Source organism: Brevibacillus sp. JNUCC-41 (genome assembly GCF_014844095.1).
GTDB classification, from domain to species: domain Bacteria; phylum Bacillota; class Bacilli; order Bacillales; family DSM-1321; genus Peribacillus; species Peribacillus aracenensis.
The window spans coordinates 5,117,377-5,175,047 of sequence record NZ_CP062163.1; the positions used below are offsets into that span (position 1 = coordinate 5,117,377).

A 57,671-nucleotide genomic window follows, 5' to 3' on the forward strand; every position below is an offset into this window, starting at 1 on the left:
TGGCTTTCGTTTTCTTGCTCATCCCTTATATATCGACTTTACACAAAAAGGGGAAAACTTGGAACAAGGGTCTTTTTATAGCTGGGTTTCATATTGGAGTTTGGCTTTTTTTGGGGTATGGGCTTCAAACGATCGGATTGAATTATACAACTCCTGCGAAGACAGGCTTTATAACAGGTTTAAGTGTCGTCATGGTACCTGTGTTTTCCCTGCTGCTTTTAAAACATAGGCTTCCCCGCAATACAATAATTGGTGTCGCAGCCGCAACCATCGGGCTTTATTTAATGACTTTCGCTGACCGCTCCAATTTGAATATCGGTGATTTACTGGTATTTTTATGCGCAATCAGTTTTGCCATGCAGATCATTACAACGGCTAAATATGCCAAGACCTTACCCGCTTTACCATTGACGCTGATTCAGGTTTCCACAGTATCTTTATTATCATTTGTTTCAGCCTTCATTTTTAAAGAGAATCATTCCGTCATCTTCAGCTCAGAGGTCATGTTAAAGAAGGATGTATGGACTGCTTTATTGGTTACGGCAGCCCTTGCCACTGCGTTCGCCTTTTTTGCACAAACCTTCTTCCAAGCCTATACGACACCTACAAGAGTGGCGCTGATTTTTTCAATGGAACCGGTTTTTGCCGCGTTATCCTCATACATATTAATAGGGGAAAAACTGACTACCGCCTCCATCATCGGCTGCGCATTCATATTCTTGGGGATGATTTTCGCTGAACTGCCTGTTAAGAAAAAGAAACCCGTGACACAGGAGTTTACTTGAAAAGGCCAATAAAATAAATCGGACTTCCAGTTACGAAGTCCGATTTATTTAAGCAGCCCCTGTTCTTTTGCAAAAGATACCGCTGCACTACGCGTTTCAATGCCGTTTTGTTTTAAGTTTTCCAAAAAGGAGATATAAAAGCTGCCATCAAAGTTCTTTTGTACCTTCAATGTCAATTCTATTGCTGCATTGACTAAAATATCACTCGCATCCGTGTACCGCTTACCAAAATAAATAAAACCAATAGCGTCATTACCAAAAGTGAATCCTTTACCCTCTAAAAAACTAACATACTCTTCAGTTGATTTCGCCACTTCTGCATCCACTCCATACTTCATGCCTTATTTTCATCTTACCGTATATCAAAGATTTTGACTATCCATTTTTCGACAAAAAAATCACCGTACAAAATAAAAGAGCTCCCATTGGAAGCTCCGCTTATTGTATTAAATCATTCGCAGTAAAGCCCTGAATTCATGATCCCTAGCCAGATCTTTGACCTTCTCGCGATCATACTGATAGACCGCATCGTCCAAAGAACATGAAATTGGTACATCACATTTTATTTCTGCTAGCTTTCTGGATAAATGAAGCATATCGACGGCGGATTCAATTTTAGCTCGTTGCCCGTTCGTCAATGAAGCAACATTTTCAAGAATCCCTTCGATACTTTGATACTGGATCAATAATTTCAACGCTGTCTTCTCACCTATTCCTTTAACTCCGGGATAGTTATCAGCTGTATCACCCATTAAAGCTTTTAAATCGATCATTTGTCTTGGTGTGATCCCTTTCCATTCAAAAAAGCTATCGGGATTATGAACTTCATAATTACCATATCCTTTTTTTAACAATAGCACGGAAATGTTTTCTTCTATTAACTGAAGCATATCTTGATCACCAGTCAATATACCCACCCGGCTATGTTGGGCAGATGCCTTGGCAATTGTCCCGATACAGTCATCCGCCTCATATCCAGAGAGCCCTATGTTAGGGATATCAAATGCTTCAACCGCTTTTTTCGCTAGGTCGAATTGAGGGATCATTTCGACTGGAGCTTCTGATCGATTAGCCTTGTATCCATCAAATAATTCATTTCTGAAAGTCTTGCTGCCCATATCCCAACACACTGCGACATGACTAGGTGAAAAGTGATCCACCGCCGTCAGCATATGCTTCAAAAAACCTTGAACGGCATTAGTCGGGATGCCTTTTGAGTTAATCATGAATTGACCAGTAACTGCCGTTGCATAAAAAGCTCTAAATAAAAGCGCCATCCCATCGACAAGCATAAAGGAAGGATGCTGCTCGTTTTCTTTCATTAACACATTATCACCTCTATCATGATGTACTTCCATTTTAACATAACTGTCCCCTTTTTTAAGGATCGTTTAATTGGAAAAAATATTATTCAATTGGATTATCATCATACGAGATCCAGTCACTGTAACTGCCAATATATATCTTCACATCTTTAAAGCCCGCTTCTTTCAGGGCGATATAATTGGGTGATGCCGTTACACCTGAACCGCAGTACACAATGATTTCCTTATCTTTACCGATGCCTGAAAAATTCGACTGAAGATCTTCCTTCTTTTTAAAATAGCCATTTTCCAGAACGTTCGTCCACACCTTATTTACTGCTCCTGGTATATGTCCGGCTTTTTTATCAATCGGCTCTTCGATTCCCTCGTAGCGCTTAGATTCCCTTGAATCCATTAATACGATATCGTCAGGCCTATTCATAGTGTAATCCTTCACTGTTTGAAAAGATGCAAAAACGGAATCATTTAAATCGATATGATATTCTGATGGCATATATTTCGTTTGATTCGAGTCAATTGGATAACCCTCATCCCTCCAGGCGCGAAAGCCCCCGTTAAGAACATATACTTTCCGATGCCCAAGGTAGCTGAGCAGCCAGGCAAACCTGGAAGCAAAAGAACCTTCCCCGCCATCATAAGCAATAAGTACCGTATCATTGGTGATTCCGTTTGATTCCAGTTTATTTTTAAAGGTTTCCAGATCAGGCAGAGGATGTCTTCCGCCATGTTCTTGAACCTGCCCCGATAAGTCCTTTTCAAGGTCGAAATAAACCGCGCCGGAAATATGGTCTTGTTTGTATTCATTATACCCTGCATCAGGAGAGCCTAGCTGAAAGCGGCAGTCACAAATTCTGATCTCTTGAGAATTCAACTTCGGCAACAGCTCTTCTTTTTCAATTATTAAACTCATCTAAAAAACCCCCTATTCCAAAATGGTCCAAATTAATTCATTAAGCTCCGTTTCCATCTTCTTTCCTTGATGTAGCCTAGTTATCTCTTTCTTTAAGGAAAGTGATTTCCCTTCTATTATCGAAAGATTCTTTTCACTTTCATTGTTGCTTATATATTCCTCCATTTGTTTTGCTTTAAATATCCGGGTAATCCCGGTTTTCAATTCTTGATCAATTGAAAGCAAATCAAGTAATTCCCATACTGATAAAGGTGGCAGCGAACCCAGGTGAATTATATATTCAAGGATTAAATACGAACGGTATACTTGTACCCATGTTTTTAGTTCTTTTCTTTCGGATCCCCTTGTTTTTGTCAATAGTTGAAGATTTTCGTTCATCATCCGATAGTAATGGTGGCTCAGTGCCTTTTTGGAATAGCAATCAGCAATCAAACCCTTCATCTTCCTATAATAATCCGGATGCGTAATCAACTTGATTGGCGACTGAAATAATTCAAATAGAGCAGGATTACTCTTTAAGGTAAGACGTGAAGATTTAAATAAATCCCAGCCTTCCATGTCAAATAGGTCTTCTTTCATTTGAATGACTTCAACTGGCTGACTCAAGCTAAGGTATGAACGCTTATCATTATGAACATATATAAATCGAACATCGTAATCTGATTGGCCTGATGATAAACCAAAAGAATGGCTGCCAGTAACAGCAGCCATTAAAATGGTCATATCTTCTTTCTTTTCCAGGTATCTCAATCGTGAAATAAGGTTTTCTTTCATGAACGAGACCTCGTTTCTATTTCGAATGCATTTTAGCCAATTCCGCTACGGCATTTTCATAATACGGTAAATCGACCGTTTCCTCCAATGCTGCCCGTAAACCTGCAAAGATATCCGATATTTCCGTCTTAAACTCTTTTTGAATCGCAAGTAACTCTTGATTGAGGACTTCATTATACATTTCGAAAATCCGTTCGCCCTGCTCTTTTACATATACAAGGGCAGGATCATCCAAACGCTTCTGAAGCCCTTCGCTCATTTTCGCTTTTTCATTTTTTTCAAAGAAAGATTTTGGATTTTTAAATAATGCCAATTCCTTTTTGAATTCCCCCGTATCTAATTGCGCAAAAGCTCCTGTAAATTCAAGGGACTCCCTCTCATTAGGTTCATATGGCTGCAACGAAAGGTTTCTTCTTATTTTTTGCATTTGCAAAAGCAAACTGCTTTGTTTCTCATTCAGTAATTTATTTACGAACATTTCCGTCCTTAAAGCCGTTGCCCGCATTTCCTGGGCAAGGTCAAAGCCTAAAGCATCCAATAAGTTCTTCATAGATTGCTTGAGGACAATTTTCAGATCGCCTCCATCATCTTTTAAAACAGCCGGATTGAAAGATTCTTTGAAGAAATCATTAAACCGGAAGAAGACCCGTTGTTTACTATAAAAAGTCAATTCGTCTATCTCTTTTTTCAAACGTTGCTTTTCGGCATCCCCTTTAATGACTGAGAGGAGTTCCGAAATGGACTGTGCCTCATGAGAAAGTGTTTCCAGGGCATTTCGTTTCGCTTTCTCATCCTGCCTGGAAGCTGTAATTACATCTCGTAGCAGCTCTTCCGTTCTTTTTACAGCCGCTTGAGCCGATTCAATTGCAAGTCCCGTTAAATCGTTTTCTATGAAAGAATCGAATTGACCTTGGAATTCCGAGATTCCGCTATTTGGAAGGAACGAATGCTTAAACGAACCAGGCGTTTGTTTTTCCATCAACGCTCCCTTACTCGTAAGCGGGAACAGTTTTGGAAAACGGATTCCGAATCCATTCAATTGATCTGTGACATAATCCATCACTTCGTCCAATTCGTCAGTGGTTTGTGCCAGATCGACGGCATTGACGATGAAAAACATCTTATCCATAGCGAAAGAATCTTTCACACGGCCAAGTTGTATCAGGAACTCCCTGTCTACCCGTGAAAATGGGTGATTATAATAGGTCACAAATAGAATGGCATCCGAATTCTTAATATATTCGAAAGCTGCGCCTGTATGTCGTGCATTTATTGAATCAGCCCCAGGTGTGTCAACAAGGACCATCCCCTGCTTTGTCATTTCACAGTCATAACGCAGTTCAATCAGATCAACAAGACATGACTTGGACTCTTCTGCAGCAAAACGTTTAAATCCTTCAAGGTCTACCGTAACCACATTACCCAATTCATTTTGGTACTCGGGCAGCCCTTGATGAAAAGCCCTTAGAAAGGATAAATGAGTTTTCCCCTTATCAACTTCCCCCGCCTTCGCAATGATTTGTCCTGCCAGTTGAAGTGCTTCATCTAGCGTTTTTGCCGATTTATCAAAAGCTGCCAGGGCCAGGCTTACATCTTCCAACAGCATCGCTTGTGTCTTTAGCTTGACGGTTGCCGTTCCATGTGGATGCTCAGTGTCTGAAGACATGATTTTGTTGATTGCGGCAGTTGTTGGATTTGGTGAAACAGGAAGGACGCTCTCCCCCATCAACGCATTGGCAAAGGAAGATTTGCCCGCACTGAATGCACCGAAAAGCGCAACAGTGAACGTCTGCTGTTCCAAGCGATTTGCCTTCTCTTTCAATTCTTTATAAAGAGATTGAAATCCTCTCAAAGGTTGAATTAGCTTGGCTGCCTGTTGTAAACTCGTTGCAGTCTCCATCAGCTTTTCTTTTCCGCGTAAATCAGTAGCATCAGATGAAGAAACAGTCACGGAATGTTCAACTTCCTTGTTTTCTTTATCATGATCCGTTTCAATTTGTTCGTTGACGGGCCTTGAATTACTTTCTTTAGCGGTTTTCATGATTTTGACTGTAATATTTTTTTCCTCTTCATTCCATTGGGTTAAAAGCATATCGATATCACGCTCATCGACTAATGATTCAGTTTGATTAGCAATGGCCACTAATCGTTCCGTTTGGTACTCGATCTCCGCATTCATCGCAGCCGTAACTTTAAGGGCTTCCGCAAATTCGGAAAAACCTTCAAGTTCCTTATCAATGGATATGGACTGCTGTTCCACTATCGCTTCCATAACGGTAACAATATTATTCAAAAATCCTTCTGATACATCACGTGCTTTCTTTTTGATGGCTGATGCCAAATCATTCGTATAGTTTAAAACGTATTCACCCGTAATATCCACTTGAGACTTCAAAGAGTTTTTTATGTAAGATTCCGATACCTCGATTTGAAGTGCCTGTGCCTTACTTTCAAGTGTTGAATCATGGATTTCCGCTTGATTAAGCGTTTTAACGGCTAGTTCTTTAAGATGCCATTCAAGCTGGGTCTTCACCTTTTCTTGTAAATCGGTCAAGAAAGCATGGATACGTGCCTCACGTTCGGCATCCGTTTTTTTCTTGGCAAATAATAGACCCACTTTAAAGTCAGGTTGAGCCGATTCCAAGAAAGATTTACCTAGGTCCCGTGTTGCAGCGGGCATGATGTATGCACCTTTCAAAATGGTTTCTAATGCATCAGCATATTGGATCTTGATTTCATCTATACGTCCAGTTAATGATTTTTTTTCTTTCAATAGGCTGTCCACCTGATTCGTCAGGTGTATTCGCTCTTCATATGGAAGTTCTGATAATACTTCAAAATCATCGGCATGTTCCTCTTCATACTGCTCTTTCAGCCAATTAAGATGCCTTTCGACCAGGGCATTAGCTGATTGCATGATGGCATCTTTCCCATCATTTAGACCTTTGCCCGCAATGTCGGATATGAATTGCTTGACCACTTCTATTTCATTTTCGGTATTGTTCAAGTCTCTTACGGATGTATAAAAAATACCATCAGGGTATACATTCCAGTTCGCAAATGCATCAGAAACGGAAAGCTTGAAGTCTTGAAAGCTAAGCTCGTTCTCATCATGCTTATCGATCATATTGATAATTAAGTATGTCGGTTTTTCAGCCTCTAACAATTCTTTCGTGAATAGGAAGTTCACTTCTGATTGGACGTGATTGTAGTCCATGACATAGAAGACTACATCAGCTAGATGCAAGGCAGATTCCGTAGAAACTCTATGTGCATCGTCTGTCGAATCAATTCCTGGCGTATCCATGATCGCGCATGAATCCGGCAGTGAAAAATCATTGGAACTTATCGTTATTGCCGATACTGAATCTCCATCCTTGGCAAATTTCTTGACCTCTTTAAAATCATATGGTGCAGGAAATAGGACTGGTGGCTGATGATGGTAAAAGACTTTGGCATAATCTTCACCTTTTTGGACTTTTACCGTATTTGCACTTGTTGGAATAGGGCTTGAAGGCAATACTTGATCACCGAGGAAAAAGTTGATCATACTAGATTTCCCCGCTGAAAAATGCCCGCAAAAAGCAATGATGAACTCTTCGTTATTCACTTTCATGATTAACTGTTTTAGTTTATCGGCATTTCCTGTATCACCTGCCGATTGAAATTTCTCATACATGGCAGTCAAAATCCCCAATTTGGACTGTTGCTTTAATGTTTCTTGAATCATGAATCCATACCCCTTAATCTATCGTCATTTTGATATTCTTATTGTAAACGATTTCGTTTATTATTCATACCATCAGCTTTCTTTTTACTATATGATTCATTACTGGCCATGTTCAAAAAAAAACCACCGATTGGTGGATTCATGCAGTTTGATTCATATTGACTTTGAATGCAAAAAAAAACCAGGATGTTTACCTGGTCGTAGGGGCGGGGTTAAAAGCAGTTCGGTTTCCCATTGGTGACTCGGTATAAGGCTTTACTGCCTTTGCCGGTTTTTGAATATTATTCAATACATGTTTCATCACAAAACCATATGTAGCGATTGTCAATAAAATGAATACCCAAACCATTACCAACACCATCCTCTTATATATTGATTAGCTTTTAGTTGTTAGTTATTAAAATAAATTCATCGAAATCCGAATGAGAATAATTTTCATCTTCATTTAGAATCTTATCACGAACGATAATCGTTTTCAATAAGAAATTAAAATTTTTTATTATTTTCCCTTAAAAACCGTAGAATATTCCGTATGTGCCTTTAATGCTTTCTCTTCCAATGGGATTCTTACCATCATCATCCAAACATTCAATAAACTAAAGATGATAGCGGTATAATATGCATTGAATAATAAAGAAATAACCATTATCTCAGTTGCCACTATGATATAGTTCGGATGTTTGAAATATTTATAAGGGCCATTAATGACTACCTCGGCATCAGGAACCACTATGATTTTTGTATTCCAATGTTTTCCCAAAGAACGGATTACCCAAATCCTGCCTGACTGTGCAATTAGAAAAAGGGTCAGCCAAATTGGCCATAGTCCAGCCACACCCCTATCAAGCACGGTCACTTCAAAAATGAGAAAAATAAAAAAACCAAGGTGCATTAGAACCATCCAACTGTAATGGGACTCACCATATTCCACTGCTCCGGCAGCCTTTAACTGTTTTTCATTTTGTTTGGCGATATATAATTCAAACATGCGCTGTATAGCGATCAAGATAATGAAAATGGCAAAAATCATCACTTCCACCTCATTAACACAAGTTCAGACGAAAACCCAGGCCCCAATGCAGCAGCCAAGCCCACCTCATTTTTATTCCCGCCGCGCTGCATGAACCTCTCCAGGACGTACAAAATAGTTGCTGAGGACATATTGCCAAATTCCCTCAATACGCTCATTGACTCAGCCGTCATGCTTTCATCGAACCCGAGGGCTTCGTGATAAGCATCAATTACTTTTTTGCCTCCGGGATGAGCAATGAAATCTTTTATATCCCTGAGATCCAATCCATTCTCCATTAGGAACTCTTGAACATTAGGTTTAAGCCAATCTTTGATGATTGTAGGGATATCTTTTGAAAAAATCACATATAACCCTTGATCTTTCACATCCCAACCCATTACATCCAATGAATTCGGCATTAGCGTGGATTGCGAATTCAAAAATTGCAGATGTCTTGCTTTTTTGGAAAAGTGTACATCAGGCACCTTATCACCGCAAACTAAAACACAGCTTACTCCATCAGAAAATAAAGAAGTTCCAATTAAATTGCTTTTGGAGATATCATTCCTTTGAAATGTCAGACTGCATAACTCCACACATAAAACAATGACCTTCGCCGTCGGGTATGCTTGGCAATATTCAAATGCACGCGATAGGCCACTTGCTCCCCCTGCACAGCCAAGTCCCCAAATCGGAATCCTTTTAGCATGCGGGCTAAATGGAAGTTCATTCATTATCCTGGCATCAATGGTCGGGGTAGCAATACCCGTGCTTGAGATATAGAAGAAAGCATCTAGCTCGTTTGCCTGCAGTTCTTCTTTTAAAAATTCTGTGTTGCTTAAGCATTTTTCTATAGCTTCTTTCCCAAACTTGACTGCCTGTTGAATATATAGATCATTCCGATCGGCAAAAGAATGATCCTCTTTAAACCAATCAAGATCATTAGAAAAATATCGATTTTCCACTTGTCCATTCTTAAAGGCTTTAAGTAACCGTTCTATATTCTTAAATGAGGCTCCAAATATTTCTCTCGAAAATTCCATGATTTTTTCCTGAGAAAGTAAATGTGGCAGCTTTATATGTGATGCGGATAATAAATACGGCATGATTGCACCCCTTATTATTCATGATATGGTTAATATACCCACCATGATTTCAATTATGCCTTATCGATAAACGGTCATATTTATCGACGGTTCGGAATATTTTCTCTTTTTTTTTAAAAAAACTAGATGAAAAAGACTAAGAAATTGATAACATAGAGAACATGATCGTACTAGCGGAGGAACGAAAATGGAATCAACGCTATAATCACAAAAGCGTTAAATGGATTCTCCGAGACCATCAAGTCCGTTATTCCTTTCTTTTTGGACATTTAAAAGCCGTACCTCATAAAACAGCCTTTCGAACAGGAATCGATAAGCGTCCTTATTGACATGAAAGGGGATATCCGAGGGAGAATAATAAACAAATTAGATGAAAACATGTTTTGCATGCCGTTAGAAGGGGCCATTAAAGGCATAGGCACTCTTCCTATCATCGATCAAAATGTAATCATGAAATATTAAACCCCCTTACCTAAAATCGGTAAGGGGGCACTGTCATTCTTCTTTCTTTACTGAAGATTGATTTTGCACTTGAATAATGATATTTTGAAACTCCTCTTTTCCACAAACGCTACACCTATACTCCTGGCTTAAAATGGTTCGACAATGAATACAATATTTTTTCTCCATCCCTATCACTACTTTCCTGAACATATACTATCAATATATTCAAAAAGTGAAGAGAGTTTCCTTTTATCTGACAAAACTCCAATTTCATTATCCATGAAATGCTTCGGCATAAAAGAAAAAATGCCTAAAATCCTCATCACCTGAGGATTTTAGGCATTAAATGGTTGAATCTATCAAGTACCGAATCTATTTTTAATCAGGCTACTTTTTGCCCTTCAATACGAGCTTCTTTCACTTTTCCTTTTGTAGGGACGATGTTAAAGACGATATTCAAGAAAATGGCTGTCAAACTTCCGGCTACAATACCGTTTTCCGTTAAGATTTGAAAGCTTTCCGGAATTTGCGCAAATAGTTCAGGAACGACCGTCACACCAAGTCCCATACCTACTGAACAAGCGATGATCAATAAATTTTCTTGAGAAGCAAAATCCACTTTGCTCAACATTTTAATTCCAGCGGCAATTACCATCCCGAACATTGCAACCATTGCACCGCCAAGCACGGATGAAGGGATAATTGTCGTGAATGCACCAATTTTCGGAACAAATCCTATGAAAATGAGAATGCCCGCTGTTGTGTATATGACATTCCTTGTTTTAATGCCTGACAATTGAATCAGTCCGACATTTTGTGAAAAAGCCGTATACGGAAACGAATTGAACAAACCGCCAATCATGATGGCCAGTCCTTCAGCACGATATCCGCGAGCCAAATCGTCTTCTGATATCTCTTTATCCGTGATTTCACCAAGGGCATAATAAACACCAGTCGATTCCACCAAGCTGACGATCGCTACCAATGTCATCGTAATGATTGCCGTGACGTTAAATGTCGGAGCACCAAAGTAGAAAAAATGAGGCATATGCAGCCAAGTGGCACTGACCACTGAGCTAAAATCCACTTTTCCAAGGAAGAAAGCTGCAAATGTTCCGACGATCAGCCCCAATAAAATAGAGATGGAGCGTAGGAATCCCGATGAGAATTTATACATGAATATAATGAATAACAAAGTTCCAAAACCAAGAGCTACATTATTCAAGTCTCCGAAATCAGCAGCACCTTGACCTCCGCCAAGATTGTTGATGGCAACAGGAATGAGCGTTATGCCAATAATCAAAACGACAGATCCAGTGACAATGGGTGGGAAAAACCTTGCCAGTTTTCCGAAGAATTTACTAATGATAACGACGATCAATCCCGACACCAATATGGATCCATAAATGGAGTTGATTCCATATTGCGTACCGATTGCAATCATCGGGCTAACTGCAGTGAATGTACAGCCTAGGACGACCGGAAGCCCAATTCCAAAGAATTTATTTTTCCACACTTGCAATAATGTTGCTATCCCGCACATCAAAATGTCTATCGAAACTAAATAAGTCAACTGCGCTGCAGTCAATCCCAGTGCCCCACCGACAATCAATGGAATGACGACTGCACCGGCATACATGGCAAGGACATGTTGTATTCCTAGAGACGCAACTTTTAAAGGTGATTGATTAGACATTGAGGGCTGCTCCTTCCATTTCGTCGGCGAAAGTAATCTCACCGAATTTTAACTCAGCAATCCTCGCAAGTGATTCGACTTGAAAACCTTGTTCCCTAAGATCCTTACCACCACTTTGGAATGCCTTTTCAATCACGATGCCGATTCCGGCCACTTCTGCTCCAACCTGCTTACAGATTTCCACCAAGCCCCTGGCTGCCTGTCCGACCGCAAGGAAGTCATCGATGATTAAAACCTTATCCCCAGCTTCAATATATTTATTGGAAACCGTAATCGTATTGGTTTCTTTTTTTGTAAAGGAATGAACGGACGCAGTCACTAAATCATTTGTTAAAGTAAGTGATTTACGTTTACGGGCAAAAATTAACGGAACTTCCAATTCCAATGCAGCCATCAAACCAGGTCCAATGCCTGAGGATTCAATCGTCAGCACTTTCGTTATTTCCTTTTGTTCGAAACGTTTTACGAATTCTTTACCAATTTCTTTCATTAGTATAGGATCCATTTGATGATTCAAGAATGAATCTACTTTTAAGATATCTTCTGATAAAGCTTGACCCTCGGACAAGATTTTTTCCTTTAAAAGTTGCATGAAGGTTCCTCCCAATCTCGGATGATTATTGACCCATAAACCACGCAATCATTTCCCGGCATATAAAAAGCCCAAGAAACATTGCGGCACTTTTTTGGAGTGAAGCAATACTTCTTGGGCATGAATGAAAAATGAATCAGCTAAAGCCTTCATTATGCAACAAGATCTATTACTCACCCATAGTCGAATTATTTACGGTAATCCGGTAGAAACTTGCAGGCCATATCCCTGCTATTATACGAGTGAAACTTTATATTTCATTAATATATGAATTATAACAACGCTGGCTCTATTTGAAAAGGTATTTTTGATAAAAACCGAACTTTCATTTAAAAAATTAAATCATCATTCGTATTATTAGAAAATTGCGAAATCACACAACCAACAGGGTTTTCCTATCAAAAGAAAGAATCACCCCTTCTTCATGTTCCATTTACTGGTATCATACACGTCAATATTGCAACTGACCATAAAAAAAGAAGGTCTTGGCATTCAATCCAAGTCCTTCTCTTTTGATTCATTTGATTTTATAAACTTCTTTATATTTATTTTCAAGATACTCTATTAAATACTGAACATTCAAGCCCTCTCCTGTCGTTTCCTTCAAAATCTCAAGAGGCTTTTTTGTTTTTCCGTATTTATGTATCTTTTCATTAAGCCATTTCCTGATTGGAGCAATGTCACCCGCTTCCAACAGGCCATCAAAATCAGGCAAATCTTTAAGCATCGATTGCTTGATTTGGGCTGCATACATATATCCCAATGCATAAGAAGGGAAGTAACCAAAACTGCCATCTGCCCAGTGTACATCTTGCAACACGCCCATGGCATCATTTTCAGGCACAATTCCCAAATAATCCTTGTATTTTTCATTCCAGACTTCCGGTAAATCCTTCACTTCAAGTTCTCCATTAAAAAGAGCCTTTTCCAGTTCATACCGAATTATAATATGTAGGGGATACGTCAGTTCATCTGCTTCAATACGGATGAACGATGGTTTTGATTCGTTAATGCCCCGGTAAAATTCATCCAGTGTCACATCATTGAATTGTTCGGGAGCATATTCTTTTAATAAGGAGAATTTATTTTTCCAGAAGCTATGGTTCCGTCCAATGAAGTTTTCGAAAAACAATGATTGTGATTCATGGATACCCATTGATGTCCCGCCGTCGAGAAGTGTTCCAGTTAATTCTTCGGCGATATTCTGCTCATAAATGGCATGTCCGCATTCATGGATGGTACCAAAAATCGCCCCTCTAAAATCACTTTCATCGTATCGGGTCGTCACCCGTACATCGCCCCTGTTTATTTTAATTTCAAAAGGGTGAACTGTTTCATCCAGCCTGCCAGCCTTGAAATCGTATCCTAGCTGTTTTAAAAATTCCAAGTTCAGTTGATGCTGCTTTTCTTTTGGAAATTCTTTATATAGGAACGCTGTTTCAGGTCTATGTTCACTTTCGGCAATCTGTTTTACCAATGGAACGATCCTCGCCCGAAGCTCACTGAATACGCTGTCAAGTATATCTACGGTCATTCCTGGTTCATACATATCTAAAAGGGTATTATATTTCGTCCCTTCATAACCCCAGTACTCTACGAACCTACGGGTATATGCTACAATTTGCTCCAGATAAGGTTGAAATAATGAAAAATCAGCTTTTTCCCTTGCCTCTTCCCACGCACTTTCAGAACGCGATTGTAAAATGACGAATTCCTTATATTCGTTGGCAGGAATTTTCTTATTCCTTTCAAACTCTTTTTTACACTCTTGGACCATTTTATTCGTCGTTTCACTAAGAGTAGCATTCTCCAGCGAAAGTTCTGCGATGAAGGATTCCATTTCTTTACTTGTGCTCATATTAAACACCTCGGAGGAAAGCACGCCGATAACTTCGGAACGCTGCTCACCTCCCTGTTTCGGTGCACCTGTACGTAAATCCCAAAAAATTAACGCGAGAGCTTCATTATAGGCCGAGATTTTCTTTACATATTCTCTAAACTCTTTTTCTATCAGATCGATACCCTTTTTTTTCATAATCACTGCTCCTTCCAACTACACTTTACCATATTATACAAAAGTCTTTCATATCAGAACCACTTCGATTAATAAATTAAAATAAAATAAGAGCCAAGGGGCACCTTGGCTCTTATTTCGGACTGGACTTTAGTTAAAGCGTTACAGGAAGAATGGATACAATCTTCTCTTTCACTTGTTCCGAAAGATCCTTTTCAGTCAAAATCTGGACTGTTCCCGAATCATTGCTCGTCCTGATCAATCGCCCTATTCCCTGGCGCAAACGAAGGAGCATGTATGGAAGATCCACTTCTTCGAATGCGTCTGTAACCGAGTTTCGTTTGGCCTCGAAAACCGGATCACGCGGCGGGAATGGAAGGGAGTGTAACACTACATTTTGTAATGAAGGACCTGGAACATCAAGCCCTTCCCATAAATGATAGGAGAAAAGGACAGATTGCTCCTCTTCTTGGAACTTCTTAACAAGCTCGCTGATTTCCGCTTCCCCTTCAAAATAAAATGGATAAGAAGATATTGGGCAGTTTTCCTTGAACCAATGCAATTCCTCTTTTGAATGAAATAATACTAGTGTTCGACCTTCATTTTCCTCGATTGACTTCATCGTATATTTAAGTTTCGCCAATTTATCTCCATTTTCGAAGACTGGCATGTTCATTTTCATGACTTCATCGTAATCAAATGGTGATTCAACGGAGAAGCTGTCATACTTTTCTATCCCTAAACTATCTGCAATATATTGGAAGGATTTATTATCCGATAATGTTGCCGATGAAAAAATGTACGGGATTTTTTTAGAGAATACCTGTTCAGACAGTATATCCTGTACAAGCCTTGGCATGATGACCAATGTTTTGGTCATTTCATTTTCTTCAAACCAGGAAACGGCCTGTTCATCCTTCACAAATAGAGAAAGGGAGTATCCCAGCTGCTCTAAATATTCTTCCGTCACTTTTAAATCATAATCATTGATCGTGTACATTTCCGCTTCAAAAACAAGGTTCTCCTCTAGCTCTTCAACCTTTTTCTGAAGCTTTTGGGCGAAGCTTGTTATTTCTTTGGACATCGGAATTTCATAACGATTAGATCCGCTGACATGAATCGCTTTTTCATCCAACAAATCAAAAAATTCTTCGTTGATATCAATTAAATCCTCAATGATGTATAAAGTTTCTTCACGAACCTGATTGGCTGTAAGCAATTCTAAAACCGAAGCAAGGGTCTGTTCCCCAACTTTATACGTTAACGCCTTTTGAGCTGCAAATTCCAATAGGTGACCTTCATCAAAAACAACGCAGCTATGATCAGGCAGCAATGGTAACTGACCTTCACGCTTACGCTTTTCCTTAGTCCATACATGCTCCATGAAGAAGTCATGTGAACAAATGATCAAATCACTTGATTTTCGGTAGTGGTCCCGTGATAGGGTTTGCCCACAACGATGGCGTTTATCACAAGTAAAACAGTTTTGGAGCTGATCCCAGCCAACTTTAGACCAGTCTTCATCATTTAAATATGGATACTGTTTACGGTCCCCATATGCTGTATAGGCGTTCATGGATGAGTTATCATGGACAAACTTGGGAAGTTCATCATATAGCTGATCTATTCCCTCGGAATCTTCGTGATTCACCGCGTAATCCAATTTCTTAAGACATACATATTGATCGTGATACTTGGCAAGCCGAACATCCACTTCAATGCCTAAAGCATTCTTGATTTTTTGGATGTCGCCTTCCTCTTTGACAAGCTGTTCAATCAACGTTTCATCCGCACAAGAAATAATTGCAGGTTTATTCGTATATCTCGCATAACAAATCGCATATAGTAAATAGACCAAAGTCTTACCGGTCCCTACCCCTGCTTCTGCAAAACTTACATTCTTTTCTTTAAAGGCTTTTTCTAACTGAAAAGCCATGAAGATTTGTTCGTCACGCAGCTCAAATCCTTTTTCGGGAAGAATATCGTAAAAAACATCACCGATCCATTCTGAAAGCTTATCGTAAAAAGAATCTTCCTTTGTTACCGAAAAAGGCAGTGTTTTAAGCATCATGGTCTCCCCTTTTATCTATCATCAGTATATAGTATCCGAATCATTACAATCTTAGGCAAAAGTATATTATCCTTTATTTCACATTAATAGTCAAGATATTTACGAACCATCAGAAATGAAGCATATTATGTATGTTTTTCTATGTATGCTGCCTGGTGCCCGATTCGTAAAATAAAAGACAGGCTCCAAAAGAGAGCCTGTCTGTAAATAATATAGGGTTGAATTAAGCTTTGTTTACGTTTGATGCTTGTGGTCCACGTTGACCTTGTTCTACATCAAATGTAACGTCTTGGCCTTCTTCAAGTGTTTTGAAACCTTCGCCTTGGATAGCTGAGAAATGTACGAATACATCGTCTCCACCTTCACGTTCGATGAATCCAAAACCTTTTTCTGCGTTAAACCATTTTACTTTACCTTGTTCCATTTTTGTTGCCTCCTAGTGTGTTCTCCACACATTATATTACTATTCTTGCTCAAAAAAGTATTAAGGTATTCCTTAAATCTGAACAAAAATAATTCATTATTAGAATAACAGAAAAGGAAATGATAAGCAAGACTGGAACCTATTATGAATAAATCGTCCTGAGTATCAAAATCCTCCATTATATTCTACCTACTTATTCACCCTGAGGCTGTCTTGGCGGCCTTTTCCCCCAATATTGATAAAGGTCAGCACGGATGAAACCATTGAACAATTTCCTTTTTTTCGTTGCAGGCTTACCGTAATGCTGTTCGAAGTCAGGATTGGAGGTTATCATGTATACTGACCATGTATCAAGCTTCTTGAAAGCTTGGCCCATTTCTCTATACATCTGCTCAACTGCTTTTTTCTCACCAAGCCGTTCTCCATAAGGCGGGTTCCCGACAATGACACCATACTCTTTCCTTGTCGAGATATCCCTCACCTGCATTTGTTTAAATTCAACCAGATCACCAAGACCTGCTTCAAAACTATTCGCTTTAGCTATATCGACCATTCGATGGTCAATATCACAACCGGTTATGTCCAAGTACTGATCATAATCGGCTAAATCTTCAGCTTCAATCCGTGCTTCATCCCAAACCTTGCTATCCATCCATGCCCAAGTTTCAGATACGAATTCCCGGTTAAACCCAGGTGCTATGTTCTGCCCAATTAAGGCTGCCTCGATGGGAATCGTTCCAGATCCACAAAATGGATCTATGAAAGGTTTATCCGGTTTCCAATTGGTCAGCATGATTAAGGCAGCCGCCAATGTTTCTTTAAGGGGTGCCTCCCCTTGCCCTGTCCGATATCCCCGTTTATGCAAACCTGCACCTGAAGTATCTATGGTAAGTGTCACTACATCTTTTAAAATAGACACTTCAATTTTAAACAAAGGACCAGTCTCTGCAAACCAGGACACTTGCTTATATTTACTTTTCAATCTATCAACAATCGCCTTTTTGACAATAGCCTGACAATCAGGGACACTGTAAAGCTTTGACTTAACGGATTTTCCACTCACAGGGAACTCTACATCGGCTGATAAGTAATCTTCCCAATTCAATGCCTTTGTTTTTTCAAACAACTCATCAAATGAATATGCTTTAAATTCCGCAACTTTAATTTTTACCCTATCGGCACTGCGCAGCCATAAATTAGAGCGGGCAATGGCGGATTGGTCGCCTTTATATGTGATTTTACCATTTTCAACTTGACAATCGTAACCAAGATCCCTAACCTCCTTGGCAACAATTGATTCCAATCCCATTGCTGATGTTGCGATAATATCGAATTGTTTCATTAATCTTGCACCTTCTTTCCATTAATCCAAATCAATGGCACCTTTTCCCGATATGTATTTAAGAATCAGGCATTGATTTTTTACATATAAACCTTTTTTAAAAGGTCCACCGCTTTTTTATATTTCAGTTAGTATTCTTCATTGTTTGCTTAGCTTATTTTATGATCATGTAGCGAGGACATGAAATAAAGCACTACTCAATTATCCATATACCTTAAGATACACGCTGCAATCATATGATTGAAATCATCGAAACCGATTATGTATGCTTTTCATCATTATCCTAATATTTGAAGTTTTCCGTATTGATACCTTCATTTTAAAGCTAACAGAAGTGTTAAGGAACCTTTTAAAAATAGGATGCCCAGAATCAAGGAATGCTTTACATTCCGACACTATTTTTAAAAATGTTTCCGACTGACTTCAATCGAACCCATTTTCTTTCGGCTTGACACTTTTCGAAATGGAATGAAAAACTTGCCAAGTTCTTAGTTTAACACAGCGGTGTTTCAGAAAACGAAAAATAAATGGAAATGCCCAATCTTTTTTTATAATCAGGCAATCTCCATAAACAAAAACTCCCCTTTTTAAAGGAGAGTTGTGCTTTTGGTGTAATATGATAACGTTCTGTAAGCCATGTTTTGTTCCTCAGTACTGCAAGCGACTCGCGTCTCGTACTTCGGCGGTAATCATCTATCTACAGAAGCATATGCTTCTGTCCTTCTCCTCGTTCAATTCCAAGGAAGAAAGCGCCCCTACCATTAATTTGGGTTTCTCGCTCGTGGGGTTTACCTCGTTCCACCCTTTACATTTCTGTAAAGGCTACGTCACTGTGGCACTTTTATAGGTATTCATGCCATATCCAAAAGGACTTAGGCATTTTCCCAGCCGTCAGCAATCCAAGATTGCTGCCCAAGCTTATTTTTTCGCCAGGCACGAACACTACGGACATCGCAGTCCGTGCGAGCATGGACTTTCCTCTACTGCATAAATGCAGCAGCAATTACCCAAACGTTAACATAACATAATTGATTATACTCCATTACTCATGAAAAAACAATACCAAAATAATTTTTAACTTTACAATGTAAAATCTCAGTCAAAAAGCTTATTACCAAAAACATGCTTTTCCAAGTTTGATAACCGTTTAAGGATGTCAAAGTTAGTGGTTCCCGGAGTGGCACTAGGAGCAGCAGGTTGATTTGGACGTTTTGTACTCTCTTCGGCTTGTTTTTTCAATTTAAGATTTTCTTGTTTAAGATCTTCGATTTCCTGATGGAACACTTCATAATCTTTAATGATCAAATCAAGGAATTGATCCACATCTTCAGGTTTATAACCGCGCATGGCTGTTTTAAAATCTTTTTCAAGAATATCTTTAGCCGTTAATTTTATCTTATCGGATAGCATAAGACTTCACCTCAATACTTTCGCCAATACAATGGACTTTTTATTATTTTTTCAAATCTGCTTGGATTTGTCAACGAAACACCATTTTGCATGCATACTGTTTAGTGAACGTTATGTATTCCCATTAAATCTGTATCTAAATTTCATAATAATATGATTATGCTTTAGAAACAACTTTTAATCCATAATTATTTTCACTCCATCATTCTTCGGACCAGCTCGCTTCTTCCGCAGCCAGTTGTAGATCATCAAAGTTTATCTGAAAGATGGGGTATGGCTGTGTTTCGGCTTTTTTCATCGCCTCGAAATACGGATATCGGGATGATCCTTCTTTTTCAGCCTCGAAAATGATGAGCATGGCATCGCTTTTATGGACCATATACCTGTTTTTGATTTTCAGTTGTTGTGGCCCTTCATATGGTTTATTGAAAATGGACTCAACAAAATCGGCACGGGCCAATATGGACCGGTAATAGTCTTGATTCGTCTCGTTCCATGACTCTTCCTGTTTCAGGAAAGGAGTAAGCACTCCTAATTTAAGCTGAGGAAATTGCTCCTGTAATTCGAACACCACTTCTGCACCCCATAGCTCCGTACCCAACTGACCTGAGATGATCACCCATTCCAGCCCATCTTCCGCCAATGGAAGGAGACGCTGCTTCATCGCTTTCTTTATATACTTTACGGCTTCATGGTCATTTTTGAATATCCCGAATTCAAAAGCCTTATAGCCCGTCATATACAAAACCTTCATAGCTTGGCTAATCTCCTTTATCATGATTATGTAAGAAAATAAGGGCTTAATAAGCCCCTTATTTTTTTAATATCCGAAATGTCCAGGCGGACAGCTGCATGGGTTTTGCGGCGGCCTTCCACAAATCAAGTGTTGATTATAGCACTCGTTCACCACGGATTGAGTATGCGGGAAATAATGTTTAAACGTGTTCACATGTTTATTGACATTTGTAGTATGTGATGGATGAACGACAGGAATCACTGTGTTCGATACATTCGTATTGACAAATTGCTGTGTCGGAGAGACTTGCGCTGGGGCAACTTGAGATGGAAATGTTTGTGTTGGACCATATTGCGCTGGAGACACAGCAGATGGACCATATTGCGCTGGAGACACAGCCGATGGACTATAGGCTCCCATTACGTTGGACTTTTTACCGGTCGATGCTCCCATTACGTGATGGGGGTGTTTGCCGGTTGCTGCGCCCATTACGTTATGGGGGTGTTTACCGGTTGATGTCCCCATTACTCCAGGTGCGTTCCCGTATGCTCCCATTACATTGGGTTTATTTCCTCCACTATTACGAAAATACATTTATAATACGTCCCCTTTCATCATGATAAGTTTAGTCTTACCATTACAGAATATGAAAAAAAGGGGATACGTGTACTGATGAAATAACCTAATTATACAGAATAAGTATAAAACGATGTATGGCTGTCGATAAGTACACTATTATATTTATGCTATCCCTTCAAATGTACGGAGGGTAATTTTCTATAAAAAGGAATAGAGACTGTCTTTTAAAGAAGTAAATAATACAATCGTTAAACAAAGGACAACAAAAAATAGAAATAAAGTCGTTTTATACATTTCTTCGCTCCGCTTTCACCTTGAATTTATGATGTAAAGGAATGAAATGAACGCTTCAGAATTTCACCCTCAACTCTTTCCATTTTACACATAATAGTTGAAGGCTACAATAATTGTATACATATTTTTTATTTTCAGCCTTTTGCACTAACAGAGCAATTAAATTCCCATATATTATATAGAAATACCCTTAGATTGCTCTTTCTTTTCGAGCCGATGAATCCTCTTTTCCAATTCCAACTGTTTTTTCCTTGGTAGGGTCCCTTCGCTCACCATCTCTTGAAGTGCGATCATTGAACATTTTAGAGCAAGTCCGACGTCCTTAAATTGATGTTCGTATAATTTTGCACATTCAATCTGTGCCTGTATCCTTATTTGCACATTTCCTTTTAAGGCGGCTTCCTTCCAAATTTCCAAAGCTTCATTGAATAGTTTTTGCTTCTTTTTCTGGAAGGCTAAGGCATGGCCAGCGATTATCCGATCTTCCTCATTTCCTGCTTCCAATATTTTTTGATATGTCTCAACAGACTCCTCTTTTTTTCCCAAATAAGCGAGCCATCGTGCAATTTCCATGGACTCTTCCGTATATCCATCGATTTGGAGGATTTTTCGGGACAAATGAATATACAATGTGATCAATGATAAGATATCCAATTCATTATGCTTCATGATTCCAAACAGAATTTCCGGATTCTTCCGCTCAACAAAATCAAAATAAATCATCGGCGCCAAATATCCAGGAATATCATCCTCCCTATAAACACCTAGAATATCTGTTTCGACCGCTGATAATTTCACTCGTTCCAATTTGTTTTTCCAAAGGCGTCTTGAAGCATGATATAAATCGAAATGTCCGAATTCCGGTAGTTTCGGTACATGCTCTTTTATCAAGGTATGTCTGGTTTTCAACTGGGGCCAATCAAACGATTTACCATTATATGTGACAAGCGTTTCGTAATTGATGTTTTCCAGAAAGCTTTGATAAAGCGGGATTTCACTTCCAGGCTGCGGAAGGATATGTTGCTTCACGACTACTTCTTCACCTTCTAAATAAGCATAGCCAAGTAGAAAAATGGTATTGCCGGTTCCCCCTCCAAGCCCTGTTGTTTCCGTATCGAAGAAAAACAGATCTTCACTTTTAACGCCCCTAGCGGATAGAGGATGCTCCAATGAAGTTTGATTCCATTCTTCTACAACCTTTTTCAGCTCGGAAAATGCATATAACCCGTGTTTGTGATTTATAGGGTAGCGGACTTCCCTAATGAAACAATAGTCACCATCGAAGTGAAAGGAAACGGTATCGTTCTCCAGCCACTTTTCATAGTAAGGAATTTCTTCATTCACTGTCCGGTCATCTTCTTCAATGGGAGAAGGATGTTTCCCTAGGTTCATATGCGTTTTCATACGGTTCAATTTATTTTTTAATGACATGAAATTACACCTCTTTTCACTTATCTCTGCGATCTACTGTTTTTGCTTACAAAATTGACCCAATAATTGTTTGGCATCACTCTTGGCTGTTTTCGTTGCGGATTCCGTCCCGATACAGGAAGGACAGCCGCTTTCACAAGCGCAATTTTCGATCATTGATATTGTTTCAAGCAGAATGACTTCAGAGTTTTCATATACTTTATCACTTAACCCTATGCCTCCCGGATAACTATCATAGATAAAAATGGTCGGTTTTTCATTATGTGCTGCCTTAACCTGCGGATAAACATGAATATCATGCGGATCGCACATAACATGCAGTGGAATCATGTAATTAAGAGCATGGGAGGCACCTATCATACCTTGTTCTATCCGATTTTCGTCCCACTTAAATATATCGGGATCCATGGAAAGCATGGCTGAACTCGTGTGCAGTTCCATCTCCGGGAGACTGATTGGTCCTGAACCAATATTCTCATGAGTTTCGAATTTGATTTTTTTGAAGATCGTAGGCATCGCCCGGATTGCGACATCACCAAAAGCAGCTGCTGTGGAAGCGAAAGTTCGCTGTTTATCGACTTCCAATACAGACAACTGAACGGCAAGGTTAGCATCCGTATAATAGTCCACATTGACTTCACGTACATAAGCTTTCTTTTCATCCCAATCAAGTTCTTCCACCTGAAATTGAATTCCCTGGTGCAAATAAATGGCTTCATCGTGGAGGAGGGTCATTGCACTGAACGTATCCATTTCCCCTATGACCCGATTAACCGGTGCATTCGTTTGATCGATGATCACGACATTTTCCTGTGCCGCTGAACGCAGGCTGATATTGCTTGCTGGAAAAGCATCATTCATCCAATGCCATTTGTCCCCATTTAAGTGTAAGACCCTTTCTTCCGTAAGGAATTCAAGAACGTCCATAATCTCTGTTTCCCCAAAGGTATCGCCTTTTTTAAATGGAAGCTCATATGCTGCACATTTTACATGATCAACCAAGATTAAAAGATTATCCGGATTGATTCTTGCAGTTTCTGGATTTCTGGTAAAGAAGTATTCGGGATGCTGTACGATATATTGATCAAGGGCACTTGAACTGCCGACCATGATGATCAATGCTTCACCATGCCTTCTTCCTGCTCGTCCCGCCTGCTGCCATGCACTCGATATGGATCCAGGGTAACCAGTCATTATGCAAACCTGAAGCTGGCCGATATCGACGCCCAACTCAAGTGCATTTGTGGAAACCACTCCATAAATGGAACCATCCCTGAGGCCTTGTTCAATTTCTCTGCGCTGTGTTGGCAGATATCCACCGCGATAGCCTCTAATCGATTTGGGCCCCAATTGCTTTGACACAAGTTCCTGTAAATATGTCAATAGAATTTCCACACGAACCCTGCTTCGCGCAAATACGATCGTTTGAATTTTATTTTTCAAAAATTTATTTGCCAGTTTCCGGACTTCCAAAACCGCACTCCTTCGTATGTTCAGCGGTTTATTTACTATTGGGGGATTGTAAAACACAAAATGCTTTTTCCCACTTGGGGCTCCGTTATTATCGATAAGGACCATTTGTTTTTCCGTGAGCTCTTCTGCCAATTCTTTTGGGTTATTGATCGTAGCGGAAGTACAAATGAATACAGGGTCGCTTCCATAAAACTTGCAAATCCTTTTTAACCTTCTTATGACGTTGGCTGTATGACTTCCGAAAACGCCCCGGTAGATATGAAGTTCATCGATTACCACATACTTCAAGTTTTCAAACAAAGAGACCCATTTCGTATGATGGGGCAGGATTCCAGAATGGAGCATATCAGGATTGGTGATCACGATATGCCCTGCCTGGCGGATTTTTTGCCTGATATTTGAAGGTGTGTCCCCATCGTATGTATAACTATTTATTTCAGCATCCATTTCATGAATCATTTCATTCAATTCGCTTTTTTGGTCATAACTTAGCGCTTTTGTCGGAAAAATATAAAGCGCCCTAGTTTTTTCATCTTTCAGTATTTTTTGAAGGACCGGCAAATTATAGCATAATGTTTTTCCAGAAGCTGTAGGTGTGACCGCTACAAGGCTATTGCCACTGACAGCAGTATCAAATGCTGTTGCCTGATGGCTATACAATCCATTAATCCCCCGTAATTCAAGAGCATGCTTGATTTTATCATCCATTGCATCGGGAAAAGGTACATGTTTTGCCTCTTTTGCTTCAATTACTTGCCAATGCACTATATTATCTTTAAAGTCTTCATTTATTTTTAAATCATTGATGACTTCTTGTAAATTCATTCGCAGTTTCATATGACCACCTCATACGTCTATTCTACCGAATGAACGTTCTATGCAAAAGGGAAACTATTTCCTTTTCAAAAAAAAAAGCTGGAAACGTCACCATCTCGTTTCCAGCTCGTCCTTTTTTCATTTAATCCTTCTCGACAAAGCGAATGATTTCTTCGATTAGTTTGCTTGGAGCTTCCAACATTCCCATATGGCCGCTGCCTTTAAGTATAACTTCATTGATATGGCTCCCTTTCACAGAAAAGGTTTTATCAGCGGGAATCACCTTATCCTGTTCACCTGCAACCAATAGGACAGGCAGCTTCGTATTTTTGAGAACATGATTTCTGTCTATTCTGTTCCTCATGGCATGTAAAGACCCTATCGCACCAATTTCACTTGTTTTATATCCGATTTCCTTTATATAGGAAATGTTAGGATCATCGGGAATAGCGAAAAGCTTTGGTATAAGTCCGTCAATGAAAGCGGGGATCCCTTCACTTTCGATTTTCTCGACAGATTTTAAGCGCCCCGCTTTTCCTGTCTCATCGTCCGGGAAAGCGGTGGAATGTACCAATGAAAAACCTGACAATTTCCCAGGAAACCTTTCTGCGAATGCCAAGGTGATATATCCCCCAAGCGAATGACCAAACATATAGACCTGTCCGATTTCCAGTTCTTCCAAAATTGAAGCAATATCAGCAGCCATATCTTCAATCGAGAAAGATCCCCCTATTTCCTCACTTTCACCATGCCCCCGTAAATCAACGGCAATAATCCTGTATTCACCCTTTAATTCAGCAATGATGTCACGCCAATATTCATGGCTTCCGCAAAATCCATGGATAAACAACAAAGTTTCTTCACCTTTCCCGGTATCTATGTAGGAAAGCTTGCTATCTTTCATAATAATCCCTCATTTCCTTTACTAATCATTCAATAACGTTATTCCCTATAGACCTGTATCTGAAACCCAACAGTGCATTCACATTTCTTCATTTCCTCACATAGCCTATAGGCAAAGGAATTTTTTAGAAAGGAGCACCGTGATGACCTCTTCTGAAAAAAATAATAATCGGAATCGAATAGAACCCTTTTCCCATTTCATTAACAAAATGGATCGGCTGTTTTCCGAGAGGCCCCCTAAAGGCATGCTGCAATCTCTTGACGAATTCTTCGGTTCGGCAAAAGAACGCAGCTTTCCGGTTGATGTTCACGAAACGCAATCAGAATATACCGTTACTGCCACCTTGCCCGGAATTGCACGCAGCCAAATATCAATTGATGTACTGTCCCATGCCGTAACCATATCTGCAAAGCATGTAGGTAGACAGCATAAAAATCAAGGATTGTTCCAAAAGGAAGTTACAACCGGTACTTTATCAAGAACCATTTCCTTTCCAAAGCCGATTGATGAAGCCAAAGTGACCGCGCGACATCGCGATGGCATCCTCACGCTTAACCTACCCAAAGTCAGGGGAAATCGTATTGAAATTCATTAGGCATAAATAAAAGCAGACTTAAAAAAGTGGCTGGTCACTTATAAGTCTGCTTTTCCTTTATTCACTATTTAAGCTTTGAAGAAGCCCCCTACTCCTTTGACCATTGAAGATACTTGAGAAACAGTATTCATCATTTGTCCGGCTGTGTTCATCATCTTCGTTATATCCATGGAGCCATCTTGTGTTTTGAATTGATTCATGACCGATTTGAAACCCGATGGCTGGGGTTTTTGCATGAACTGCTGCTTAGGATATGGATTATGGGCCTGCTGCTGACTTTGCGGAGGTCTTTTAGCTGGCTGTAAAGGATTGGCGAACGGACTAAAAGCTTGCGGCTGCTGATTGGAGTGGATCGGGTGCATTTGTGCCATCGGCTGCATTACACTGTTGCCCGGATAAGCACCCACAGGCATCGCCTGCTGCTGGACCTGTTGGAATGGATGATAGGCCGCCTGTTGATAAGGATCATGATATGGTATCATATAGCCCCCTGTATCCTGTAGATGAGATGGATACATAAATGATTGTTCATGATTATGATTATTTGGCGGAGGATACGGCATAGGCTGTTGGTACCCTCCCCAATATTCCGGCATTGGTTGAGGAAACTGTCCTTGATTTGGGGAGATTTGGTTAAAACCGGATCTCATCATGTCAATGAGCCCTCCTCTTTTTTCATTACATGGTTCTGATAATATATGAAAAAAGAGGGAATAAAGTGTAGGTGTTTTTATGATAAAATCCGATCGATTTCCGTTTTTACATTATTAAGGATGAATTCGACCGATTGGACGTGGCTTTTAAATCGCTTATAACTTGTCTTGGGGAAAAATGCCTGAACGGCCACATCAGAAAGGTTATGGGCGGTTTGTTCGATTTGCTCGGGGAAAAGATGCCTGAAGTCGGTTTCTTTCATCCACTCCTTCATTCCGGTTTCCCATTCGATGCATGCGGTCCTGACCAGGTCTGCAAACGGCTTGACTTCCGAAAAGAAGTCCTTTTCCTTCCCCTCCTTGCGTACACCCTCATAAATCTCATCAGCTTTGTCTGTATATTGTATTAATTGTTCTGTTAATAGCTGCATTTTTTCTTTTTGCACATTAAATTCCTCCGTACAATTGTTTCCCTTAGTATAATCCAGTTTTTTATAAAATGATATTCCTCCGGCTTATACGGGCAATTCCGTGAAAACCTTGTGCTTAATCATTCTTTTTTCCGGGACAATGGAAAAGGAGTGGTTTGGACTTTCAGCATTTACCCAATAATCCTCGGCTTTCTCAATGGCTTCCTGGGCTTCATTAACTAATGTATATTGCTCCGCCCATAGTTTGCACCGCACTGTATTTACAGTTTCTCCATATGAAATTTCCAAACGATCCAGGCTGGTACTGATCTCAGCTATCATCCTTAATATCTCTTCTGTTGCGACACTTTTATTGACCATGCTGATCCCTCCCATTCTTTACCTGTACTATTCTTTTTTTTATCTGAAAGCCCTTCATGACTGACAAAACTAGAAGGGAATCGGCAAAGAAAGTGCAATTCACTTAATTTATTATGCCCTTCGACAACAATGGCAGAATGAAGAATGCAGTTTTAAACAAGAATACAGACAGGAGGTGATTTTATGCAGTCGAATGAAAGCAGACAGCAAAAAAACGAAAAACGACAAAAGCCGCCCACTAAAAAGGCAGGAACGGGAAACCCGAAACTTAGTGGAGAAAACCGCCCCTCTACGTAAGATATAAATACTGAACGATAAACAGGGAAGGCTTAATCTACGCTTTCCCTGTTTTCCTATTATAAAATCAAATTTTTGATTATTGCAGCCATGTGCAGCTGCTTTTGTTTATCGTCATACCAATCGGTCAAATGCGGGTCTTCCTCCCATTTGGGTTCAATGAGCCATTTTTTTTTAATCCTTTTTTTCATATCCCATTGCTCTGTTTCCCCTGCCCGATGATGAATCACTGGATATACTCCCCTCAGCATCGGGGTTTCATGGTACCTAGGCTTTTTTCGATATTGTTCATAATCATATCGGGCACCCGTTGGTTCAGTCCTGCAGGAAAATTCAAAAAAGCGCGGAAACAAATCTTCAGAAAATAAAAGGCCAGCCAACCTTTTCCCCAATTCAATCCTTTTATCTAAATTTCTAAAATGCGAAACCGACGAGCCATACAGTTCTCCATTGCAAGTAGGAAATAAAACGGTGCTGAAATGCATCCAGTCCTGCAGGAAAAATAATAGGGAATGAAAAACGAAAGATTGCTTTTTAATAACCGGTTCTTCAATGATGTTTTGTTCATTTATGATAAGCGCAGTGACTAATTTTTTACGATTTCCATGTTTCCAAAAGGAATACCATTCGTTCTTCATGAAATTGGTAATAAAAAAATAATGACATAAGTGAAACAAAGGACGTCCATACTTCGTCGAATAATGATAGAGAAGTAATTGCGGATACGCATCTTGAAATATTCTCCAGTTGGCTTCTTCATACGTTAGGAATAAGTGATGCCTATATTTAAGCCCAAGCAAATGGGAAAACCAAATCCCTTCAAGATCGCACATATTCCAGCCTGCATTCCTAGAAACCATACCAGCTAAAAAAGACCATTGTATTTCCGGATGCATTCTAAAAAATTGTTCATATGCTTTTGTTCTTGATATATTATCCCTATTCCCTTTAGCGGTTTGGACTTTTATGGATTGAAGCAATTGCATTTCCGTCTTTAATATTCGCATCTATGAGTCCAGCCTTTCCGTAGCGATGAATTGTGACATTTAGTTGTACATAAATCCTATCGTTCTAAGAAACAATTCTTTTTATTCACATTTTGGATTCTTTTTTTGCTAATATAGAAAAGTGAAAAAAAAGGAGGGGTAAAAGTGGCATTTCATTATCCCAACGGGCGAAAGTTTGTACCGCAGGCTATGGAAGAAAAGAAAAGCCCACAAAAAAAAATCAGTTACAGCAACCGAGGAAAAACATTGGAAGACGATTTGAACGAAACCAATCAGTATTATTTAGCACACGGCATTGCCGTCATCCATAAAAAACCGACACCCATTCAAATTGTCGATGTCCACTATCCGAAAAGAAGTGCTGCAGTCATTAAAGAAGCTTATTTCAAACAAGCATCGACCACCGATTACAATGGTGTTTATAAAGGAAAGTACATTGATTTTGAGGCAAAGGAAACGAAAAACAGCAGTTCGTTCCCTTTGAAGAATTTTCATGACCATCAAATTGAACATATGAAACATATCGTTCAGCATGACGGAATTGCGTTTGTCATCATCCGGTTTTCCGCTATGGAAGATATATATCTAATGAGTTCTGAACAACTGAGTTTTTATTGGAAGAGAATGAAAGAAGGCGGACGTAAATCCATCACTCTTCAAGAGGTTGAAAGCAGTTCACGAAAGATTACTCTTGGCTTTCAACCGAGAATTGACTATATTAAAGTAGTAGATTCGCTCATCGCAGAAAATTTTTAGTTTTTTAGAAAGGCAGGTTAGCTGTAATGGCTGAAAAATATAATACTAGAGAAGAACGCCGAAAGCAGGGGCAGACTCAAAAAAAAGGACAGCATAAAGGTCCTAAAAAGCCAACCAATATGCTTAAGCGAATTTTCCTTATACTTGTTACAATCGGAATAATAGGCCTGGTTGCAGGTGGAGCTGCAATGGCTTACTTTATAAGCGACGCTCCAAAACTTGACGAAAAGCTTTTGAAAGATCCGGTCACATCAAAGATTCTCGATGAAAATGGTAAATTGCTAGCTGAAGTCGGAACAGAAAACCGGGATTATGTAAATTATGAAGACATTCCCGATCTAGTCGAAAATGCTTTCCTGGCTACGGAAGATTCCCGCTTTTATGAACACCATGGGGTGGATTTCTTACGTCTGGGCAGTGCCGTCATCGCCAACGTCAAACACGGATTCGGCTCAGAGGGTGCAAGTACATTGACCCAACAGGTTATCAAGCGTTCTTATTTAACACCTGATAAGACGATCAAAAGGAAAGTCCAGGAAATGTGGCTATCCATTCAGCTTGAAAGAAAATATACAAAACAAGAAATTTTCGAAATGTATGTGAATAAGATTTTCTTTGCAAACCGTGCCAATGGGATCTTAACTGCTTCCCAAACTTATTATGGAAAAGATCTAAGCGAATTGAAATTGAACGAAGCGGCCATGCTTGTAGGTTTACCGCAAAGCCCAAGCAGGTATGACCCTTATAAACACCCTGAACGCGCGAAAGAACGCCGTGATATTGTCCTTCACTTAATGAATAAACATGGATATATCACTGAAAAGGAAATGAAAGATGCACAAAGCATCGATATAACAGAAGGACTTCAAGAAATCGATAAGAGCCAAAAAGACACGACTGCTTATGATGCATTCATCGATTTGGTCATTGAGGAAGTCGGGGATATGGGTGACTATAACGTCTTTACCGATGGTTTGGAAATCCAAACGACCATTGATAAAGATGCCCAAGAATATGTCTATAAAATGTTGAACAGTGATGAAATCATCAATTATCCAAGTAAAGATCTCCAAGCTGGAGTCACATTACTAGATACTGAAACTGGTGAAATTAAAGCAGTGGGCGGCGGCAGGAACACGACGGTTAAACGCGGCTGGAATTATGCAACGGATGCCAAGCGTTCACCAGGTTCGACCATTAAGCCGATTCTGGATTATGGCCCTGCCGTAGAATATTTAAATTGGTCCACCTACCATCAAATCAAGGATGAGGAATATACGTACAGTAATGGAACACCGCTTAAAAATGCTTCCGGACGACATTATGGTACTGTAACCACTCGTGAGGCACTGGCACGGTCATTAAATATCCCTGCCTTAAAGACGCTTCAAGCAGTAGGATTGGACCGGGCACGTGATTTTGCCACTGATCTTGGCATTCCTTTCGACAAGGAAATTACCGAATCGGCAGCATTGGGCGGCGGTAAGGATGTTTCTACACTTGAACTTGCCGGTGCATACAGTTCATTCGGAAACAACGGTATCTATAATGAACCGCATAGTGTGAAAAAGATCGTTTTACGTGATAAAACAACCATCAAAAACAAGACGGAATCAAAGCCGGTCATGAAAGATTCAACAGCTTTCATCGTGACGGACATGTTGAAAAGCGTCATGAAAGAACCTTATGGAACAGGAAGGTTAGCCAATATACCTAGTCTCCCTGTAGCAGGTAAAACGGGGTCAACCAATTTCACGCCTGAACAGCGTGCAAAGAGCAACATCCCATCTTCCGGTGTAAAAGATAGCTGGATGGCGGGTTATACAACCAACTATACAGTTGCGGTTTGGGCTGGTTATGATAATGCATCTGGTGAGCAAATGGAATATCTGGGAGAATCATCTCAAAGGATCCCTAAATTCATCTTTAAGAATTTAATGGAACATATGGCTCAATCAAAAGAAACGAAAGACTTTGATCAACCTGACAGTGTTGTGAAGGTTGGAGTCATCAAAGGTTCGAATCCGGCTGTTAAAGCCAATGAATATACACCAAGCAGTAAAATCACTTATGAATATTATGTTAAAGGTCACGAGCCAACACAAGTGACGACAGAATATGAAAAAGTCGACTCACCTGGCATTAACGCTTCTTACAACCAGGAAAGCAATGAAATCAATCTATCATGGTCATATCCTAAAGGTAATGGGAATACCCAATTCGAGGTTAAGATGTCCGTGGACGGCGGAGCACAGAGCGTATTAAAAAAATCGAAGGATACTAGTTTAACGATCCCTAATCCAACCCCTGGAAGTAAATATACTTTTTCAGTGGTAGCTTTAGTTGATAACCAGCAAAGTGATCCTGCGAGTACATCTGTCACAATACCTGCTGAAGTGGAAGACCCTGAAGGTACCGAGGACGAGAAGATTGAAGATCCGGCCGAAGGTGAAAATCCGGAACAAGAAACTCCTGCTGAAGGCGAAGAGGATAAACAAGGCGAAGATATAGACAAAGACAAAGATAAAGATAAAGACAAAAATAACAATGGCGAAAACGGCAATAACGGCAATAATGGTAATGGCAACACTGATAATAATGGTAATGGCAACAACACGGATGACGGAAATGGCAATAAGGGTGATGAGGACGTCGAAGGCGGGGATGATGGCACTGACCCCGGCACGGTAGAAGAGGAAAAACCAGTCGAAACCCCTGAACCTGACCCTAACCCGGACCCAGATCCAAATAAAGATACGGAATAAATATTATAAGGATTGACAAAAAAACGTCTAAGCTTTTAGCTTAGACGTTTTTTTGGCTGTTCTTATTTTTGATCATGAACTTCACATATCGTTTTTCAAATTCTCGGAACAACTCACTAAGCTGTCTATAAGAATGAAAAAAAGCGGGTCTTGCAAGGATGAATGAAAGCCTTTCATCCATATTCATCGGAATATCGTTAAAGGATCCTATTTGGACCCGGAAATCATTCAATACCACTGGCTTCCCATGCATCCAGTAGACTGCGGTTAAAAATAAACCGATCCCCTTCTTCATGAGTCCCAAAGTCTGTCCCACTTTTCGCTCAGAAAATAGCAAACTGCATTCTGAATCAATTCCCTTCCATATTTCCAGAAGTTCCTTTACATGGATTGCCCCCTTAGTCCAAGGAGCATACGCCTCTACATTATTATAATAAAGTAACTCATAAGGGAAAGCCTCGAATGGGATCGTTTCACTCCAACCTGCATACCGCTCTTTTTCCAAGATCGATTCCTTTTCAGGAAAAAACAAAGAATGGTCCAATTCTTTAGGAACTTTTAATGATATGGACTGCGTCAATTGGCTTCTTTCCTTTTCATTCTTTTTTTTCCTTCACGGCATAATTCGAGAAGCGGACAGGTTTCACATCTTGGTGACTGGGCCTTGCAATGATAGCGTCCAAAGAATATCAGGCGGTGATGCGTAACGGACCATTCATCCTTTGGTATCTTAGCCATCAACGTTTTCTCAACATCGAGGACACTATCCTTCCAACGGCATAATCCCAAACGCTTGGAAACACGCTCTACATGGGTATCCACAGCAATCGCTGGCACATCAAAAGCAACAGAAACGACTACATTCGCCGTCTTTCTGCCAACGCCAGGCAATTTAACTAGCTCATCACGATCTCTGGGAACTTCCTTACCGTATTCTTCGATCAGCATGTGCGACAACTTTTGTATATTCTTCGCCTTGTTACGAAACAAACCGATTGAGCGAATGTCATTTTCCAACTCTTCTATCGGAACGCTTATGTAATCCTCAGGCGTTTTATATTTCTGAAATAAATCCTTCGTGACTTTATTGACTAATACATCCGTACACTGAGCTGACAGGGCAACAGCAACCACCAATTCAAATGGATTGGAGTGATTCAGCTCACAATGGGCATCCGGAAACATTTCACCCATCGTATCCAGACAATATCGAATTTGGGCTTTATTCAACATATTGGTTCTCCTTCAATTTACATTACTGCTCGAGCCAGTTATAGAAAGGCACATCCTTCAACGGTTGTGCAGTCTCCGTCTTTCGGTCCCTCTTTTGGTGAGCTCTAAACTTTTGTCCTTGCTCCCTTGCCTGTTCCAAGGTTTTAATTCCATTCTTTTTCCACTCGAATAAAATTCGATCGATGTATCGGAAATTCAATTTTCCAGAAATGACAGACTCCCTCAGAGCTGACTTAATGATCTCAGGTTGATGGTCGTCTTCCATCCACATTGCCAATGTCTCGCATTCAAATGGAGATAAAGGGCGGCCGAACTCCTGTTCAAATATCGTATAAAGGCTCTCCCCCGCTTTTTGGATTTCAGCAGACTCTGACTGTTTCAAAGTTTTCAAGAAACAGTCCATCATTTTTTCATAAAGTGGGGACAACGAATATTTTTCCTGCCCGATTTCTTGACTCTCCTCAACCACCATTTCAACAAATCCCCTTTGGACTAAACGCTGGATCAAGAATAGACATTCCGTTTCCTGCAATGTCATTCGGTCAGAAAGTTGGGATGGTGCAGGGAAATGGTTACCTTTATCGATGAAGCTTTGCAATTGTAATAATAGGACCATTTCTTGTTCATTCAGTCCCATTGTACGATAGTTAGTCAACAAAAAGGATGGAATCGTTATCGTTCCTTCCTTAAACCACGCATATAAATGTTCTTTATTCATGTTTTTGGACACCTCTGATTAAGTATAACATGAATAAGGCTCTCCGAATAAGTTTATAATTTTAACAAAAAACGGTTATCTGCCAAATATGGCAAGATAACCGCTTCATCATGGAATCAAGGATATAATCGATTTAATAGACGTGGGAATGGGATGGTTTCACGGACATGCTCGACTCCACTGATCCATGCAACGGTGCGTTCTAATCCCAAACCGAAGCCTGAATGCGGTACAGAGCCGTATTTTCTTAATTCCATATACCATTTGTAAGCATCTTCGCTCAGGCCATGCTCATTGATTCTCTGTTCAAGCAATTCCTGATCATGAATCCGCTCTGAACCGCCAATTATTTCTCCATAACCTTCCGGAGCGATCAAATCGGCACAAAGTACCACTTCTTCCCTGTCAGGATCTGGCTGCATATAAAAAGGCTTGATTTTGGTTGGGTAATGAGTAATGAAAACAGGCTTATCATAACTTTCCGCTATCGCAGTTTCATGCGGAGCTCCAAAATCATCACCCCATTGAATATCATCAAATCCTTGTTCATGAAGGAACTTAATGGCTTCATCATATGTAATTCGCGGGAAAGGAGCTTGAATTTGTTCAAGCTTCGATGTATCACGGCTAAGTGTATTTAACTCAAGCTGACAGTTTTTCAATACGGATTGGATGATCGAAGAAACGAATTGCTCCTGGACCTCCAGATTTTCTTTAAATTCGATAAAAGCCATTTCCGGTTCAATCATCCAGAACTCGATTAAATGTCGTCTTGTTTTGGATTTTTCTGCCCTGAAGGTGGGACCAAAGGAAAATACCTTCCCAAGTGCCATGGCAGCCGCTTCCATATATAGCTGACCACTCTGTGAAAGGTATGCATCCTCATCAAAGTATTTAGTCGCGAACAACTCACTCGTTCCTTCTGGTGCGCTTCCGGTTAAAATCGGAGGATCCACTTTAACGAAACCTTCTTCATTAAAGAATTCATATGTAGCACGGATTATTTCATTCCGGATTTTCATGACTGCATGCTGCCGTTTTGAACGCAGCCACAAATGGCGGTTATCCATTAAGAATTCGGGACCATGTGCTTTAGGTGTAATGGGATAATCTACTGATTCATGAATGATTTCAATATCTTTCACCTGTAACTCAAAACCGAACGGCGATCGTTCATCCTTTTGAATGACACCTGTTACATACAAGGATGATTCTTGCGAAATCGATTTCGCACGAGCGAAAATCTCTTCACCCACATCAGCTTTCACGACCACACCTTGAATGAAACCAGAGCCATCACGGATTTGAAGGAAAGCAATTTTCCCACTGGAACGTTTGCTGGCAAGCCAGCCTCCAATGGTAACTTCTTGATCGACGAATTTTCTAGCATCTTTTATTGTAATTTTCACGGAATTTACCTCCAAAAATAGCTTAACTTACTAATGAATTTACTCTACTTATTATACCCATAGCCCTGCTTACAAGCAAATAAATCAATTGAAGCGGAAGTTCCAGCCCTTTATATTACTCTCATTATGTTTTTGCAGCGTATTCGCAAGATTGCATGGTAGATTACTTCACTAATGCCCATGCTCTAATTACAGTAAAATCATCTCGGTATATGAATCGATCGACATTTCTATTTTTAAAAAAGGATTGATCCAATCAACCAATGGTAATCATTTTCGCCTTTAACAAGGTTTCAAATGATGCATATAATTGAAAAGCACTTTTAGGATTTCTTATTTGGCAGGAAAGCAGCTCTTCAAGTTTTTTGATCCGATAGCGTAAACCACTCATTGAAATGCTCAATTCCTTCATGCTGCATTCAAGATTTCCACCGCATTGCAGAAATACATAAAGCGTTTTCAATAATTCATTCATTTTTGGATCTTCTTTCATCAATAAAGGACCCAGCATTTTCTCAGCTTTTTGCAGGACCGCTGGAGTACTCCCAGTATGCATTAAAATCGATAGCAGATCGACTTCTTCAAATTTGGTAATGTCCCGAGCTCCTTCATTCATATTCAAGGCGGTTAAAGCTTCTTGAAAAACATCGTGAGCCCGTTCCAATTCATCACTTATTGTGCTAAGTCCCATTTTAAAATGATATCCGCTGAAAACAGTATTTAAGTAATTGATGCATTCCTTGGTTAGGAATTGAAATTCATTTCCAGGTCTCAGTGGTATAAGCAATACGATATTACCATCCCTTAATGCTGTTAAGACCACTTGATTCCGCTTCTTAAAGAAACTATATATCTCTTCGATGAATTTCTGCTGAATGAAATAGTCATTCTCTGTCCCCCGATCGGAGGAAAAGCGATAGCCCAGCACCGCAATGGTGAAAGGATGATCCAATGAAGCGTCTAAATACGTGCTTTTTTTGATTATTTCTTCTCTAGAAGCAAACTCTTCATTTAATATTTGTTCAAGAAATAACCCTTTTACCCTTTCAAGGGCTTCAAAACTGCTTTTCTCATTTAAGAGGAATAAGGAACCGGTCATGGACACCCTCTCAAGAATCATTCGATTGATTTCCAGGTTCGTTTTTCCTTCGACTCGATCGGATTGCACAAAGGCACAATAGCCATAAGTTTTATTTTGTAACGTTATGGGAGTATAAAGCAGCTCCATCCCATCTTTTACGATTCTTCCGGTTTCCAAAGTGACGGGGCCATTTTCCCTCATTAATTTTAGCTGATTCCTGACTTCCCTCACCTTCCCTTTATGAAATCCAGCATGATAAACCTGATTGCCATTGAAATTCTCCATCAACAAAGGTATTTTTGTTTTCTGATAAACCATCCTCACTATGGATTGAAGGCTTTTTCCGTTAATTAACTCTTCTGTCAGCAAATTATGAATATCCATCACTTTTGACAAACTATTGCGTTCCTCCAGCAGCTTTTCATATGTTACGGCAAGCTCTTGAACAATTGGTTCGGTTTTATAATATTTCAACTCATCCTGAATCTCCATGCCCCATAAATGTATCGATTTACCTTCGTATCTACACTCTGATTGCCCTGCTCCCTTACAGGCACTTTCCTTGAAAATCACTTCATGACCGCAGACCGTTGAATAAAATCCACTTGCATAACCCGTCAATGTATAACAGACTGGCTTTTCCGCGATGCCTGTTTGGGTGATGTGTTCCTCTGCTTCATAGGAATTTACCCAAAACCCTTCCACTTTTACAGAGTGCACTTCCGCTTGACTATCCATCGATAATTCCAGATTCATAGTATTAACTTTTGTATAACCTTGCAGCATATGTAAAATGGGGCCTTGCCTCAGTATCTCCTTAACCGTTGGTATATTCCCTTTTAGTGCCTTTTTAGCATCATTGACTCCGATATTCCAGCCATAACGTATTAAAAAAGACTTCATTCTTTCAAATCCAATATTCTCGATCAAGTCCTTTCTTAAGGTACCGAAAATTGAAGAGGAAGTCAGGATCATCCTCTCATCATTTAAATGAATTTCACCATCATCATTCTTAAGATTCAAAAGATTCGTCATTATTCCCCCCGGCTTTCTTTTTACATAATATTATACTTTTTCCACACCTTACCTATCAAGATAAATGTAAACGCATTCATATTATGCATTGGTTGAAAAACCGGCGGGAGTCCGATACAAACCATTCATTTTCACGTTTTCTTAATCAGATTTATTCATTCGGAGCTGGATCAAACTTCAACATTAATGCCTTCATATGCATTTATCCACTTATCATTTGTCCAGCCATGGAGGTCATAATCGTCCATGGCCAAGTCCACAAAAGCTTTGAATTTATTCGATTGTCCATTTAAATCTGCCATTTTCATGGTTTCAAGCCTAATATTTTCATGGTTACCCGCATAATTGATTTCATATAATTCATTCCTGCCACCAAATTCCGTGCCGATGGAATCCCATATGAGTTTCATCAGTTTTACCCTTTCCACTGCCGAAACCCCACCTGAACCCTTATAATATTTATCGAGATACGGACGGACCTCAGGGTTTAAAAAATCCTTGGAGCTTGATGGGAGTTGAATGAGATTACCTGCTACAACCTGTTCAAATATCTGTTTCACCTTTGGCCAAACCATTGGTGCGAACACCCTATATGCAGTTGCATATGTGCTATTGGGCAGAACAGTGCCATTCGGCCCTTCCATCGGATCTGTAGCCATCGCTGTCGAGATGGCCCAAAACATATTCCTGAAGGCAAGCACTTCCCCTATATTGGCTTGAACTCCCCTAAATTGATTCGTTCCTGCCATTTCCGTAGCTTTCATCAGAAGCCCAGCCATAAAGTCCAATTTCACCGCATAGCGTGTACAGCCATGAAATGTATATCGATTCATCCACCCAGTCTTGGATCTAAACCCATTTGCGATTTCCACATTATTATAGGCGAATACATTCTCCCATGGTACGAATACATGATCAAGGACGATGACTGCGTCATTTTCGTCGAACCGGCTGGAAAGCGGGTAATCGAAAGGAGTGCCTGACTTGGCAGCCGTTTCTTCAAAAGACTGTCTGCTGATCATTTTTAATCCCGATGCATTCATCGGTACAAAGAAAATCAACGCATGGCTTCTATCTCCTTCCCCAAGATCGACAGGAGAATAATTCGCGACAAAATTATAATTCGTAAGTGCTGCAGAAGTTCCAACCATTTTGGCTCCGCTTACGATTATCCCATCATCCCGCTCTTCCACCGTACGTACAAATACCTCTTTATTTTCATGCAGCGGTTTATTCCTGTCCATTGCCGGATTTATAATTGTATGGTTACAGAAGGGAACGTCCCTTGTGGTTTTTTCATACCATCTTTTCGCATTATCTTCAAATCCCTTATAAAAATCGCTATACGGTCCCAATGATCCTGTAAAAGCAGCTTTGTAATCAGGGGTACGCCCCATGAAACCATAGCTCAATTTTGACCATTGTGCTATCGCATCCCTTGCTTCAAGCAGCTCTGTTGCGTTCTTCGAGGCTTTGAAGAACTTATGGGTAGTATGACCTTCATCTGTCTTAGCAGTTAGAATCCGTGCAGTGACCGGATCATGGAGAGCATCATATAGTTGAGCAATCGATCTGGCAGAATTGCGATATGCTGGGTGCGTCGTCACATCATCTACCTTATCTCCGTTCAAGAATACCGTTCTTCCATCTCGTAAACTTTCTAAATACTCTTTACCATTCATCATCGGAACATCCCCCATTCACAATCTTTTAATTTGAATTCCTAGCTTCATACTAACTAAATGTTCAAGGCATTTATCTGTTGAAACCCATACTTTTTCTAACATTTTTTGTCTATTCATACTGAATAATCTAAATATGTTGAACTTATACAAAAAATCATATACGATATCATATATGATTGATAATAAAACAAGGGGTGAGTATCCATGGCAAAAGCAAGAGTGAAATTCAAAAAGTCAGATTATTCAGAAGAAATGGAGATACAGTCGAGCCGCTATATTTTAATGAACGGTGATAAGTTGGAGGTATCACAAATCAACTTGGATAACCCTATTTCAGGAACGGTATATGGAACATTATTAAACTATAAAGGGTCATTGGCAGCATTGAAGGAAAAGGTCGACCATCCTCCTTATAATGAACCTCCTAAAGGGCCGATCCTTTATATTAAACCTAGAAATACGTTTTCTTCCTTTTCAAATCCAGTTCCCCTTCCAAGCGGCATACCTGAATTGGAAATCGGGGCAGCACTTGGAATAGTAATCAGTAAAACGGCCACAAGAGTCAAGAAAGAACATGCATTGGATTATATAGAAGGTTTTACGATCGCCAATGATATTAGCATTCCGCATGAGAGCGTTTTCCGTCCTGCTATCCGCCATAAAGCCCGTGATGGATTTTGCCCGATCGGTCCATGGGTCGTAACCAAGGAATCCATCTCCAACCCCGATTCTTTAGGAATTCGTGTATATATAAATGGAGAGTTAAGACAGGAAAATTCAACTGCAAATCTAATTCGCTCCATATCCCGCCTTATTGAGGATGTAACTGACTTCATGACTTTGAGTACGGGTGACGTCCTTCTAGTAGGTGTTCCAGAGAACGCACCGCTGGCAAAAGCCAATGATCATGTCAGAATAGAAATAGACGAAATCGGATATTTGGAAAATACTATCATTCCCGAGGGGAAACTATCACTGGAGGGGATTTTATGAAGAGAGCACGTGTAGCCTATGCAGGTGCCATACATCCAGCAAGTGAATATTATGGTCAGGTCCAATTGGCGGATGGCAGGATTGTCAATGAGCAGGATGTTGTCTGGCTTCCCCCGGTGGAGCCACGAACTGTTTTCGCGCTTGGCTTGAATTATGCAGACCATGCGAAGGAGCTTGCTTTTAAAGCACCGGAAGAACCCCTTGCGTTCTTAAAAGGTCCCAATACCTTCATCGGCCACCGGGGACAGACAAGACGGCCTGCTGATGCAGCTTATATGCATTATGAATGTGAACTTGCAGTCGTCATAGGTAAAAAGGCGAAGAACATAAAAAAGGAAGAAGCCTTTAAGTATGTAAGTGGATATACGATTGCAAATGATTATGCAATACGAGATTATCTGGAGAATTACTACCGACCTAACCTAAAAGTCAAAAATCGCGATACATGCACCCCCATTGGGCCATGGCTTGTCGATGCCGAAGATATCCCAGATCCTTCGAATCTTGCCATCAAAACTTACGTCAACGGAAAATTGACTCAGCAAGGCAACACGAAAGACATGATTTTCGGCATTGCTGAGTTAATTGAATATTTTAGCAGCTTCATGACATTGAGCCCAGGGGATATCATATTGACAGGAACACCTGAAGGATTGGCGGATACTGCTGTAGGCGATGAAATCATCACTGAAATTGAAGGGATCGGGAAACTCGTCAACACAATAGTCGGTGACGATATATTTACTGAAGGCGGGGATCGGCCGCATCTAAAAATCCATAATTAACGGAAGGGACTGATAACATGCCTCATATCATTATTGAATATACAGATAATATCAAAGATGAAATCCAGATTGACGGCTTATTAAGGAAGGTGAATGATGTACTGATATCCTATCCCTCCATCTTTCCAATTGGCGGCATTCGATCCCGGGCCATTGAATTGAAGCATTATCGTGTTGCCGATGGTACAGAGGATGATGCCTTTGTTCATGCCATTCTAAAAATTGGCGCTGGACGCAAAGACAGTGATAAAACCGAAGTATGTGACCAACTTTTCGAAACGATGGAAACCCATTTGGCTTCCCTCTTTTCAAAAAGATATCTTGCCCTCTCCATGGAACTTACGGAATTCAGTGATTCTGGAACATATAAGAAGAATAATATCCATGATCGATATAATAAATGAACTAGATTTCATATTGAAAGGCCTTCCTCATCATCGGGAAGGCCTTTCAATTAAAATGTTTTGCCAATGCTACCAGGCTCAGTTGATTTCTGCAAGGTTTTCAGTACGGTTCAAGAACTCCTTGACACGGTCCACATATTCCTGTTTATCATAGCCGTTATATAATGCGCTCGCCATACGGACCGGATCCCCAAAAAAGAACCTTTCGTATAGCGTTTGCCTGGATCCAAATGAACTCATGCATACATCCCATGCGAGACGATACAATTTAACCCTGTCATAGGCTCCACCATTCGCGGCTTGAAGATATTTATCCAAATCAGGTCGAAGCTCCGAATTGAAATCGGCTTCATTTGGTATCGCCATTAAGCCGCTAGCTCCAAGAAGCTGCATGATTTCACTGAATCTAGGGTAAATCTTCGGGTAATAATTACGGGCTATATTTAACGGTGTAAAATCGGGTGTCATCATTCCCCACTTATCCACTTTCGCGTTTGCCTCCGAAGCTGTAATGAAAGCCTTTACCGTTTCAAGCGCTATGATGACTTCCGAAATTTTTTCCTGAACATGCTGGTATTGCCCGATATTGATGGTTTCCGCCATTAGTTGCAAAATCCCCAGAATGAACTCGGTTTTGGCGATATTCTTCGCTACCACCTGATGGGTCATATGAACAACTGCATTGCTTTCATTATAAGCCTGGTTGCAAATGCCGACATCCCCATATGCAAATACACGATTCCAAGGAACTACTACATCATCAAAAACGATAATCGTATCCATTTCCTCAAATCTTGAACCAAGAGGATGGTCAAAATGTGATTTGCCATAGTCGAATGATTCACGACAGATGAATTTCAACCCTGGTGTATTATTTGGAATGGAGAATGCGAATGCATAAGGGTTTTCTTCTTCGGATTGTTTAAGCAATGTTGAAGGGAAAACCATGATTTCATCCGTTATTCCTCCTTGTGTAGCTAATAACCTGGCTCCCTTTATAATAAGCCCTTCTGAATTCTTGCCAGCAATCCTTGCAGCGATGTAAGGGTCCGGAAGCTTTGCGGCACTAACTCCCCTATTAACCTGGGGTTGAATCAAGGTATGTGTCAACGACAAATCCTTTTCCCTGCAGAGTTCATAATAATCTTTCATATTTTTAGCAAATGCCGAATCCTGAGTGCCGAACATATCAGCTGCGGTGCCGTACGCCATCATCCCACTGTTGATATAGTCAGGGGAACGTCCCATCATTCCATTATTATGCCTTGCCCATTCCTGAATCATTTTCCTCCTTTTTTCAAGGTCCCCCTTTGTCCGCGGCTGCATGAATGAGGTCCCTACTCTTTCGTTTGAAGTTGGTGAAATATAAGTCATGATGTCAGTTTTCGCGGAATCATGCTGCAAATCATATAATTCGGCCTGTGATTTCATTACCCCTTTAAAAGCTGGGTGTTGACTGATTTTATCTTTTACTTGCTCTCCATTGATCCATACATTCGCCTTTGCTTTATCTACCCTATCGATATACTCTTTACCCGTTTTAGCTGGCATTCTTCATCCCCCTTTAGTATCAATATAAATAAAACGCTTACAATTAAATAAATTCCAAAAATTGAATTAATTCCTATAACAAAATATACCATATGTTAAGATATATATATAATACTTAAAAAATTCAATATGTATATGTAAATCATATGTATGAGGTGTATATAATGGACATCCGGCAATTAAAGTATTTTGTGACGATCGTTCAGGAAGAACAAATAACCAAAGCAGCAAAAAAATTGCATATGGCTCAACCCCCCCTTAGCCAGCAACTTAAATTAATGGAAATGGAAATCGGTGAAAAACTCTTCGACCGGAATGGAAAGAAACTTGAACTCACTGAAACTGGCAAGGTCCTATATAAAAAAGCAGAAGCTCTATTAAACCAGTTTGAAGAATCACTACTGGAAGTGAAGGAAGTCAGTAAAGGGATACAGGGCACTCTTTCCATAGGGTCAGTAAAAACTTGCTTTTCTTACATTCCTCAAAGGATGATGGCCTTTAGAGTAAAATACCCTGACATACGTTTCAAGTTAATGGAAGGTGATACATTCCGTTTGACAGAAGGCTTAATAAACAGGGAAATCGAGTTGGCCATTGTACGGCTTCCCATTAACGGTAAGCGATTCTCATCGATTAACCTTCCGCCGGAAGATTTTGTGCTTGTCACCCCAAAAGAATGGGACATCCCAGACTCCATCGAATTTAAACAAATTAAGGATTATCCCCTCCTATTGCTGCATAGGGTAAGCGGACAGGGAACTTATGAACTTATAGTGGATGAGTGTCTAAGACATGGGTTTGAACCTAAGATTGTATGTGAATGTCCTGATGCTGCCATGATTTTATCTTTGGTGAAGGAAGGAATAGGCGCTACCCTCATGCCACGAACCACATCCAAATCGTTTTCAACCCAGGGTATTAAAATAATCGAATTGATAGATTGTGAAGTACAATCGGAAGCCGCCCTTATTTGGCTCGAAGAACGCTATCTTTCCAAAGGTGCCGTCAAATTTCTAGAAACATTTTCTGAATGAATGGACAGTTATCCTTGAATATTAGTGCATCTGTACCTCTTTCTAATAATCTTTCGTGTTTGTTTGAATTTCATTATCCAATGAAAAGGAAAAAGCAACCTATCATTAGATGGCTGCTTTATCAGATCCCATTCATAAGTGCGTGACCTGTGTTTTATTTATAGGCATTCTTTTACTTCATTCAATGTCCCAAAACACCCTTAACATCATGACCGGTGTTGGACTTAACGAGGATTTCATTATAATTGTCTTTTGTAACCGTTTTCAAACCCGTCCTGCGGTTACCGAACAGGGCACCTAAATAGCATGCGAGGAACCCAAGCGGAATGGAAACGATCCCTGGTGAATTCAAAGGGAAAATAGGGTCACCTGTCATTATGGTGGCTCCGGGGACCGGGTTCCAGACATTTGGACTTAGAAACACGAGCAAAAGCGTACCAATAAGACCTGTCATCATACCGACTATCGCTCCGGTTTTATTGAATTTTTTCCAATAGATCGTAAGAAGGATTACCGGCAAATTCGAACTAGCCGCCAGTGTAAAGGCAATCGATGCCAGAAACGCTACATTGAATTCCTGCAGACCTAATGATAAAACGATTGCAAGTGCAGTCACACCAACGGAAGCCCATCTAGCCATCGTCATTTGCTGTTTTTCCGTCGCCTTTCCATCTTTTAATATTTCATTATAAAAATCATGTGAAAAGGCCGTGGCTCCTGTTAAAACGATTCCCGCAACAACTGCGAGTATCGTTGCAAAGGAAACGGCAGCAATAAATGCGAATAAGATGTCCCCGCCCACAAGTTGGGCCAATAAAGGTGCAGCCATATTACCAGCTGGATTAGCGGCCATGATATTCGATGTTCCAACCAACTTCGCAGCACCGAATCCGAGAAAAATGACCATGATATGAAAAGCACCCATAATCCACATCACCCAAACAACCGATTTTCTTGCCACTCGTGCATTCGGGACAGTCAAAAAACGTATTAAAATGTGAGGTAGACCTGCCGTTCCCAGAATTAGGCCCAGCGATAAGGAAGCTGCATCCCACCCACTGGCATATTTAATACCTGCTTTCAGGTAATCTGCACCCATGGGTGTTGCGGTTTTCATATCAGTGAAAATTCCGATGAAACTAAAATTCAATTTCCACATGACGATCATGAATAATATAAACACTCCTCCTATCAACAGGATGGCTTTAATGATCTGCACCCAGCTCGTCGCCGTCATCCCCCCAAATAGAACAAATACCAACATGACAATACCTACGATGATGACAGAAATATTATACGGGATGTCTAAAAGCAACTTAAATAAAGCACCTGCCGCAACAAGTTGCCCCAGCATGTACATGACTGATATCACCAGGGTATTAAAGGCGGTCACTCCCCTGACCTGTTTATATTTAAACCTTGTAGTCACCATATCAGCCAATGTGTATTTCCCCAAGTTCCTTAAAGGTTCAGCCACTAGGAATAACACGACAAGAAATGAAACAAGTGCTCCATACATCAGGAAAAATCCATCATACCCCGTTAAGGAAAATGCCCCAATCAACCCCAAAAACGTGGAAGCCGACATAAAATCCCCGGCCAATGCAAGTCCATTTTGCCTAGCGGTCAACCCTCCACCAGCCGTATAAAAAGAGCCTGCCGTTTTAGTTTTTTTGGAAGCGAAATATGTGATGAAAAGGGTTCCTATCGACATTAGCGCAAAGAGAATAATAACTGTCCAATTCATGATTCAAAGCCCTTCTTTCTCGATGATTTCTTTTATTTGTTCATCGATTCTTTCTGATTTCCTTACATATATGCTGCAAACCCAAACAGACATAACCGTAATGGAAACACCGTACACCCATGCCCAGGTTATGTCTCCAATGAAAGAGTGATCCAGGATATCTGTGTAAAAAACTAAGAAGGGCAAAAGCAGGGAATATCCCATAAAGAAAATCGTAAAAGGGATGACGAATTTCTTTTTATCGGAAAGCATAATCTGAAACTCTTTGGAGGCAACAATCTTTTCATAATCCACTAGATTAGTTTGTTCCGATTCATCAAGGTTTTTTTCCAACCGAACCATCTCTATACACCTCTTCTGATATTTATTTTTACAAGGACGGCATTATTAGTATTGAGCCTCTCCAATATCAGCCGCTTTCTTCCCTCCACCCCAAAATCCAAACAAACTCATCTGCACTGAGAGGGTCTAAGCCCATTCCCTAAGCTTTCCGAACTCCCATTGTCTAACCGTGACGCTTACAGGTAGGGCAGCAGTAAGTACCCACTGCTACCCTGTCCCAGACCATATCTTTTTAGAAGGCTTGCACTTTCGTAATAGACTTGGCTCGCATATCCGTCATCTGTTTCGGCTTCATTATACTTTCACTTTTCCATTTGATATGAATCTTCTTTCCCTCCAAGGGAAGATCATCATTGAAAAGTAAGTGCCAACTCCCATGAAAGGATCCGTCCGTTGTTTGATAGGCAATTCCCTCATAAACATTTCCTTCGTTCTGGATTTCGATTAAGTAAGCGCCTGGCGGGGGTGTCAGGAATGTTTCCGATAATGTAACGGTGACGTGTTGATTTTCCTTGGAAATGATGGTACCTTGGCTTTCAAAGTATGTGCCCAGGAATGGCGGGATATCTGCGAACCGACCTTCTGCAATCAAGTTTCTAAGCTTAGTGGAACTTACTTTTTCATGATCGATTTCAAACTTCTTCATTTCCGTCACTTCAAAAAATCGCTTACCTTCGATTTTCAGCGTTTCCATATTCCCTTCCCCTTTATGTCCATAGCGGAAATCGAATCCAGCCACGGCATGCTTGCATTTAAATCCACATAAATAATCCTCGATAAAGCCCGTAGGTGAAAGATGGGCAAATGCAGAATCGAAGTTCACGACTATCAAGGTTTCTACACCTAAACCTTGCATGATTTTTGCTTTTTGCTCTAAAGGAGTCATATATGTTTGGGGTTGAGCGTTTCCTAAGATTTGATTTGGATGCGGAAAAAATGTCATGACTGCCAATTTCAAATCTTGCTGTATGGCAATCCTTTTAGCTAGATGTATCAGTTCTTGATGGCCAAGATGAACTCCGTCGAAAAATCCAAGAGCCAGCACACACGGTTCTGCTACTGCCGTATATACACCGGAAATTGGGTGCTGAACATGAATGATATCCAAATCCATCCTCCTTCCTTTGATTCTTGAAAGGTTACATTATAAACTCAGTAAACGGACCTTCGATAATCCAGAAGTTTCCATCAACCATTCACCAGTTCTGTTCCCTTAAACAGGCTTATACGCACTAGCGCCCTATCCAATTGACCGTGGGTCCCGTTTCTCTTTAGATGATGAATTCAGGCTTGCTTTTTGCCAGAATCGGTTCTTTAAGAGGAACTTCTTCACCTGATATTATATCAAGTACAGCAGATGCCTCATCAAACCATGAATCCGGAGCTTTGGCTCCCCAGAATGTCTGGCGTCTTGGATCATTCAAATCCCAATGAATCGGTTCGGTATCAGGGTCAGCCGTTAAGTAATCACCATTGTATAATTCGATCCTATGACCGTCCGGATCTCTTAAATATAAGAAGAATGCATTGGATAGACCGTGCCTTCCTGGTCCGCGTTCGATGGACTGGGCATATCCCAGTGAAGCCAGTACATCACAGGCATGGATAAGTGCAAGGGGGTCAGGCAGAAAGAAGCCAACATGATGAAGTCTTGGACCGATTCCGTTCATGAATGCCTGGTCATGGACCGTTTGCTTTCTATGAAGCCACGTCGCCCATAATTTGCCCGAATCATCCACTGTGTCTTCCGAGCACGCAAAACCTAATTCTTTCACGTAAAAATCATAGGCATTTTGTACATTTGGTACACAGCAATTCACATGATCGATCCTTTGGACCCTTGAACCCCTATGCATATCGTATCGTTGAAGCAATCTCTCGGCTTTATCCATTTTGCTGAAAAACTCCACTGGCAATCCTGAAATATCCTGAACTCGTAGCGACTTGCCTAGTGCATGCTGTGTTCCTTCCTGCATCCACTTCATTTTCATTCCCTTGGATAGGAAAAAAGATTCCAATTCTTCAAGGTCTTCCTCTTTTTCAACCTTGTATCCTATTGCTTCAACGCTTGGCTTTTCTGCCTTTTGCAAAATAAGCGAGTGATGATGCGCTTCCTCTAAACCACGTAAATATATGTGATCATTCGTTCTTTCCGTTTCAATGAAACCTAAAGCATCCACATAAAAGGCTCTTGATTTATCCAGATCTGTTACATTAAGTATCGTTCTCGCAACACGAATAATAGAAAAACTCATAGTATTCTCCCCTTCTTTAATGAAACACGGATTATTTTTCAGCAGAAGAAACAGCATTTTGTTTTACGTCGCCAAATTTCGGAATGTGATGTTCACCAATTGCTACGTGGATAACTTGTGTTTCCGTATAGAATTCAAAGCTATAATGGCCACCTTCACGTCCTACCCCACTATATTTCGATCCTCCAAACGGGATTCGCAAATCCCTTACGTTTTGGGAATTCACCCAGACCATCCCGCTATCGACAGCCTGTGCAAACCTATGTCCACGTTTCATATCATTGGTCCATACATAAGCAGCAAGCCCATACTTTACATCGTTAGCCATTCTCAGTACCTCCTCTTCAGTCTTGAAAGGAATGACTGCCATGACTGGTCCAAAAATCTCTTCCTGTGCCACCGTCATCTCATTTGTACAGTTCAAGAGAAGCGTCGGGGCAATAAAATTCCCTTCCTTGAACGCACTCGGTATGGCACCGCTTACAATTTCCGCCCCTTCATCTTTTGCTATATCCAGATAACGGGAGACATTATTAAAATGGTTACGATGGATCAGCGGTCCGATTTCCGTTTCTGGGTCCATTGGGTTTCCAATTTTGATATTATGAACACGTTCCTTCAATTCTGCAACGAACTGGTCTATTATCGATTCATGGACAAATAATCTGGAATTGGCTGTGCAGCGTTCCCCATTGAATGAATAAATTCCCCAAACCACAGAATCCAGGGCTTTTTCTAAATCGGCATCTTCAAAAATGACCGCTGGCGATTTACCTCCGAGTTCCATGGAAAAACGTTTCATTGTATCCGCACCATTTTTAACGATTTCAGCGCCAGTCGTCGTTTCCCCGGTAAAGGATATCAATTGGACTTCAGGATGGGCAACCAAGGACGCCCCTGCTGTTTCCCCAAAACCGTGAACGATATTGAATACGCCTTTCGGCAGACCGGATTGGTCAATGATTTGTGCCAATTTATTGGCAGTCAATGGGGACCACTCCGCCGGTTTTAGGACACATGTATTACCTGTAGCCAGGGCCGGGGCGATCTTCCAGGTTTCTAACATGAATGGCGCATTCCAAGGAGTGATTAATCCTGCCACTCCTATCGGTTTATGAATCGTATAATTGATGAATGTGTCATCCACTTGATACGACTCTCCTATTAGCCTGCTTTTCACCATCTCAGAATAAAACCGGAAATTCTCCGCTCCCCTTGCCGCCTGTTTTTTTGTCTGGCTAATCGGCAACCCTGTATCAAGGGATTCCAAAAAGGAAATTTCTTCTGCATTTTCTTCAATTAAATCAGCAATCCTATTAATGTACTTCAATCTTTCTTCCACTTTCATCGTTCTCCATGGACCATTATCGAATGCATCTCTTGCAGCGGCTACCGCTTGATCGATGTCCTCTTTAAACCCTTCTGCCACATTATTTATTGCTTGATTATTAAAAGGGCTTAAATTTCCAAATGTTTTCCCTGAGATTCCATCGACAAATTGACCATTGATGTAATGCTTGACATCTTGCACGGGAAAAGTTTGCATGATAAATCCTCCTTTAAAAATTAATTCGGGAAGATGACAAAAATCTATTAGATTCGTGCAATCTTCCCGATCTAGCAATTATGACTGGATTATTTGGTCAATCAACCCGTATGATTGAAGAGTTTCACGCAGTTCTTTTTCCAATGGTTCCGAAGGCGGACCCATTGGCGGCCTTAATGCAGGATTGATTTTCCCCATCATCCCCATCGCAGCTTTTAATGGTCCTGGATTGGTTTCTTTAAACAAAACATCATTCAATGGCATTAATTTGTAATGGAGATCAAGTGCCTTATCCACATCCCCCTCCACCCAAAGGTTATAAATTTCCGCAACTTCTTTAGGGGTGATATTTGCAGTAGCACTTATATGTCCAGCACCTCCAATAGCCAACATTGGATAGCATAGTAATTCGATGCCCGAATATAAGAGAAAATCCCTTCCGCAATTCAATAAGACACGGTTCACATGTTCGAAATCTTTATTAGATTCCTTTACACCAATAATATTTTCACAATCTTCAGCAAGACGTGCCAATGTCTTCACTTCTAGATTCGTCGCCGTTCTTCCAGGAATGTTATAAACGATAATCGGGATATCAACAGAATCGGCTACCGTTTTAAAATGATTGTAAAGTGCCTGTTGATTCGGTTTATTGTAATAAGGAACGATGACTAAAGCAGCATCCGCACCCATTTCCTGTGCCATTTTTGTCAAATGCAACGTTTCTTTCTGATTGGCAGATCCAGTACCTGGTGCAACTGGAACACGGGCTTTTGCTGCTTTAATAGCCGTTTCCATCACTAATTCCCGTTCCTTAATCGTTAATGAACTCGGCTCTCCGGTAGTACCGCATACCGAGATTCCATGGGAACCGCTTTCAATGTGCCAGTTTACCAGATTTTCAATTGCTTTTACATCCACTTCCATCTTGTCATCAAACGGAGTGATAACGGGAGCGATGGATCCTCTTAAACGACTTTTGATTTCCTCGTACATTTTTTCTACCACCCTTTCATTATTTGAATATTCGGAATAATACAAGTGAAAAAAATGGCTTTGCTTTTATGAATAATCGATTGACTATTATAAAACAAAGCCAAGGTCATCAAAGTGCCTGATCGTGATTAGTTTCCGCCCTCTGCTTGAATGTGCTGATGGCATTCAGTTTATGCTTTCTCACCAATGATTCAATTTCTTCAAAAGATGCTTTTTCCTTTAGAAGCTTTATGATGCTTTCATGTTCGCGAATCGATTGGACTGCACGTTGCGGAACCATGGTGAACATGGATTTTCTGACTCTATTCATTCTTTGTTGTGCCTGTTTGATTTCCTCCTTTAAAAAGGAATTTCCGCACTTTTCATAGATTTCCGCATGGAAACATTCGTTTAACTTACCAAACAGCTCTAATTCAAAGTTATGGAGGGCTTTTTCCATTTCTTTGTTTAAATTAATTAGATTTTCAAAATCATGATCATTCATCGTTAAAGAACTGAGGGCAGCTGCATATCCTTCAAGCAAAGATAAAACAGAAAGAGTTTCAATGTATTCGCTCTCATTAATGCTTGTAACCACCGCTCCGCTATAAGGCTTATATTGAATAAGACCATCAGATTCCAGTTGCCTGATCGCTTCCCTGACAGGAATCGGACTTAAACTAAGTTCTTTTGCCGTTTGATCGATAATGATCCGCTGTCCAGAACCATATGTTCCATCCAAAATTAATTTACGAAGGTGCTCATATGCTATTTGCTTTTTGCTGGGGTTTTTGTTTTTCTCTTCCATATTTTCATCATATATGAAATCATATATGATTGCAATCGATTTTTATTAAAAATCATATATGATTTTCACTTTTCTTTACAAATTTGTTTTGCAAAACGCCTATCATGTCTTCTTCCCGAAAGTACCATATCGAAATATAATCGAAAAAAACCTGCAGACCCTGGTGTTGCCAGGTAGTCTGCAGGTTTTTGGGAAAATTATGCCATTTTTGATTTAACGAATGAATGTATTCTTTCAACTGCTGCTTCCAGCAACTCTAATGAAGTTGCATAAGAGAGCCTGATGTTATCAGGTGCACCAAAACCTGAACCTGGAATAACAGCCACTTGCGCTTCTTCCAGCAATGCAGTCGTAAATTCCTCGACATTGCTGTAACCTGTTAATTCAACTGCACGTTTAACGTTCGGGAATAAATAAAATGCCCCTTGCGGTTTAATGCAGCTGATCCCTGGAATTTCAACCAATTTATCATATATCGTATTCAAGCGGCCTTCAAAAGACTGACGCATTTCTTCAACAGGCTCCTGTGTACCATCATAAGCGGCAATCGCACCATATTGAGCAGTTGTGGTAGGATTGGATGTGCTATGGCTTGCAAGGTTCGTCATTGCTTTAATGATGGACTCATCACCGACTGCATAACCAATTCTCCAGCCAGTCATCGAATGCGACTTAGAAACACCGTTGATGATGATCGTTTGCTTTTTCAATTCAGGTGAAATCTCTGCAATGGATGTATGTTTAGCATTTCCATAAACCAATTTTTCGTAAATTTCGTCGGAAACGATCAAGATATCATGAGCCAGGCAAACTTCCCCGATAGCCGCCAATTCTTCCCTGGTATAAAGCATGCCCGTTGGATTGCTTGGAGAGTTGATGATAACCGCTTTCGTTTTTTCGGTAATTGCTTGTTCTAATTGTTCTTTAGTGATTTTATATTGATTTTCTTCCGTACCTACTACATAAACAGGCTTACCGTCAGCAAGCTTGATTTGCTCAGGATAGCTCACCCAATATGGTATCGGAACAATGACTTCATCTCCTTCATCCAGGATAGCTTGAAACAATGTGTAAAGCGCGTGCTTTGCACCTGAGCCAACTACAATTTGAGACGGTTTGTATTCCAAGCCTTGATCACGCTTCAATTTAGCCGCAATTGCTTCTTTTAGCTTCGGCAGACCAGCGGATGGCGTGTATTTAGTTTGACCCTCATTCATGGAAAGAAGGGCTGCATCTATGATATGTTTTGGCGTATTATAGTCTGGTTCACCAGCACCCAAACCAATTATATCTAGACCTTGGGCCTTAAGTTCCTTCGCTTTTGCCGTGATGGCCAATGTTGTTGATGGCGTTAATGACTGAACGCGGTTCGCTAATTTCATTTTAAATTAATCCTCCATTCTAAATGCTTCGATAATACTTCAGCCATTCCCCAGTTTTAAAATCATAATAGTCATAGTTAAAACGCTGGGATTCATCAAGGTACGTTACTTCCCAAAGCGGAACGTTCTTTTCCATGCCTAGCTTAACCGAAATGATTTTTTGGGGATTAAGCTGTTCTTTGACAATGTTTAAGATCTCTTTTTTTGATTTACCATCTTTATAGTTTTCCACTACTATTTCTTTCTTCTTATCCTCAGGAAGCCAGACTATTTTTTTAGTCCCTTTTTCTCCCTTACCAATGATTACGGAGTATGAATCCTGCCCATTATAAGGGTAAAATTCTTCCATCGTCACAAGGCCGCCCTCTTCCTTTGCCTTTTTGAAAGCCTCATTACCAGCCTCTTTTTTTGGCTGCAACGCTTTAATATATGCCCCGCTGACAAATCCGATAAAACAAAGGACCAGGATAGAAGCAATAATCAACCATTTTTTCAAAGCTGCTTTTCCTTCTTTCTATGTACGATAAATTGTAAATATCGCTTTTTCTTGATCTTGGGAATCCAGTGCCAGACCGAACATTAAGTCATCTTTTTTCAATGTTCGGTTCAAAGAATCTACAATTTTATACAGATCAGGAGAATGTTGCAACCTGACTGTTGAAATTACTTCGATTTTACTTTCCATGAAAACGCCCCTCCATTTTAATAATTTGTCAACAACCACTGGTATGAATAGGATTTGAAGGCTTTACCACCTATCACATTATACCAGTTCAAAAGTAATTTTTCTTTATAAATTATTAAAAATTCATTTTAGATTAAGAAGGATTTAAAGATTCTTTAAATCCACTCTTCTATCATTTCAGCCATTTCTGTTATTGAGGCTTGGTGCCAGTCCACTTCCGGAATGGCTTTTTGAAATTCAGGTCCATATTTGGCAGTGATGATGCGGCGATCAAGAATTACCAAAACCCCTTTATCTTCTGGAGTTCGTATAAGCCTGCCGAAACCTTGCCGGAACCTTAATAGGGCTTCAGGTAATGAATACGCAGAGAAAGGATTGCGCCCTTGTTTTTCGAGAAGTTGGCATTTTGCAGCTGTCACTGGTTCATCCGGTGGCGAGAATGGCAGCCTGACAATGATTAAACATGATAGATCCTCGCCGGGGATATCAACGCCTTCCCATAGGCTGGTTGTCCCAAATAGGACGGCTTTCTCGAAGTTTTGGAAATTCCTGAGCAGCCTCATCCGGCTTCCGCCAGAGATCCCTTGGGCAAACAGCGTGAACTCATCCAGTACGCCACTGTCTTTGATGGAATGATAGGTGGACCGCAGCATTTCATGAGAGGTGAATAATACCATCATTCTCCCCTTCGCTGCCTGAGCGGCAGCAATAATATGATTTGCCGCTGTTTCGGAGAATTCCTCCACCGATAAGCAATTGATATCTGGTAGATCATTTGGCACCAGTACCTTTACGAGTTCCTTATAAGGAAAGGGTGAAGGTAAACTTGCCGTCTGCATTGGCTCGTTCTCTAAACCGAGTTGTTCTTTAAAATACTTAAAAGAATTCTTCACCACGAGGGTTGCCGATGTCATGACCACACTCTTTTGGCGCCCGAAATAGGAATCCCAAAGCCGTTTACTTCCTGCAATCGGCTGAACCGTCAAAGTCACCCCATGTTGGGGTGCAGCATTAGTATAATCGAGCCAATAAATATTTTCTTCATGCGGCTTGATGAAAAATTCATGCAAGGAGTCCCTGGTATCCTGTAAATGTCCAAGCAGCACCTCGATATCATTCAAGTGAAATAATGAATTTTTTCCTAAGGGGGACTCATTATTCAATAAAAGAGCCAATCTTTTCTCTAACTCCGTGATGATGTATCCTAATAAATCGACCAATCGCTCAGCGACCAGAATCGCTTTACCCCATCTTCCATCATCCATTTTGAATGAAAGCCGTTTAGGACTCATGGAACGTGAAAGTTTTTCCGCCTGATTGGAGATATAATAAAAAAGCTGTTCGAATTCATACGAAAAATCACTAAGCTTTTGATCTAATTCATGCATGGACTTCCCATCCGTCAATCCATTATTTAAGAGCATCCTGTCCAATTTATATAATAATTGCTTTTGATCTGATGTCCCTAGTCTGTTCAAAACTGTCTTCACCGAAATGTAATTAAGCCTGCTCCCAAGCTGTTTAGATGCAGCTTGTTCCAAATGGTGCGCTTCATCGAGAACCAAATACCCTTTTTTTGGAATTAAGGCGTCTTCTGTAAGCAGATCCGTCATTAAAAACGAATGGTTAGTAATGATGATATCCGCTTTGGCAGCTGTTCTTTTTGCCCGTTCAAAAAAATCCAATTCAAGCCAGGGCTGTTTTAAACCGGCGTATGTAAGACCATCACTTTGAAGCCTATTCCAAAATAGCTGACCCCCGCTTGTGAGATTCAATTCATCTTTATCGCCTGTTACGGTTTCAGTGAGCCAAACCAATATCTGCATTTTCGTTAAAGCCGTTTCATAATTATCTTCCTTTTCACGCAATGCCCTTTCGAACTTTGCCAAGCTCAAATAATTACTTCTCCCCTTTAGTAAAACAGCTTGAAATGTAAAGGGAAGAATTTTCTTAAGCTTAGGAACCTCGTTTTGCAGAAGTTGATCCTGTAGCTGGAGCGTATACGTCGAAACGACGACAGGCTTATGATGTTTTTTTGCAAAATAAACAGCCGGAAGCAGATAGCCTATGGATTTTCCAATACCTGTCCCAGCTTCAATGATTGCATCCTGGCTGGATTCGAAGGAATGGTGAATCATGTTCATCATATCAAGCTGTCCGCTTCTTGCTTCGAAGGCAGGAAATGCTCTTTGAAGCATGGCTATTTTTTCCTCATCATCGAGCGGGAATTTCGACTCCGTGTCTTTATGATCACTTTCGTTTTCGGCCTTTTTAAATGCAAGTCCCCTATACGTAATAAGATCAGGTGAATGGACTTCTGCTTTAGCAAGTTTGCTTGCAATGCAAGCATCTATTAATTCGGAAACCTCACTTTGTAAGGAAAAAGATAATCGATATAACTGTTTAAGTGTCATGACTGGAAGGTTCATCAGCTTTTTTTTCAATTCCAACAATAATAAAGCGGTGGCATATGCATCACTATCCGCTTGATGGGGCCTGGAATGATCCAGGTTTTCCTCTTTAGCCAGCTGGTGCAGCTTATATCCATCGGATGTTGGTTTTAATATTTTCGCTAACTCCACTGTATCAAGGGTGGAACCATAAAACGGCTCAAACCCGCATCGTACTAGTTCTTCCTGTAAAAAAGATAAATCAAATAAAACATTATGGGCAACAAAACAAGCCCCTTCTATAAGCCGGGCAATATTTTCTGCAACATCTTCAAAGTCAGGTGCATTTTTTACCGTCTCGTTGCTTATTCCGGTCAATTCTTCAATAAACAAGGAAATTTCCTGTCCAGGGTGGATGAATGTCGAGTATTCATCCACAATTTGGTCATTTTCGATGACCACGCCAGCAAATTGTATTATCCTATCTCCTTTTTTTGGAGAATTCCCTGTCGTTTCCAAATCAACCACTACATATCGTTGCATCATGAATTGTACACCTCAAACTTCGCTTTCTCCACTTCCTGATGGAATTCTCTTATCTTTTTTATACCATAATAATCGTAATAAAGGAAACAAGCCGTTCATCAAAAAACTAAAAGGGCCGGCACCTGTATGCATGATTCATGCATATGTGCCGGCCCCCCGCTTACATGATGGTAGCTGCAGGTTCGTTTGAAATCAAATCAATGATTTTGTTGTTTTCATCCATGATCGCAACTTTTGGTTTGTGCTCCCCCAGTTTATCCTCTGAAACCATTACATAAGAAATGATTATCACGATATCATCCGGCTGCACCAGTCTGGCTGCCGCTCCATTCAAA

51 protein-coding genes, 1 other RNA gene and 1 riboswitch (2 of these 53 only partly in view) are annotated in these 57,671 nt (G+C 40.3%); of the genes, 8 read left to right on the forward strand and 44 right to left on the reverse strand.

Annotation, left to right across the window (positions count from 1 at the left end):
- Positions 1-785: the 3' portion of a DMT family transporter gene (locus tag JNUCC41_RS24655; protein WP_192205283.1), read on the forward strand. It extends 124 nt beyond the left edge of the window; 785 of the gene's 909 nt are visible here — the last part of the coding sequence; its start codon lies beyond the left edge, outside the window; it ends in the stop codon at positions 783-785.
- Between the two features lie 44 nt (positions 786-829).
- Here the strand turns inward: JNUCC41_RS24655 and JNUCC41_RS24660 are convergent, their stop codons facing one another.
- From JNUCC41_RS24660 to JNUCC41_RS24760, 21 genes are all read right to left on the reverse strand, one after another.
- Positions 830-1,111: a DUF6123 family protein gene (locus tag JNUCC41_RS24660; protein ID WP_228467451.1), complete on the reverse strand. Its 282-nt coding sequence runs from the start codon at positions 1,109-1,111 to the stop codon at positions 830-832.
- A 120-nt stretch (positions 1,112-1,231) separates the two neighbouring features.
- A complete protein-coding gene (locus JNUCC41_RS24665; protein ID WP_192208326.1) occupies positions 1,232-2,107 on the reverse strand; it encodes a 5'-3' exonuclease in 876 nt (291 codons plus the stop codon).
- 85 nt (positions 2,108-2,192) lie between these two features.
- Positions 2,193-3,020: a sulfurtransferase gene (locus tag JNUCC41_RS24670; RefSeq protein ID WP_192205284.1), complete on the reverse strand. Its 828-nt coding sequence runs from the start codon at positions 3,018-3,020 to the stop codon at positions 2,193-2,195.
- A 12-nt stretch (positions 3,021-3,032) separates the two neighbouring features.
- Positions 3,033-3,794: a nucleotidyltransferase domain-containing protein gene (locus JNUCC41_RS24675; RefSeq protein WP_192205285.1), complete on the reverse strand. Its 762-nt coding sequence runs from the start codon at positions 3,792-3,794 to the stop codon at positions 3,033-3,035.
- 16 nt (positions 3,795-3,810) lie between these two features.
- Positions 3,811-7,524: a dynamin family protein gene (locus JNUCC41_RS24680; RefSeq protein ID WP_192205286.1), complete on the reverse strand. Its 3,714-nt coding sequence runs from the start codon at positions 7,522-7,524 to the stop codon at positions 3,811-3,813.
- 190 nt (positions 7,525-7,714) lie between these two features.
- On the reverse strand, positions 7,715-7,879 hold the full coding sequence (locus JNUCC41_RS24685; protein WP_192205287.1) for a hypothetical protein: 165 nt from the start codon (positions 7,877-7,879) through the stop codon (positions 7,715-7,717).
- 144 nt (positions 7,880-8,023) lie between these two features.
- A complete protein-coding gene (locus JNUCC41_RS24690) occupies positions 8,024-8,554 on the reverse strand; it encodes an isoprenylcysteine carboxyl methyltransferase family protein (protein WP_192205288.1) in 531 nt (176 codons plus the stop codon).
- Positions 8,554-9,642: a type III polyketide synthase gene (locus tag JNUCC41_RS24695; RefSeq protein ID WP_192205289.1), complete on the reverse strand. Its 1,089-nt coding sequence runs from the start codon at positions 9,640-9,642 to the stop codon at positions 8,554-8,556. The genes JNUCC41_RS24690 and JNUCC41_RS24695 overlap by 1 nt, the downstream gene beginning before the upstream one ends.
- A gap of 826 nt (positions 9,643-10,468) precedes the next feature.
- Entirely contained in the window at positions 10,469-11,782 is a 1,314-nt protein-coding gene (locus tag JNUCC41_RS24700) for a nucleobase:cation symporter-2 family protein (RefSeq protein WP_192205290.1), read from the reverse strand.
- Complete coding sequence (locus JNUCC41_RS24705; RefSeq protein WP_192205291.1) at positions 11,775-12,374, reverse strand: xanthine phosphoribosyltransferase; 600 nt, start codon at positions 12,372-12,374, stop codon at positions 11,775-11,777. Before JNUCC41_RS24705 ends, JNUCC41_RS24700 begins: the two co-directional genes overlap by 8 nt.
- Before the next feature lie 160 nt (positions 12,375-12,534).
- A riboswitch (purine riboswitch) is annotated at positions 12,535-12,636 on the reverse strand.
- A gap of 255 nt (positions 12,637-12,891) precedes the next feature.
- Complete coding sequence (locus JNUCC41_RS24710) at positions 12,892-14,409, reverse strand: carboxypeptidase M32 (protein WP_192205292.1); 1,518 nt, start codon at positions 14,407-14,409, stop codon at positions 12,892-12,894.
- 133 nt (positions 14,410-14,542) lie between these two features.
- Positions 14,543-16,459 (reverse strand): ATP-dependent DNA helicase, encoded by a 1,917-nt coding sequence (locus tag JNUCC41_RS24715; protein ID WP_430624072.1) that lies wholly within the window; start codon positions 16,457-16,459, stop codon positions 14,543-14,545.
- Positions 16,460-16,682: 223 nt separating this feature from the next.
- The gene (locus tag JNUCC41_RS24720) at positions 16,683-16,883 is read right to left on the reverse strand and encodes a cold-shock protein (RefSeq protein WP_034307871.1); all 201 of its coding nucleotides are present in this window, start codon (positions 16,881-16,883) and stop codon (positions 16,683-16,685) included.
- A gap of 193 nt (positions 16,884-17,076) precedes the next feature.
- Positions 17,077-18,225: a THUMP domain-containing class I SAM-dependent RNA methyltransferase gene (locus tag JNUCC41_RS24725; RefSeq protein WP_192205294.1), complete on the reverse strand. Its 1,149-nt coding sequence runs from the start codon at positions 18,223-18,225 to the stop codon at positions 17,077-17,079.
- 625 nt (positions 18,226-18,850) lie between these two features.
- Positions 18,851-19,240, reverse strand: an RNA gene (rnpB, locus tag JNUCC41_RS24730) — RNase P RNA component class B.
- 80 nt (positions 19,241-19,320) lie between these two features.
- Complete coding sequence (gene gpsB, locus JNUCC41_RS24735; RefSeq protein WP_192205295.1) at positions 19,321-19,635, reverse strand: cell division regulator GpsB; 315 nt, start codon at positions 19,633-19,635, stop codon at positions 19,321-19,323.
- Between the two features lie 202 nt (positions 19,636-19,837).
- Positions 19,838-20,389 (reverse strand): SLOG family protein, encoded by a 552-nt coding sequence (locus tag JNUCC41_RS24740; RefSeq protein WP_192205296.1) that lies wholly within the window; start codon positions 20,387-20,389, stop codon positions 19,838-19,840.
- A 66-nt stretch (positions 20,390-20,455) separates the two neighbouring features.
- Positions 20,456-20,965, reverse strand: coding sequence for a CotD family spore coat protein (locus tag JNUCC41_RS24745; RefSeq protein WP_228467453.1), 510 nt, complete (start codon positions 20,963-20,965; stop codon positions 20,456-20,458).
- 453 nt (positions 20,966-21,418) lie between these two features.
- Entirely contained in the window at positions 21,419-22,675 is a 1,257-nt protein-coding gene (locus tag JNUCC41_RS24750) for a ribonuclease H-like domain-containing protein (RefSeq protein ID WP_192205297.1), read from the reverse strand.
- A gap of 33 nt (positions 22,676-22,708) precedes the next feature.
- Complete coding sequence (locus JNUCC41_RS24755) at positions 22,709-24,985, reverse strand: DEAD/DEAH box helicase (protein WP_192205298.1); 2,277 nt, start codon at positions 24,983-24,985, stop codon at positions 22,709-22,711.
- Between the two features lie 121 nt (positions 24,986-25,106).
- Positions 25,107-25,868: an alpha/beta fold hydrolase gene (locus JNUCC41_RS24760; RefSeq protein ID WP_192205299.1), complete on the reverse strand. Its 762-nt coding sequence runs from the start codon at positions 25,866-25,868 to the stop codon at positions 25,107-25,109.
- A 142-nt stretch (positions 25,869-26,010) separates the two neighbouring features.
- Here JNUCC41_RS24760 and JNUCC41_RS24765 point away from each other — a divergent pair, with 142 nt between their 5' ends.
- Positions 26,011-26,463: an Hsp20/alpha crystallin family protein gene (locus tag JNUCC41_RS24765; protein WP_192205300.1), complete on the forward strand. Its 453-nt coding sequence runs from the start codon at positions 26,011-26,013 to the stop codon at positions 26,461-26,463.
- 68 nt (positions 26,464-26,531) lie between these two features.
- On the opposite strand, the gene JNUCC41_RS24770 is transcribed toward JNUCC41_RS24765, so the two are convergent.
- From JNUCC41_RS24770 to JNUCC41_RS24785, 4 genes are all read right to left on the reverse strand, one after another.
- Positions 26,532-27,116, reverse strand: coding sequence for a YppG family protein (locus tag JNUCC41_RS24770; protein WP_228467454.1), 585 nt, complete (start codon positions 27,114-27,116; stop codon positions 26,532-26,534).
- A gap of 77 nt (positions 27,117-27,193) precedes the next feature.
- Positions 27,194-27,562: a YppE family protein gene (locus tag JNUCC41_RS24775; protein WP_192205301.1), complete on the reverse strand. Its 369-nt coding sequence runs from the start codon at positions 27,560-27,562 to the stop codon at positions 27,194-27,196.
- A gap of 69 nt (positions 27,563-27,631) precedes the next feature.
- Positions 27,632-27,907, reverse strand: coding sequence for a hypothetical protein (locus tag JNUCC41_RS24780; protein ID WP_192205302.1), 276 nt, complete (start codon positions 27,905-27,907; stop codon positions 27,632-27,634).
- A gap of 356 nt (positions 27,908-28,263) precedes the next feature.
- On the reverse strand, positions 28,264-29,211 hold the full coding sequence (locus JNUCC41_RS24785) for a DUF2515 family protein (RefSeq protein WP_192205303.1): 948 nt from the start codon (positions 29,209-29,211) through the stop codon (positions 28,264-28,266).
- A gap of 144 nt (positions 29,212-29,355) precedes the next feature.
- Between JNUCC41_RS24785 and recU the strand changes: the two genes are divergently transcribed.
- Positions 29,356-29,967 (forward strand): Holliday junction resolvase RecU, encoded by a 612-nt coding sequence (gene recU, locus JNUCC41_RS24790; RefSeq protein WP_192205304.1) that lies wholly within the window; start codon positions 29,356-29,358, stop codon positions 29,965-29,967.
- 26 nt (positions 29,968-29,993) lie between these two features.
- Complete coding sequence (locus JNUCC41_RS24795; protein ID WP_192205305.1) at positions 29,994-32,732, forward strand: PBP1A family penicillin-binding protein; 2,739 nt, start codon at positions 29,994-29,996, stop codon at positions 32,730-32,732.
- Between the two features lie 40 nt (positions 32,733-32,772).
- Here the strand turns inward: JNUCC41_RS24795 and JNUCC41_RS24800 are convergent, their stop codons facing one another.
- The 6 genes from JNUCC41_RS24800 to JNUCC41_RS24825 all read right to left on the reverse strand — a co-directional run bounded on the left by JNUCC41_RS24800 (position 32,773) and on the right by JNUCC41_RS24825 (position 39,893).
- Positions 32,773-33,312, reverse strand: a complete 540-nt coding sequence (locus tag JNUCC41_RS24800) for a YpoC family protein (RefSeq protein ID WP_192205306.1) — start codon at positions 33,310-33,312, stop codon at positions 32,773-32,775.
- A complete protein-coding gene (nth, locus tag JNUCC41_RS24805) occupies positions 33,309-33,965 on the reverse strand; it encodes an endonuclease III (RefSeq protein WP_076365732.1) in 657 nt (218 codons plus the stop codon). Before nth ends, JNUCC41_RS24800 begins: the two co-directional genes overlap by 4 nt.
- Positions 33,966-33,987: 22 nt before the next feature.
- Positions 33,988-34,683: a DnaD domain-containing protein gene (locus JNUCC41_RS24810; protein WP_192205307.1), complete on the reverse strand. Its 696-nt coding sequence runs from the start codon at positions 34,681-34,683 to the stop codon at positions 33,988-33,990.
- Positions 34,684-34,799: 116 nt separating this feature from the next.
- Positions 34,800-36,092: an asparagine--tRNA ligase gene (gene asnS / locus JNUCC41_RS24815; RefSeq protein ID WP_192205308.1), complete on the reverse strand. Its 1,293-nt coding sequence runs from the start codon at positions 36,090-36,092 to the stop codon at positions 34,800-34,802.
- 256 nt (positions 36,093-36,348) lie between these two features.
- The gene (locus JNUCC41_RS24820; protein WP_192205309.1) at positions 36,349-38,208 is read right to left on the reverse strand and encodes a XylR N-terminal domain-containing protein; all 1,860 of its coding nucleotides are present in this window, start codon (positions 38,206-38,208) and stop codon (positions 36,349-36,351) included.
- Positions 38,209-38,378: 170 nt separating this feature from the next.
- Positions 38,379-39,893, reverse strand: a complete 1,515-nt coding sequence (locus JNUCC41_RS24825; RefSeq protein WP_192205310.1) for a 4-hydroxyphenylacetate 3-hydroxylase family protein — start codon at positions 39,891-39,893, stop codon at positions 38,379-38,381.
- Between the two features lie 204 nt (positions 39,894-40,097).
- Here JNUCC41_RS24825 and JNUCC41_RS24830 point away from each other — a divergent pair, with 204 nt between their 5' ends.
- From JNUCC41_RS24830 to JNUCC41_RS24840, 3 genes are read left to right on the forward strand one after another with little or no spacing between them, the layout of a single operon-like run.
- The gene (locus JNUCC41_RS24830; RefSeq protein ID WP_192205311.1) at positions 40,098-40,886 is read left to right on the forward strand and encodes a fumarylacetoacetate hydrolase family protein; all 789 of its coding nucleotides are present in this window, start codon (positions 40,098-40,100) and stop codon (positions 40,884-40,886) included.
- Positions 40,883-41,671, forward strand: coding sequence for a fumarylacetoacetate hydrolase family protein (locus JNUCC41_RS24835; protein ID WP_192205312.1), 789 nt, complete (start codon positions 40,883-40,885; stop codon positions 41,669-41,671). Before JNUCC41_RS24830 ends, JNUCC41_RS24835 begins: the two co-directional genes overlap by 4 nt.
- Positions 41,672-41,688: 17 nt before the next feature.
- Positions 41,689-42,075: a 5-carboxymethyl-2-hydroxymuconate Delta-isomerase gene (locus tag JNUCC41_RS24840; protein WP_192205313.1), complete on the forward strand. Its 387-nt coding sequence runs from the start codon at positions 41,689-41,691 to the stop codon at positions 42,073-42,075.
- A 78-nt stretch (positions 42,076-42,153) separates the two neighbouring features.
- On the opposite strand, the gene hpaB is transcribed toward JNUCC41_RS24840, so the two are convergent.
- Positions 42,154-43,626, reverse strand: coding sequence for a 4-hydroxyphenylacetate 3-monooxygenase, oxygenase component (gene hpaB / locus JNUCC41_RS24845; protein ID WP_192205314.1), 1,473 nt, complete (start codon positions 43,624-43,626; stop codon positions 42,154-42,156).
- A 164-nt stretch (positions 43,627-43,790) separates the two neighbouring features.
- On the opposite strand from hpaB, the gene JNUCC41_RS24850 reads away from it, so the two are divergent.
- The gene (locus JNUCC41_RS24850) at positions 43,791-44,660 is read left to right on the forward strand and encodes a LysR family transcriptional regulator (RefSeq protein WP_192205315.1); all 870 of its coding nucleotides are present in this window, start codon (positions 43,791-43,793) and stop codon (positions 44,658-44,660) included.
- 181 nt (positions 44,661-44,841) lie between these two features.
- Here the strand turns inward: JNUCC41_RS24850 and JNUCC41_RS24855 are convergent, their stop codons facing one another.
- The 12 genes from JNUCC41_RS24855 to panD form a co-directional block, all read right to left on the reverse strand.
- Positions 44,842-46,407 (reverse strand): solute symporter family protein, encoded by a 1,566-nt coding sequence (locus JNUCC41_RS24855; protein WP_192205316.1) that lies wholly within the window; start codon positions 46,405-46,407, stop codon positions 44,842-44,844.
- 3 nt (positions 46,408-46,410) lie between these two features.
- The gene (locus tag JNUCC41_RS24860; RefSeq protein WP_192205317.1) at positions 46,411-46,749 is read right to left on the reverse strand and encodes a DUF485 domain-containing protein; all 339 of its coding nucleotides are present in this window, start codon (positions 46,747-46,749) and stop codon (positions 46,411-46,413) included.
- A 232-nt stretch (positions 46,750-46,981) separates the two neighbouring features.
- The gene (locus JNUCC41_RS24865; protein WP_192205318.1) at positions 46,982-47,857 is read right to left on the reverse strand and encodes an FAD synthetase family protein; all 876 of its coding nucleotides are present in this window, start codon (positions 47,855-47,857) and stop codon (positions 46,982-46,984) included.
- 163 nt (positions 47,858-48,020) lie between these two features.
- A complete protein-coding gene (hpaD, locus tag JNUCC41_RS24870; protein ID WP_192205319.1) occupies positions 48,021-49,004 on the reverse strand; it encodes a 3,4-dihydroxyphenylacetate 2,3-dioxygenase in 984 nt (327 codons plus the stop codon).
- A 31-nt stretch (positions 49,005-49,035) separates the two neighbouring features.
- Positions 49,036-50,550 carry a 5-carboxymethyl-2-hydroxymuconate semialdehyde dehydrogenase gene (gene hpaE / locus JNUCC41_RS24875; protein WP_192205320.1) on the reverse strand — a complete coding sequence of 505 codons (1,515 nt, stop codon included), beginning with the start codon at positions 50,548-50,550 and terminating at the stop codon, positions 49,036-49,038.
- Positions 50,551-50,628: 78 nt separating this feature from the next.
- The gene (gene hpaI, locus JNUCC41_RS24880; RefSeq protein WP_192205321.1) at positions 50,629-51,546 is read right to left on the reverse strand and encodes a 2,4-dihydroxyhept-2-ene-1,7-dioic acid aldolase; all 918 of its coding nucleotides are present in this window, start codon (positions 51,544-51,546) and stop codon (positions 50,629-50,631) included.
- A 109-nt stretch (positions 51,547-51,655) separates the two neighbouring features.
- On the reverse strand, positions 51,656-52,333 hold the full coding sequence (locus JNUCC41_RS24885; protein WP_192205322.1) for a GntR family transcriptional regulator: 678 nt from the start codon (positions 52,331-52,333) through the stop codon (positions 51,656-51,658).
- 197 nt (positions 52,334-52,530) lie between these two features.
- Complete coding sequence (locus JNUCC41_RS24890) at positions 52,531-53,715, reverse strand: pyridoxal phosphate-dependent aminotransferase (RefSeq protein ID WP_192205323.1); 1,185 nt, start codon at positions 53,713-53,715, stop codon at positions 52,531-52,533.
- A gap of 19 nt (positions 53,716-53,734) precedes the next feature.
- Positions 53,735-54,211, reverse strand: coding sequence for a cell wall elongation regulator TseB-like domain-containing protein (locus JNUCC41_RS24895; protein WP_192205324.1), 477 nt, complete (start codon positions 54,209-54,211; stop codon positions 53,735-53,737).
- 18 nt (positions 54,212-54,229) lie between these two features.
- Positions 54,230-54,400 carry a YpmA family protein gene (locus tag JNUCC41_RS24900; RefSeq protein WP_065310840.1) on the reverse strand — a complete coding sequence of 57 codons (171 nt, stop codon included), beginning with the start codon at positions 54,398-54,400 and terminating at the stop codon, positions 54,230-54,232.
- Between the two features lie 155 nt (positions 54,401-54,555).
- Entirely contained in the window at positions 54,556-57,336 is a 2,781-nt protein-coding gene (gene dinG, locus JNUCC41_RS24905) for an ATP-dependent DNA helicase DinG (protein ID WP_192205325.1), read from the reverse strand.
- Between the two features lie 160 nt (positions 57,337-57,496).
- A protein-coding gene (gene panD, locus JNUCC41_RS24910) for an aspartate 1-decarboxylase (protein WP_076365694.1) crosses the window boundary here: on the reverse strand, positions 57,497-57,671 show its 3' end. The gene runs 209 nt beyond the window's last position; 175 of the gene's 384 nt are visible here — the last part of the coding sequence; its start codon lies beyond the right edge, outside the window; it ends in the stop codon at positions 57,497-57,499.

Bases quoted from the DNA above. Each gene is read 5' to 3' on its own strand.
- JNUCC41_RS24665 (WP_192208326.1), bottom strand. From the start codon at position 2,107: ATGAAAGAAAACGAGCAGCATCCTTCCTTTATGCTTGTCGATGGGATG.
- JNUCC41_RS24670 (WP_192205284.1), bottom strand. From the start codon at position 3,020: ATGAGTTTAATAATTGAAAAAGAAGAGCTGTTGCCGAAGTTGAATTCT.
- JNUCC41_RS24675 (WP_192205285.1), bottom strand. From the start codon at position 3,794: ATGAAAGAAAACCTTATTTCACGATTGAGATACCTGGAAAAGAAAGAA.
- JNUCC41_RS24680 (WP_192205286.1), bottom strand. From the start codon at position 7,524: ATGATTCAAGAAACATTAAAGCAACAGTCCAAATTGGGGATTTTGACT.
- JNUCC41_RS24690 (WP_192205288.1), bottom strand. From the start codon at position 8,554: ATGATTTTTGCCATTTTCATTATCTTGATCGCTATACAGCGCATGTTT.
- JNUCC41_RS24695 (WP_192205289.1), bottom strand. From the start codon at position 9,642: ATGCCGTATTTATTATCCGCATCACATATAAAGCTGCCACATTTACTT.
- JNUCC41_RS24700 (WP_192205290.1), bottom strand. From the start codon at position 11,782: ATGTCTAATCAATCACCTTTAAAAGTTGCGTCTCTAGGAATACAACAT.
- JNUCC41_RS24705 (WP_192205291.1), bottom strand. From the start codon at position 12,374: ATGCAACTTTTAAAGGAAAAAATCTTGTCCGAGGGTCAAGCTTTATCA.
- JNUCC41_RS24710 (WP_192205292.1), bottom strand. From the start codon at position 14,409: ATGAAAAAAAAGGGTATCGATCTGATAGAAAAAGAGTTTAGAGAATAT.
- JNUCC41_RS24715 (WP_430624072.1), bottom strand. From the start codon at position 16,459: ATGATGCTTAAAACACTGCCTTTTTCGGTAACAAAGGAAGATTCTTTT.
- JNUCC41_RS24720 (WP_034307871.1), bottom strand. From the start codon at position 16,883: ATGGAACAAGGTAAAGTAAAATGGTTTAACGCAGAAAAAGGTTTTGGA.
- JNUCC41_RS24725 (WP_192205294.1), bottom strand. From the start codon at position 18,225: ATGAAACAATTCGATATTATCGCAACATCAGCAATGGGATTGGAATCA.
- gpsB (WP_192205295.1), bottom strand. From the start codon at position 19,635: ATGCTATCCGATAAGATAAAATTAACGGCTAAAGATATTCTTGAAAAA.
- JNUCC41_RS24740 (WP_192205296.1), bottom strand. From the start codon at position 20,389: ATGAAGGTTTTGTATATGACGGGCTATAAGGCTTTTGAATTCGGGATA.
- JNUCC41_RS24745 (WP_228467453.1), bottom strand. From the start codon at position 20,965: ATGTATTTTCGTAATAGTGGAGGAAATAAACCCAATGTAATGGGAGCA.
- JNUCC41_RS24750 (WP_192205297.1), bottom strand. From the start codon at position 22,675: ATGTCATTAAAAAATAAATTGAACCGTATGAAAACGCATATGAACCTA.
- JNUCC41_RS24755 (WP_192205298.1), bottom strand. From the start codon at position 24,985: ATGAAACTGCGAATGAATTTACAAGAAGTCATCAATGATTTAAAAATA.
- JNUCC41_RS24760 (WP_192205299.1), bottom strand. From the start codon at position 25,868: ATGAAAGATAGCAAGCTTTCCTACATAGATACCGGGAAAGGTGAAGAA.
- JNUCC41_RS24765 (WP_192205300.1), top strand. From the start codon at position 26,011: ATGACCTCTTCTGAAAAAAATAATAATCGGAATCGAATAGAACCCTTT.
- JNUCC41_RS24770 (WP_228467454.1), bottom strand. From the start codon at position 27,116: ATGATGAGATCCGGTTTTAACCAAATCTCCCCAAATCAAGGACAGTTT.
- JNUCC41_RS24780 (WP_192205302.1), bottom strand. From the start codon at position 27,907: ATGGTCAATAAAAGTGTCGCAACAGAAGAGATATTAAGGATGATAGCT.
- JNUCC41_RS24785 (WP_192205303.1), bottom strand. From the start codon at position 29,211: ATGCGAATATTAAAGACGGAAATGCAATTGCTTCAATCCATAAAAGTC.
- JNUCC41_RS24795 (WP_192205305.1), top strand. From the start codon at position 29,994: ATGGCTGAAAAATATAATACTAGAGAAGAACGCCGAAAGCAGGGGCAG.
- nth (WP_076365732.1), bottom strand. From the start codon at position 33,965: ATGTTGAATAAAGCCCAAATTCGATATTGTCTGGATACGATGGGTGAA.
- JNUCC41_RS24810 (WP_192205307.1), bottom strand. From the start codon at position 34,683: ATGAATAAAGAACATTTATATGCGTGGTTTAAGGAAGGAACGATAACG.
- JNUCC41_RS24820 (WP_192205309.1), bottom strand. From the start codon at position 38,208: ATGACGAATCTTTTGAATCTTAAGAATGATGATGGTGAAATTCATTTA.
- JNUCC41_RS24825 (WP_192205310.1), bottom strand. From the start codon at position 39,893: ATGATGAATGGTAAAGAGTATTTAGAAAGTTTACGAGATGGAAGAACG.
- JNUCC41_RS24830 (WP_192205311.1), top strand. From the start codon at position 40,098: ATGGCAAAAGCAAGAGTGAAATTCAAAAAGTCAGATTATTCAGAAGAA.
- JNUCC41_RS24835 (WP_192205312.1), top strand. From the start codon at position 40,883: ATGAAGAGAGCACGTGTAGCCTATGCAGGTGCCATACATCCAGCAAGT.
- JNUCC41_RS24840 (WP_192205313.1), top strand. From the start codon at position 41,689: ATGCCTCATATCATTATTGAATATACAGATAATATCAAAGATGAAATC.
- hpaB (WP_192205314.1), bottom strand. From the start codon at position 43,626: ATGCCAGCTAAAACGGGTAAAGAGTATATCGATAGGGTAGATAAAGCA.
- JNUCC41_RS24850 (WP_192205315.1), top strand. From the start codon at position 43,791: ATGGACATCCGGCAATTAAAGTATTTTGTGACGATCGTTCAGGAAGAA.
- JNUCC41_RS24855 (WP_192205316.1), bottom strand. From the start codon at position 46,407: ATGAATTGGACAGTTATTATTCTCTTTGCGCTAATGTCGATAGGAACC.
- JNUCC41_RS24860 (WP_192205317.1), bottom strand. From the start codon at position 46,749: ATGGTTCGGTTGGAAAAAAACCTTGATGAATCGGAACAAACTAATCTA.
- hpaD (WP_192205319.1), bottom strand. From the start codon at position 49,004: ATGAGTTTTTCTATTATTCGTGTTGCGAGAACGATACTTAATGTAACA.
- hpaE (WP_192205320.1), bottom strand. From the start codon at position 50,550: ATGCAAACTTTTCCCGTGCAAGATGTCAAGCATTACATCAATGGTCAA.
- hpaI (WP_192205321.1), bottom strand. From the start codon at position 51,546: ATGTACGAGGAAATCAAAAGTCGTTTAAGAGGATCCATCGCTCCCGTT.
- JNUCC41_RS24885 (WP_192205322.1), bottom strand. From the start codon at position 52,333: ATGGAAGAGAAAAACAAAAACCCCAGCAAAAAGCAAATAGCATATGAG.
- JNUCC41_RS24890 (WP_192205323.1), bottom strand. From the start codon at position 53,715: ATGAAATTAGCGAACCGCGTTCAGTCATTAACGCCATCAACAACATTG.
- JNUCC41_RS24900 (WP_065310840.1), bottom strand. From the start codon at position 54,400: ATGGAAAGTAAAATCGAAGTAATTTCAACAGTCAGGTTGCAACATTCT.
- dinG (WP_192205325.1), bottom strand. From the start codon at position 57,336: ATGATGCAACGATATGTAGTGGTTGATTTGGAAACGACAGGGAATTCT.